The organism is Enterococcus sp. DIV1758, assembly GCF_051711985.1.
GTDB classification, from domain to species: Bacteria; Bacillota; Bacilli; order Lactobacillales; family Enterococcaceae; genus Enterococcus; species Enterococcus faecalis.
The window spans coordinates 1-57,671 of record NZ_JBIOOA010000002.1; the positions used below are offsets into that span (position 1 = coordinate 1).

Sequence of the window (57,671 nt, forward strand, 5' to 3'; positions counted from 1 at the left end):
GTTTCTCTTTTAAATCATCGTCTGTTTTACTTTTTCTGACATCCCAATAAAAAGAATTTTGTTGTGATCTATCTGTTTGTTTTTGCTGACTTTGTTCTTCAATTTGTTCTACAGTCGTTGGTGCTTTCTGTGTAGCATTATAGCCAAAGTCAATCCCTATTGTTTTCCAATTTTTAGGAACACCATGTAATTGAATCAGATAATAATTTTCTGAAATAGGAATGAGTTTTGTTTCTATTGGTTGCTCTTTTTTTACTTCTCCGGCAAATGAAACGTATTCTTTATGAACTTGGTCTGAAGACTCTTCAACATGAATAAGTACTTCTCCATAACCAGTTGAATTGTTTATTTTTCTAGAAACAATTTCAACTTCACTTGAACCTATTTTGGTTTTACTTACTTCTCCGATTCCACTATCTAACAGAGGGCTATCGTCTTTAAAAAATAACCTTGAATAGTTAAAAAATACAAACCCAGAAACTGTTAATAAAAACATAAATAGATATAATTTTGAAGAATATTTGTTCCACCTTTTTTTCCAACGACCACTCTTTTTTTCACCTGATTGTATTCTGTCACGGTATACTTCTACGTTCTCTTTCCACTCATGTAATTTATTAAACATTCTTCATCACTCCTGCGTAAAATAACTTTCGGAGAACTCGCGAGGGGCAATTTGTTCTTCAAATTTTTTTATTTTCCAATGATTTTTTTCATCTTTTTCCAAGTTGAATTTATCAATATATTTCACGTCAAACGCTTGGGCGCTACCATGCTTAGTAGATACAATCAGACAACCAATCATTGTCGCTTTTCCAGTCACCCCATTCAATTTTACATAGTACTGTTCACTAATAGTTTCTTGTTCAATTCGAATACTATTTTTATAATCGTCAACCCATGCCGGACGTAATTTTCCACTAAGTTTTGGTGTTAAAATTTTAGATAATCCTTTCAATTTTTCTTCCGCCGTGTCTGTAGTAATGTCGTAATAACTTTTAGAAAATTGTTCACCTATTGATTTCAAGTTAACGTATTCTTGGTGTGAATAAGAGTGTTTTGGAATAGGGATTTCCTTAGTAGAAGCACCCTCTTTATTTTCTTTAAACGCTTTTAATTCTTGTTCTAAATCATTCGTTTTCTTAACATAATTTTGAATGGTTTTGGTTTGTTGAGGAAGGAGTACATTTTTAGCATATACAAATGTTCCACCTATCCCTAATGCTAAACCAAATGCACCCATTATTAAAAGTTGGGTTATAGATTTCATAATCTTCTCCTTTACATTTTTGGTATAAAAAAAAGTAACCTAAGTAGTTATCTTAGGTTACTTATCTAATTTAGATTTTTGACTGTTGTATCTAAATGAACATACCAATTACTTCAATAACATCGACCCAAGTCAGCAGATCACACTGTTCAATTTTTTCTACATTTCTGTTCATGAAATCAACTGAACGCAGTTGATGGGTAACTATATCTCCTGCTATTTTTTGAGGGTCTTTTATCGCTACATATGTCGCAAAGCTTCGTCTTGTAGAAGTAATAGGGCAAACTAAACAAAAACCCGTACGCTCGTTAAATTCATCTTTACTCACAACTAGAGCGGGTCTTCGTTTTTTGATTTCTTTACCCTTTGAAGGGTCAAAATCTATCCAAATAATATCCCTTTGCTTTGGGTAATCCATCTAGTATTCTTTCCCTTCTAACTTCATTGTATCCCATTCTGTATCTTCTACAGTCACAGAATCTCTAAAGTCTTTCCAATCTGCATCATTTTTAAATATATCTTCTCTTTTAGGCTTTAGAATATACGTATCATCAATTTTAAAAATTGTATACGCATCTCCAACTTCTGGAGAAATCCCTTTTGGGAAAATTGCTCCTACAGAATTGCCTATTTTACGTACTACTGTTTCCATGACTATCATCTCCTATACGTATGTTAAACTAAATTTAACACACCCTCAATCACTCGTCAAATATTACTTATTTTTACGAACAATACTACGTATTTTTGTTATATCAAATGTCCGATTATACTTTGCTACAACTCGCCCACGCTCTGAATTTTGCTCATAGGTAGTAAATGCTTGTCCACCATTTGATACACCTGAAATCACGCCTGTATGGCCATATATTTGAGGGGTTAATACACCACCTGCATACCAATTGACGATATCTCCTATCCTTAGATCAGACGGTTTGGGGTCAAAAATTACTGACCAACCGTACGCTGACCAATTGTAATCATCACCAATTCTTTCGGCATAATCAAAGCCACTTCCACGCAGCTGTGGGCCACCCAATTTTTCAACATAATATGCTGTAAGCATGTAACACTCTCCACCATATATTGATTGACCAACAATAGATTCTAATACCTGTATATTGCCCCCATTTCCTTCATTTATGCCTTGCTGCATGCTTGCAACATACTGATAAACTAGCTCTGCATAAAACATATTTCCGTATGCATAGCGCCAATTTCCTTTAGCGCTTGCAATAGGATTCGTGTAAACTACTTTTGCTCCTCCACTTTGTTCTTTCGCAAATTCTGCTCCTAATTCAAAAGAATAAGGTCTCTGTTTTTGATAAAGCCAGCTTAAAAATCCACCACCATAATTGTAAGCTTGTAATACAGCTTTTCTATCTTGAATGCTATATTGGTTCGCTAAATCAAGACAACTTTTGTAATGAGTGACGCCTTGACGAATCGATTGTTCCGGACTGGTTATCGTATTAGGAGGTAACCCCGCACTTTCACTAGATTGAAATGGATCACCCCCGCGACCACCCGATTCAACCATTATTATCGCTAAAAGATAGGGTACTTCATCAGGAATGCTCATTTCCTTGGCCACTTTTTCCACTGTTGGTTTTAACGCTAAAACTTCCGGAGGAAGATTTACATTCTCATTTGGCAAGGCATTATTTTTTTCCTCTGACTCTGCACCTGCAATCATAAGAATCATTCTTTCCGTTTCTTGAACAACAGCTATAACAGTTAAACACCCAAGTCCCAACACAGAAAGTATGAGAATTATTTTTATTTTTAATGACTTCATACATTCATCTCTTGAACAGCTGATTTTTGTTGCTCAAAAATCGCTTTGGCTTGTTCGTTTTCTTTCTTCTTAATTTCACGACTTTCCAAACGTCCAGTCTTTTTTAATTCCAGGCATTCGTTAAAGTCTCCATTTTCGATTGGTGGTAAATATAAAGACAGCTTTGCTATTTGTTTTAAGTCTTCAGATTGTTTGTATTGGCTGTGAACTGTACGAATCAATTCTTTTCCTGATTTATCATTATTTACAGCCATTACAATCGTTCCTTCGTTAATATTGAGCATGTTTTGCAAGTCTTTGTACGTTTTCCATATAGTTTCTTGTTTTGTTCCTGAGCCAGATAATGACAAGAAAAAGGAGTTATTAGGTAAATTTTCCTTATCTAACTCCCACAGTGATAGTGATTCTATTGGTGCTTCTGTAACGAAAAGGGTAATTGGACTTTTGTAATCCATATTGGCGCCAAAGCAAAAGCCACGGCGGCCATTGCTATTTTCTGCTATTCCTTTAAAATATTTTCGGTCTAGTTTTAATTCTCCTTTTTTGTTTATTTTCATACGCTTTTCTAACGGCTTAGCATATGTTCCTTGAACATCAGCCCCAACATAAGTCCCAAATTTGTTCTTCCCAATGTCTGTGATTTTAAACAAAATATTCCCACGATTGTCTGAAGTAATTGACCCATCTGCAAAACGACCAATCGTTTCGTCCGATAAATGCCTACTACGCAAATAAGCCCACCCTTTTTCATCAAGTCGGCCTGTATCATAATTTCCTGCAACGGATAAATGTTGCAAATTAAACGGACTTTTTTCCTCTTTATTTATCCATCTTTTAGAAAATTCTTTATTTATTTGTCTAGCAAATTGATAATCTAACAACTGCTGAACAGTGTCTTCGTAGGGTTCATTATAATAAGCCATGCAAAATTCGATGGCATTATCATACGAGCTAATCCCTTCTGAATACCAATTGACTATGCCATTTTTTACATTTGCTCTCATACTGTCATGATCCACATGTTCTACAAACTTTGAAGAAACTTTCTCAAAAATTTCTCCTTTTTCTTGCATGAACGCTAACATATTTGTCCTTCTAGCAACGTCTAGCTGTTTCTTTGTAAAAACAGGAATTTTTTTTGTATGCATTATTCGCCCACCTTCCTTTTAAGAAATTAAAAAGGAGAATAAAAGATACAAAAAAAAGACACCTACTAATACGAAGTAGAGTCTCTTTGTTTGGAAACTTTCAATGTTCTCTCGTTTTTTGCCAAAAACTACGAGTTGAAATGCTTTTTTTGTCTTTTTTAAATAATTCTTTTTAGGTTTAGATTGTTTTCCCTCTTTATTTTTCATGGTTATAGTCCTCCATCGAAGATTCGTTTCTCTGTTTCTGATAAACCATAGCGAAACTTGATATTTTTTGCTCCTTTAATATTTAACAAAATATCACGTTCCTCAAATCCAATAATGTCTGCTATATCATAATCACTAAGTTGCTTCCCAAATACTTTCTTTAGTAATTCTTCTGAAGATTCGTCTTGTTTAAATAAAAAGCGATACGTCGAAAGTTTAAACAAGTTAACAACAATTTGAGAAATCTCCCCCATTTCTCCATTTTCACTATTATAGTCAGGAAAAGCATCTGCTATGTCATGCATAATATAAGTTTGTCCGATTAATAATTTTCGCCCTTCTCGGTTATAGCGATCTAATTCCTTCAGTAAAACTTTATTTTTTGTCCGTATTGGATTATGAAATTCATCGGAAGTGATATTAGAATAAATTAACTCATCCACTTTTTTCTGTTTACGGTCAAATAAATATTTTTCACGTTGGCCAACTCGTACAGATTCACTAAACGCTGCTGTATATAAATTATAGTATTGTGCATTATAAGTGGATATATCTGACTTCACGAGATTTTCCATGTTAAACGTTACAAGCTTTTTATTATAAAAATCAAATGTCGATTTCTGGTTAAAAATATTTCCTGAATCTGTAATAAATGATTCTAATTTTGAAATAAAATCATACATGTCTTTCTTTTCAAATTCTTCCGTAGCTTTATTGTATTCATTTTTAGCGAATACAAGGATATCTGAGTAAACTGGATACTGTTCTGGATCATATTGCGTTATTTTATTGACCTCTAACCCATGGCGTTCCATGTAATCAACATATCCATTATTAAAGATTTTTTTAGCCGTTGTCATAATTGGGCTTTGAAAATCAATATTTTCTGCTAGTCCAAAAACTAACCTCATTTTCACTAGATTAGTTTTTAACGACTGCTCTTCCTTCGTTCTTTTTGTTCGAGCATCCACGTCAGAACGATAGATTTGACAAGGATTCAATCGAACTTCTCGACCATCATAAAATTCACCGCCTAGAGCTTCTGTGAGCCGTTTTGTTTCATCACTGACATAAAACCCATAATGGATATTATTATACTCTACAGCTTGTTTTAACTGCTTTTTAGCCGCTGTTGTCTTACCGAACCCTTGGCTTCCTAAAATAATACTGCTATAGGACTTTCTCAAACTATCTTTATGCGTTGTAGATAGGCAAACAACACCTGAACCGTACAACGGATAACCACTATACGGAGCATCGTGATCAATATGGTTGGCATAATTAAACGCATAGCTCCCTGCTAATGCTGTTCCTTTTATTTCCTTCCCTTTTCGTTTGATTAGCTTCGCGCCTTCTTTAAAGCTAACAAACGTCGCTTTAAATTGTCTTTCCTGTTCATCTAAAAAACAAGCCGCTTGGAACTGGTGTTTTCTAAGTTTTCGCATGACTTCTTGTTCACGTTCGTCCAATTTCTCAATAGTAGATTCAGCCAATACATAACGTACATGTATCTCCTTTAATACTTCAACAGCTTCAAGGACGTTTTCTACTGTTCTATCTAACTTTTCATACTCTTTGCGTGCTTTCTTTTGAGAAATCCTATCTTTAGAACTATAAACTCTATCCTCATACTCTCCTAAGCTCCGATTCAAATTCTGCTCAACAAGTGGATTGGAGGTATCAATTGTATGCGTATCTAAAGTAGTTAATACATTTTTCATACAAAAGACTTGTTCTCCCCAAAAGTTAGGATTGTTTTTAGGACGATAAATGACTAGATTAAGTACTCGAATAAACCCATCAGAAATTTGTAAATCTTTAGAAGAATGAGGTTTAATTCCACCCATTGGTTGAATCGTACCCACAAACAAAGGATCGTAGCCTTTTTTTGCTACAATTTTTTGTACCTTCTCGTCTCTTCCAGTGTAATCTGTCCGTTGATAAGGAATTCCTATTGGCAAAGGAGCTAATGGATTGTACCGACGAAATAAAAATTTTATTTTTTGTGTTAGTGTCATCGTATTAATACGAAAATCTGTACTTTGCGCTTGACGAATTTCTCTTTCAACTTCTTTTAATTGCTCTTCATCATCCGCAAATACTTGTAAATAAACCGTATCGATCAATCGTGTATTATCTAAATTTTCAAGGACTGCCAACGTATATTGTTGTTCTTTTTTTACTGTCTCGCTCAACGCACCCATTTTAAAACGGCGTTTTGCATAATCAATATTTTCAGACATATCAATGGGAAAGCTTGTAAATATAAATTTTATGTCTGTATGAACAGTTTTTAAAAAGACTAAAAAATCATTCAATGCAGATTGCCGCTGTTCTAAACTTCCTTCTCTTGCTGAAGAATCTTCAATTCGATAAAAATTGGTTACACCTTTTTCTAACGCAATACATTCTTCTGAGATAATTCGACGTTCTGGCATAAAGGCCAGCACCGATTTTTCAACCTTCTGTATTTTCTTCTTTTTTTTCTCTTTTGTCGTAGTATCTACCAAAGCTCGCTCTACTTGTACATCCAACAATTCATCTGTATCTACAATCAAATTCTTTCACTTCCTTTTACTCTACTTTGTCAAATTTGTAATAGATCAAATCTATCGGAGGAATAATCGAATATTTTAATTGAACAGTCACACTATTTTTTTCTTCAACGATTGGTTCTTCTTCAATTATGTTTCCATAACTACTTACAAACGCCCAGTTTGAGTCTCTACGTACCATTTCTTTTGTAATGGCTAATGGAGTTACGTATCGATTCATTTCCTCCATTAGTTCAATACGCGAAGAGAAGTAGTTCTCTTTTACTGGTATTTCTAACGTAGTTAGTTCTGGTTTTAGTACAATCATTTTTCCTAACCATTCCCAATATTTTTCAATGGAATACCGCATAACAAAATACAAGATTCCATAAATAATCAGTTTTTGAACCACCGAAACTGGAAAATCTTTGAATCCTTGTATATCTTGATAAAACTCCGCAGTGAGGTAATTTGAATTGCTTACGATACTTGCAAACAAGCAGGATTTTAAAAATGCACAAATTTTATTTCTATTTGTTCTATGAAGAGAAATATCAATGGCCAATTGAACAAAATAAAAAACAGGCATTATTAACTTTACGAATACAAACAATTGTAAAATTATTTGTATAAACACAAAGTTACTAACTTCGTTAGATATTGATACAACTTGGTCATTAAGTGCCGTCACTAGTAAAACTAGTAATAATACTTCCATCGAATACAGCGCATGATATTTAACAAAATATTGTACAGATAAGCCTTGTATTCGCCAAAAATGGTTATCCTTCAGTAAGCCCACACTCTTATTTTTTATTTTTGTTGCATATTCTTTCATTGAATATCCTCCTTAATTGTTTAATGAGAAAGAAAGCAAAGAATATTCTCTGCTTTCTTTACATTTAAATAACTTACCTTAGTTATATTCTTTCATTTCTTCTTCAATCAATTTGTCTTCTTCTGCTAATTCTTCCTCAGTTAGCATTGCCATAGATAAATCTTCTTCGTCTTGGAATTGTTGTTGTGCTAATGGGTGATACGTTTGTCTATTGTTCGTTAAGATTATCCATAATCGTTGATAGTTTCTTAAACTATTCCTAGTAAGAGAACTGGGAGATAACCAGTAAATACCCATAATCATTACAAAAAGAAAAGCAATTGTTCCTAAAGGTCCATATGTTCTTTCCTGTAGTCCTGTAGCTACCTGAAAGAGAATGAAACAACAAACCGCATCTTTTGTTAAAATCTTTCCTACAAACTTTGCTTGGGTAAATATTTCTTCTTGTATCTCATGCATAGGTCTCTATCCTTTCTTATTTTTTGGTCTTTTTTCTTTAGGTAGTTGTTGTGACTTCTGCTCTTTTCGTTGCGCTAACCATTCATTTACTTCTTGTCCAAATTCTTTGTTTCTCTTGTATCTATCTACCTGGTTACCAATAGGATTTTTCATGTTCTTTTGATATTTGTTAGTATTTACCATTTGACTAACTTTCTTTTTAAATGGATTTTCTAATGGCTCACTTGAACTATTAGAAGGTGATTCAGACTCACTATCAGAATCGGAGTGTTCCATGTTGCTTGATTCACCTGTATATTTAGAGTTTTCATCTTCATTATCGGCCATTTTCATATTATTAAGCTGACCCTCATTAGCAGTACTTGTGTTTTTAGGTGTATCGTCATTAACATTTTCTTGTTCATCGTAATCACTCATATTTTGATCATTCGTTTCTGTATCCGTATTTTTACTTTCAAAATCCTCTGTTTCTTTGGCATCGTTTGTTCCATTTTCATCAACAGCCGAATCGTTAATATCCTCTCCATTTTTTTCCTGATTATCTAGCGAATTTGTATTCTCTGAAGTTTCCTGGTCTGAATCTTCCTCTGATTTACTAATGCCAATATCTTCGTCATTAACTGCTTCGTTCGTTTCTTCAGATACATCTTTTGAAGGATCATTCGTTTGAGTGTCCTTCGATTCGTCTTGTGGCGCATTATTTGTATCTTCAGTATTTTTTTCAGATTCATTATCGGTATCAAATTTATTCAAATTCGCATCTTCATCATTTTTTCTCTCGGCATTTCCAGAAGTTAATCCTGCGACAAAACCTGCAGTTGCTACAGTACCAGAAGTAGCTGCTCCTACAGTCGTTTTCACACCACTACCAATTTGATCTACTGCTTTTTTAGCACCCATGCCCATTACAAAAGAACCAGCGGTTGATAATCCAGCATCAATTCCAAGAGTTTTTTGTATGATAGCAGGACCATCGTAAATAAACCATGCGCCGCCAACTACTGCAAATAACTGCGCCCAAACAGACGTATTTGTCGCAAAAACGAAACTGTTGTAATAAATAAAAACATAGTACATTGTAAAAATAGAAATCACCATGACAAATCCACCAACAATTTCCATTAATACCATTTTCGCTCGCTTAGTCTCTCTAAAGCTGAAAAAAACAACAATATTAGCCCACAATTCATTAAAGGCTAACTCTATTCCTAGTCTGCCCACTCTCACCATTGAAGTGACCAATGAAAAAGCCAACACCCCTAAAGTAACAATTAAAGGTATCCAGTCTACTTTCCAGCGATAATATTTTGGAGCAAACATTGATTTTATTAACCATCCTAGAACTCCTCCATTCCCTTCATCTAATTCTACTGCTTCTTTACCTTCTTCATTTTGCTTGTTTCTTAGCTTGTACTTTAGCACTTCCCCATTTTCAACTTCATCGGGATCTAAAATACGTTCGTTCACGTCAAACCCTGTTACATCTGTTAAATAGTTTTTATTTTCAGGCTTAGTCGTTTTCCACCCACCATCTGCTAAAACAAAAACATCTGTAACATTATTTTTAATCGTTGAGAACCCAATATCTCCTTGTGTGGCGCTAAATTCGCCTTGTGTAGCTTTAACCAACTTCATTCCATCGCTCATAATTGTTGGAAGCATTAAAGACATCAGCAACAACATAAGTACATTCATAGGAATGTCTCTTGTTTGAGAGGATTTCCCGAATATTAATACTAACCCTATTGTTAGAATCGCAATGCCAACACCAAATGACTTAAAGCTTATTAGTGTTTGTAGCAGCCCTCCCTCTCCTTTAAGAGAAGAATCATTATAAAAACCTAAGAAGGTCAACATTTCTGTCATTATATTTTCTAAATTTTGCACTATCCATAAGAAAAAACGTGCAATACCAAAAAGTATATTACGTCCTATGTCAGCCCCCAAATTCGCTAGTTTGAGGAAATCATCAAATGTAATTAAAATCTTTAGAATCTCATCAGAACTCATTAGAATTCCTCCATTCTTTTAGTTGTTGTACAACCATATTTACCGCCCCCTGACCGAAACTTGATAGAATACAACTAATATAAGAACGAACATTGCCAGTTTTCGATACTCTTTCCAGTTCTGCAAATGATTGAGGTTCCTTTTCTCCGGTCATTTGAATCAAAGCTATCAGTCTTTTTTGTTGCTCGACTGAGAACACATTGATTACTAAATGTTCTAATTTATCTCCATACATATCTTCAAGAAACTTTGCCTCTTTTGCATATTTTTCTGTTGAAAAAACTGACTTCACTTCTTTTTTTGCAATCTGTTCTATTGGTGTAATGCTATTGCTGTCTTTTCTTCGTTCTGGTTTCTTATACGTCGGTATTTGCGGAATCACTTGTTTTTGTTGGTCAATTATTTTTTCTGGTTGTAGTTTCCAGTTTAAATCCTCTAGTTCTATTTCCATGAATTGATTGTTTACTGGTATTTCTTCCCAAGAAACCTTATCTAATTTTCGGAATTTATAAAAAGGAATCAAATTTGTATCATTTTCGTACGTATTGTAAATAGGATACTGATAAATAGGGTTTCCTTCCAAATCTCTGTGTTTATTAATACGTAAAATAACGGATTCTCCTTCACGTAGTCGTTCTAATTCAAAAGAAGCAAGTAAATCAATTCTCTCTGTACTTTCTGTTTCTGTCGACTTAATCGATAATGGATCTTTATGTCTTGTTTTTGAATAATTCGAACGATCTCCTAGACGTCCTGCAATATATTTATTAGTGGACTCTGAACCTGTCCTTATATAAGCTAAGTTTCCTGTATTGCCTAAGATAATATCTTTTGTATCTTCATCATAGAGAGAAGATAATTGTTGAATATCCTGCAAGACCAAATGTGAAAACAAACGTCTACTTAATCCAGCAGTCCATTTACGTGCTAAATCAGAAATAGCAACTCCTAAGTTTCCACCTTCTTCATAGATAAAATGAACATCACGGTAACACTGAGAATCATCTTCTAAATTACAACGATTCAACAATACTTGATAAATTTGTTCCAGGTACATCACTCCTAATTGATTATTAGACGTATCCGCATCACTTAGCACTACAAAGACAGCGGTTGGTTGTTCTCTATCAAACCCGACTAGTTCCATGTCAAAACCATCATCGATTGCTGTCATTTTTGCATTTAACGTCATTAAGAATGGTTCTAAATCTCCATCAAAATGCGTAATAATATTTCCCAACGTCACATGAGCGGGTGCTGAAGCAAAAATTGCGTCATAATGACGTTTTGCCGGGTGCGTTCGTGGTAATTCGCCGAAAAATACGTCTAATTCGCTTTTATTTTCATATTCAGCTAGCAACCGCTGTAACTCATTTTCATCATTTGAGTATTTCTTTAAAAATTCATGCGAATTCTCTTTAATCCTCCGTCTCTGCATGTCGTTTACAACATTATAAATAGTGTAAGGATTCACTTTACTTGTTTCATTCTCTTCGTATTCCTGATCAGCTAAAGCAAGACCCACACTCATAAACAAACTTCGACATGCCTTCGTCCAAAACCCGCCATCTTTACCTTCGTTCACTTCACGAAAATAAGAGAATGCTACCTGTTTAATAATTTTTTCTGCATTAGATAATTGTTGCTCTGCTTTAATGCTTACATTTAATCCTTCGCTAGCTTTTCCTTTTTCTTTTAAACCCACACTCTCTTTTTTTAAACGTTTATAGTGTCGATAGTAATTATTAAACACAGCTAATGCAGGTATTGGGTCTGAATAATAAGGATTGACTACGTTAGCAATTCTTATACGATATCCACGTCGTTTTAGCGTGTTGTACCATTTTCTAGGCTCATCACCTTTTGTAGCCGTCATAACAAAAGAAGCACGATTAGCAATCAATCGTGCGCGTGTGAGTATATCAATAAATGTATCTACAAAATAGATTCCTTTCCCTTGACGAGTTCCTGCTAACGTAATGGTATTGGAATCGGTAGTATCTACATAGATAGAAAATGTTCCTTCCGCTTTTTGTTTCATGGTCTTAGGTTTTCTACCTACTGGATATCCTGGTTTCCCATCATAGAAATCCTCCTTTTCAGTGAAAGGGTGTACTTCGACGGTCGGATATTGTTTGTCCATTCCTTCAGTACTTTCAAAATCCATTGTTCCTTGCACCTGTTCTTCTTCCAACGATCGAAAAGACGTATACATTCGATAGGCGATTATGCTTGTTGATAGTATGCTTGCTATGAACAAAAGAATATAAGCAAACAAATACTCAGACAATGGATAATAGAAAAGGGTCTCTTTAAATTCTACCCACTGGATAGAAAAAAGATTACTTTTTAAAAGAGAGAATATATTTTGTAATAACCAATTTCCTACAATTATTTCTGTTAGAAAAAGAAAAATCATGGCAGGAATTAAAAAACGCTTATCTGCCAAAAATCGTAGGTTGTTTTGTTTCGCTTTTTCATAGTTTTTCTTTTTAAACTTTCCTTTTTCTTTTTTCTTCATTATTTGATTGATTCCCTCCAATCAAAAAAAGAGAGCGCTCTTTTTTTAGCGTTCTCCCCTCTTTATTTACCGTTCTAGTCCTTTTTGAACGATTTGTATTATGCTTGTGAGCCAACTTACTCGTTATCTCTAAAATATAGGTAATATAATACTTTCTTTGTCATCACCTATTTTTTCCTTCAGGACTCGCTAAATTCTTTCAACCACCTTTGATATACTAGCTATCTTACTCGTCTTTTTCATATATAACGATTCCATTTGATAGTATTTCTTCCTGGTTTGAAAAAATCTTTTTAGCGAAACCAGTTAGTTTTATCTGAACAGTATCTTCCAACTTTATACTTCTTATTTGTTCTATTCCAATTACTTCAAATACACACATATCGACACATGCTTTAAATTCATCATCAATCTCTTTCCCCTGTACATATACAGTCTTACCAGCAAGAAGACTATCAATTTTTGAAATCGTATCACTATGATTTTCCTTATTTCCAAGCAAGCTAATCATAAAGCTTATTTGATTTAGCTCTTTTATAAAGAAATAGTGCGTTAGGGTGAGCAACAATTCAAATATCCCACAAAGAACCAACAAAGGAATAGCGATTCGTTTATCCATACTTCCTAAATCAAATATATAAGAATAGTAACTATAGTACAAAAGAAATGTGGTTAATCCAATCCAAAGAAACAAGTAATTAAAGTCCCTAATGTACACATAGACTGGTATATTTGTACACAGATCAAAAAGTTTAATTTTCTTTTTATCGCTGGTACCTTCCTTCTTTCGTGCAACTATATAGACCATTAACAACGTAATTCCTACACCTATCATGGTCAGCCACACATTTAGTTTATCTGAGTAAACGAGCGAAATCCCTAATGGTTCTAAAAACGAATTAATCATCGAAGGAAAAAGTAACCAACCATGATTGAAATACATGCCCACCAAATCCATTGAAGCAATTCCTATAACTACAAGAAAAAGGAAACCCAACTGTAAGAGAAACTTGGCGCCATAATTATTTTTTAAGATACTCTCAACAATTTTTACACCAACATTCAACATTAGCAAAATTACTCCTATCTTAATAAATATCATATTGTTTTCTCCTATTCTATCATAATTTTGCTACATAAATTTTCATCATTCTTACAGTTGAATCTACTCTTTGACTTAAAATTCATTTTATTCATTACCCACTTGTTGCAAGTTTTTCTTCCACAACTCATAATTTTTACTTGCTTCTTTTCTTTCATTTTCAGATAAGCCTTTATTATTTTGGTCAGTTTGATATTTTTTCAAGAGATTAACTATGCTCTTAGCGATTTTTATATCTTCTGATAATTGAGGATCGTTGATTTCTTTGTTGATTTTTTCAGCATTCGCTATATCTTCTTTGTGAATGGCTTGATATGCTTGGTCCTTTTGATAATCTTTTATTTGATTAGCTAAGGTTTTATTCTCCATTTCTTTATTGATAAGCTTAGCTTCTTCTAATTTTCCTTGTTTCAAAAATGCATATCCCTTCATGGCTAGAATATCTGAATCTTGCGGTAAATTTTTTAATGAAGTGACTGTCTTCCAATCATTCTCTAAAAATGCTAGATAAAAAGAAGGTAACTCGGTTTTGCTCTCCTCAGTTAGTTGTTCAAGACTCTTTTTATCTTCTTTTCTATATGCTTCTTCAACAATTTCCTGCTCTTTTTCCGGGTATGCTTTTATAGCGTTATAAAACTTTTGGTCTGATAATAGTTGTTCAAAAGATATATCTTTTTTTGCCGTGGTAGTTTTAGGCTTCATAACAAAAAATACCCCTGAAAAAAGAATCACGCTAATAACAACAATTAAACCTACCTTTAAGTATATTGGCTTGTGTTTAGAAAGATACCACGTTCTAAAACTAGAACGTGGTTTTCTTCCACTTTTATTTGATTTTGGTCTTTTTATATTGGATAACTTATTATTAAATTTCTTACTTAAATCATTTGGTTCAATATTGATTTTTTGAAAAAGCTCTTCTGCTTGTTCTATCCGCATTTTCTTTTTCTTTACCAATTGATTTAACTTTTGACGAATATCTTGTTCTAACGTCCATTCATCATTTAATTTTTCAAAAGTTCCTCGATAAAATGGATCTCCACCGACTTCTAATAGTTGGAAAGTTACTATCTCCTTTACATACATACATCTTGTGATTTCAATAAAATCTGTGAAGGGAAGTAACTCCAACGGTGGCTGCTTTTCTAAGACTTCAACGTTGGACGATAAAATCTCCACTTCTACAGTCATCTAAAAATCAACCTCCTAACCAGCCCCAAACAGTATCTTTGATCCATGTAAAGTTCACAATAATTGCTGCACCAACAAATGCACCAAAAACCCATTTTTTTGCCCACTGTGCGATATCATGACCCATAAATCGAGCGCCTCCATAAATGAGTACTGCTATACCTAATGCCGGATTAGCGAACCTTTTCAGCTCCGTTCCTAGTCCACCTTCAACGCCTTTAATCGTCTGTTCCACGTCTGCAAATACTGGCATCATCGTACTCACTTCAATCCACCCAAGACCAATAATGGTTTGAATTACAGCAATAAAATACTGTGTTTTTTTCTTAATTTTGTTTTTCATGTTGATTTCCTCCTGGAATATTTTGATTACTTTTGTTCTTAGTTTGTTCTTGTTTTTTTCGTTCCAATTCTTTTTTTAGCAATCTATCTATGACTTCTGCTTGCTCATTTAAATAATTTTGATGCTGAGTGTTTAGCCATTCTTCATAAGATTGACCATTTAATGCCATTAAAGATTGAACACGTTTTTTTATTGTTCCATCAATTTTTACTGCCATACTATTCCTCCTGAGTATCCTTTTTTTGCTAAACGATACTTTATTTTTAGATAATTAATAAATTACTTGCCTTTCTTTTGGAACTACTAGTTCAAAAGGAATTTCTAATTTTGCCAATCGTTCTCTTTCTTTTGAAAAATTCTTTACAGGCACACGCTTTACATATTTTTTCTTGAAACCATAATTTCCGTATAAGAAACCAATACTTTCTAATTGTTCATTTTGGTTCTCATCAGACTTAACAGCAAGAAAATAATCAAAACTAAAAAGGCACTGAATAGGAGTCTCGATACGAATATCTACCTCACTACTTAATGCCCATAAGCGATTTTTTTCTTTTTCAATTTCTGTATTTTCTTGATATGATTTAGCCCATGCTTGCCTAGACGAAAGCCACTTATAGCCACTTTTTCTGAGTTCACCTTTTATCGAATAGCTATTTTGAACTAAAATACAAAAGACTTCCTTTGGCATATTCTCTACCCATGTAGATACGTCATCATACATGGAGATTTCTTTCTCTAACTTTCCTGTAGGAACGATACCTTCTAATTCTGTTAGGTGTAAGGTCCCTTCTTTCAAAAGTTCAGACAGCAATTCTTTACATATCGTTTCTTCTACTTCTTCTTGTCCAAAGAGTTCCTTATTTACAACGACAATATGCTTTGCTAAAAGTTTAAGTATTGTTAATGCAATTTCTTCTGGTGAACGTAGAAGATTACTTACTTCAATCACTCTTTCAACAGAAAAGTAATTCCCTACTACTCGTTTTCGTTCTTTTGGTAAAACTCGGATAAAAAAGTTTTTATATGCATCTGCATCCAAATAAACCTTGTCTAACATATTACATAACCATTTTTTTATGGCAAGTTCCTTTTCATTCATAAGTTCACCTCCTTTCAAAATGTAAAAAGCTTTTAAAGCGTGCTTGTTTCACTTTCAGAAGGAGTATCAACTTTTTCAACTAATTGGCTAAATACTTGTTGCAACTCATCATATAAGTTATCTACTTGATTTTGAGTGATTTCTTTATTTTCAAGTTCGACCAGTACATAACTGACTTTAGTATCGAGTAACTGCAGGCTTTCCTCGGTATATTTTGTACGGTCAATTCCCTCTATAGTAGCCAATAGTTCGGTTAGTTTAGTTGTGTCTGCTTTTTTCTGTAATTGATCCATTGCTTGTTGTAATTCATTGAGAAGTCGTTCGTTATCTTCCTTAGTAATATTGTTAGCAGCAATATACGCTTTTACTTCGTTTAGTTTACCTTCAAATACAGTGACTGTACATTCAGTGAATAGCGTTGTATCAATACCAGTTGCTTTTTCAACTAATCGTTGTAAATATACCAAACTCAAATTAGGTTCTTCTTTTTCTTTCAAACTATCAATTGCCGTTTGCAAATGACTTTTTACTTCATCAACTTGTTGTTGAGAAACTTCTTGATCATCAAGGACTTTTTTTGCATTTTCCTGTGCTGTAACTAACGTAGCTACTGTATCTTCTGTATAAATATCTGTTTTAATCAATAAGCTTAATTGATACGTTGCGTTTAATAATTTTTTATCACCTTTCAAAATTAAATTGTCAATTGCAGACTGTAAACGAGAGACTTGCAAATTCACCGCTTCCTGTGTGCTATTTTTATCATTCAGCATTCTTTTAGATACAACCAGTTCTAATTTAAACGGTTCGGTACTTGAAGCTAAATAAGCTGATAATTCAATACCACTTGCTTGTTCTGTTAATGTTGAAAGAACAGAATAATCTGTTTCAACTACAGGGGGTGGTGTAGGGTTAGGGTCCGGGTCTGGCGTTGGCTCTGGTATCGGTTCCGGATCTGGTTTTGGTGTTGGCGTAGGATTAGGTGTTGGTTTTTCTTTATCGTCTGGAATCGTTGGTTTCTCTTTATCATTTGGTAATTCTGGTCGTTTGGGTACTGAAGGTTTAAAAATAGGACTATTTGTTACAGAATCTAAAATAGTCTGATCGCTTGCACGTTTGGATTCTTTCTTTTCCTGCGTGTCTAGCGCACTATTCAATTGTGCTACAAGATTTTGTCTTGAAGGAAATGTTGTTTGGTTCTCAGAAGTAACATTATTTATTTCCTCTTTTGATTCCACGTACTCAGTTAAAGAATCTTTTGTTTTATTTTTTTTCTTTGGTTCTTCCTTCTTTTCTACTTTCGATTCCCATGCAGGCGTAGTCTTATTAGATTCTTTTTCCTGCTTTTGTTCAATACTTGATTCATTTTTGGGTTCATTAAAAGTCATAGCTGAATAAGCTATTCCACTTCCTAAAATACCTACTGAAAACAAGCCGATTAAGACATGTTTTTTCTTGAATTTTAGTAATTTCTTTTGTGAATCTGTCATATAATACCACTCCTTATGATTATTTCTTATTTAATTGATTAATTTTCTCTGCGTTTTTGTTCTTCTTCAAACAGAGCTTCAATATTCTTTTCTGTTCCTTCAGTTTTATTAAATCGAATCATAAATTCTTTTACGTCATCATTATTTGCGTCAGGGAATCTAGAAAAATATTCTCTTTGCAAATAAATCCAAAACTCAGAAGGATTACTCTTCTTTTTCATATTTCACCTATCCTTATCTTTTTTCCAAAAATTTAAAGAACATAAAAAATCGACTATTGAATACAAAATAAACAACGATATCCCTGCGGCAATAGCATCAAAAATGTTATACAAATAATTGTCCATCGGGTTTCTCCTTTCAGCTATTTAGGCTGTATATAGGACAACATGCTTGTATTTTCAGCTGAAATTGTTCGTGTAGAAACCACGTTTAACCCTTTTACGTTCATTTCAGAAATTAAGATACTACCGTCCTTGTTCACTTTCTCCACAAATGCGACGTGACCATAAGTGCTGTCTGCGCCTAATACACCTGCAGGAAATGAAACAGCTGTGCCGGCTTTTGGTGTTCTTGTGACTTCATAGCCACGCGCACGGCCTGTTTCTGCCCAATCTTGGCCATTGCCCATGGTTAGATCGATATGTTTTCCTAATTGAGTGATTCGGTTGTATACATATTGCGTACAATTCCCCCAGGCATAGCTATTTCCTGAATCGTAATTTACACCGTTGTAATCAGGGAAATCTGATTCAGTCGGCGTAATTGTTTTCTCCTGGTCAAATTCAGTTAAGTGATACGTTTCAATCAAACCGTTTAATTTTTGATTGTATTGAGTATCGGTCGCATACGTTCCTGTTAACGCCTGTGTGGCGTTTTCGTATGTTTTCGCTACACTTTTATGTGTTCCTGTGTAAATCGCTGTGTTCCAGCTCACACCGTCTTTTAAGAGCTTTGCATAGTCCTCGAATGATTCTTTATAACTCGGATATTTTCTAAAGTTTGATTGAATAGAATATAGCTGACCTGTTCCGTCGTCTTCAGCTGTCAGAAACGAAACAGATTGGCCGTTAAAATCGCCCTTAATTCCAAACAAATTGTAATTTGGTTCACGGCTTAATTCACTGCTACCACTACCACTTTCTAAAATGGCTTGCGCAATCATGACACTTGCGAACAAATCGTTGTCTTTTGCGACGTCTCTTGCGGTTTCACCGATCTGTAAAACAAACTCTTCTGTACTTTTCACTTTTTCAAAATGAATAGTTTCTGTGCTGTAAGGGATTGTTACAGCTGGTTCTTGTGCGACTGTTTCATTGGGTGTTTCACTTGAAACGATTTCTTGTTCCATTGAAACACTAGGCGTGGTTTCTGGAACAATTATCGGTGGTTGTGTTTCATCGGTTGCAACAGGTTGTTCTTTGGAACTGTCTGAAACAGTTTCAGTTGTACTTGTTGATTGTTCTGAACTCTCCGTTGTTTCAACTGTCTTTTCAGTACTACCAGAGGTTTCCGACGTTTCAGTTTGCTGTGTCTCACTTGTTGCTTCCATCGTTTCACTTGGTTTCGTTTCGTCTACTACTTGACTAGATTCCATTGTTTCCGTTTCATTGCTCGTTTCGTCTGCAAAAGCAGTGATTGGAACTGCAGTAGAAATTAAAAGAATCGTCGAATAAATAGTAATTAGTTTCCTCACTGATTCCCCTCCTAATTTTGTATTTAACTAAACTCAATGCTGTCTATAAATCGTTCTTTCCAATCTGATTCTTTTTTAGCAAAGTAATTTAGTTTTGCAATTGAAAAATGTGATTCGTCTGAAATTTTAAACTTCAATACTGCTTGATTTTTTAATTGTTTGTTGCCTTTTATAGGTAGATTTCTTACAATCTCTCCTGAGCCTTTTTCTAACTTTACAGGAACTTTTTGTTTCCCAAAAGTTAAAATAATACGCGTGTATTCACTTAGATTCTCTTCATTAAAAATTTTATTTCCTTTTAACTCTTGTAGTTTTCCTTTTGGGATAATGATTTCACTTGCACGACCTGTTTGATCAAACAAAAAGTATTCCTTTAGTTCCGGTGTATATAAAAATAAATCCACTGTATCACCTCATCCTGTTTTTGACGTTCACTTTTTGACACAAAAAAAGACACAAAAGAGAGCTTTTCTGTCTGTGGTTAGTTATTCTGTTTTCGTTTGGTTGTTACAAGATATGCTGCGCCTGCTAATAAAATGAATCCTAGAATAGTAAATAGAATTCCTTTTTGTTCGCCCGTTTTTGGCAAGAATTTAGTTGGTGGTACAATACGAACTGTTTGAGCTAAATCATTAATATCTGCGTGTGTTGTTAATTTTAAATTGTCACGATATAGGTCTTCAAAAACAACCACGTGAACTTCTGAAGTAATTCCTTTAGAATCAAACGTAAATGGAACAATTACTTCGCCATTTGCGGTTTTTGGTACAAACGTTTTAACTGCTTGCACTTCTTTACCATTAACGACAAATGGTTTATTCGTCGTTTTATCCATCAACTTACCTTTAACTGTGTAAGTTTTACCTGGTGTTAAATTCGTGTATTTCACTTTATCATTAATGGTCATTTGTCCGCCAGAAACACCTAGCTTGTCGTTATTGATTGTAGCCGTAGTTTTTAATGTCGGTTTATTAAATTCGATGGTTTGGTCTTTATCGTGAATATCGGCATGAACTGCGACTTCAGTTTCATTTCGTGTCAAGGTTTCAAAAACAACAGTTTCTTTTCCTTGCAAGTCTTTCGCGTTTAATTCAAATGACAGATCCACCGTTCCAGTTACTAACGGTGATTGTTGTTTTTCTGCAGTTTTCACTTTTGCTTCAGTGGTGACAATTTCTGCTTTTCCATTACGTGCGATAAATTTCAATGAATTACGGACTTCTTTTCCGTTGACTAACAATGGTTTGTTTGTCGCCTTATCCATTAAAATACCTGCTAATTCATAGGTTTTACCTTCGATTAAATCACTGTAAGAAACAGTATCAGTGATTGTCACTTTTTCTAAAGCATCCGCTTTATGATCACCTGAATCTTGATTAATCGCTGTAGTTTTTAGTTTTGGCTCTGTGAATGTAACAGTTTGTCCTTCATCGTCAATGTCGTTGTGAACAGCAATTTCAGTGTTTTCACGTGTTAATGTTTCAAAAATAACAACTGCCTTTCCTTTTAACTGTTCAGCATTCATTGTGAATGTCACTTCAACCGTTCCTGAAACGCGATTAATTTGTACAGCAGCAGCTCTCATTGCTGGTTTATCCGTCTCACCTTGTTGTTCAGAATCTGTTGCGTCGTTTTGGTCTTCAATGATTTCTGCTTTTCCATCACGAGCAATGAAATTCACTTCATTTCGCACTTCTTTTCCGTCGATTAATAGTGGAGTGTTTGTTTTCTTATCCATTACCACACCAGAAATGTTGTACACTTTTCCGTCTAATAAATCTGAATAAGAAACAGTATCAGTGATTGTTACTTCTTTTAACGCTTCGGCAGAATGACTGTTAGAATCATTGTCTAACGCCGTTGTTTTTAGTTTTGGCTCTGTAAATGCAACGGTTTGTCCTTCGTCTTCAATGTCTGCATGGATCGCAATTTCTGTTTCATTTTTGTACAGATTTTCAAATACAACGACTGTTTTTCCTTGTAAATCTTTCGCATTTACTTTAAATTCAATCGTTTCGCTACCTTCAGACGTTGTTGGTGTAAAACGTTTGCTAGCGGTCACTTCTTCCCCATCGATTAACAATGGTTTGTTTGTTGCTTTATCCATTAATTTACCTTTTAATTCATAGGTATTTCCTGGAATTAAATTTTTGAAAGATACCACGTCAACAATAGTTACTTCAGCTAAAGGATCAGAAACTTTTGAACCGTCTTCCTCAAAATTCGCTTCTGTTTGAATTTGAGGATTATTTACTTTCACAGTTTGGCCTTTATCATTAATATCTGCATGTTTAACAACGTCATACCATTCTTTTGAATCGCTGCGTTGGCGGCTTAGATATTCAAAAACAACTAGTTTTTTTCCTTTTAATTCGCGTGCGTCAAATTCAAAAGTAACATCAATTGTTCCTTTAGCCTTTGTGGGTTTGAATGTTGCTTCACTGATTACTTCTTCCCCATCGATTAACAGTGGTTTATTTGTTGCTTTATCCATCAATTTACCATTCATTTTGTATAACTTGTTTGGTTGTAATCCTTCATAAGCCACTGTATCTTTTAATACGACTTTTTCTTCGGGATCAAATTCTTTTCCATTGTTTTCTTCATTGACTGCAGTTGTTGTAATTTTAGGAATGTCAAATGTGACAGTTTGCGGCACGTCATTAATATCCGCATGAACAACAATTTCTTTGTTATTTTGATACAGTGTTTCAAATACAACCACTGTTTTACCAGCAAGAGCTGACGCGTCAAAGGTGAAGCTTACTTCAACAAAGCCATTTTTAGTTGTTGGTTTGAATTTCTTCTCTGAAGTCACTTCTTTTCCATTTACTAGTAATGGTTTGTTTGTTGCTTTATCCATTAATTTTCCTTTAACAACGTATTCTCGGCCGTCAGTATAAAGATTTGTGTAATTCACTTTATCTTTAATTGTGACATTCTTTTCCGGGGAAAGCACTTTGTCACTATCTTCTTTGTCTGTCGCTGTTGTTTTCAAGGTCATTTTAGGATTTGTAAACTTCACTTCTGTTGTTTTACCAGCAACAATCTTTACTCTTTTAACAGTAGAGTCTAATAAATAACCTACTGGAGCTTCGATTTCGCGCATTTCTACGTTCGTATCTGCCGTATACTCTGTTGATACAAGCTCTCCGTTTTTGTTTGTAGTAGCTGTTTTTTTAGAGCCGTCCGCTAGATTTTTCAATTCAAATTTAGCCCCAGCCACTGGGTTTCCGTTATCATCCACTTTTTTAATTTTGGCTTTACCATTTTTAATAACGTTAATCTTAACAAAACCTACAGTAGGGTCTCCTACTCCTCCGGTAGAAACTGCTTGTGATCCAGGTTTAACCCAAAATAACTGACTATCTGTGTAAAATGTATTTCTAAATAAGTCTAAATCACCATTTTTTGAGTTTGCATTTGGTGTAATTTCTAATACATTTCCTTTTTTCTCAACTTTTGCATTAAGATTGTTCTTAATTGAAAAATTGTTTAATACACCATTTGTATCTGTAATTTTTAGTGTTTCACCAACTTTAACATTGTAAGTTTTTTTATGAAAACTAGGCTTAATCCTGAAGTTAGCGATATTATTTTCAATTTGTTGTTTATAGTTAGCATAACCAGGTAGTGAAGTTGAAACTGACCACCCTAATTTTTCCCAAATGTACATATTTGTTGCAAAAATGTATTCACCACTATCGCCTTTTTTAGCCCCAAAATTCATTACTGTATTGATTGCTTCACGTTGAATTGGTGTCATGCCATTAAAAGTTGTTTGTTGCGTAAATCCCGCACCTGGTACAAACACAACCCCTGGCTCTACACAGTAAGCTAGTTTTCCATCAATGTATAAAGGTTGGTAAAAGTCACCCCACGCTGACCAAGCACCTTTACTGACGTCATATCTAGCATATACTGGATTACCTTCAGTACCTACAGAACGAGCAAAACGAGTACGTCGTTCAAAAGGAATTTCAATACTTTCTCCCTTGTCATTTTTTACTGACATGCCAAAAGAAGAATCTTTCTTAGCATAGTCACCATACAAATATTTAGCTAATGAGATAATCTCGTTATCCGTCAACCCTTGTACATCCGTTGGATTATCACGATTGGCTAATTCTTCCCCTGTTCTTTCTACTTTTTCTTGTGTTTCTTCCGTTACTTCAGTTGTAGAAGTTGCTTCAGTATCAGTAGCTTCACTTGAATTAGTTGTAGAATCAATAGGACTGTCATTGCTATTCATGCTTTCCCCTATCGTTTTATCTAACTCTTTCTGAGTGTTTTGTGTACTTTCTATCGTTGTTGATTCATTAACTTTACTAGAAGATTCTGTCGATTCTTCAGGTATCTTTTTCTCTTCTACCTCACTAGAAGAATCCACTTGTTCAGTATTATCAAAGCTTTCAGCCATAGCGATTGTTGAAGGTACAACATTCGCTCCTACAATAGTTAGCATAGCTAACAGAACAAGGAACTTATTTTTTACTTTACTTAATCTGTCTTTCATTATTTTTCCACCTCAAAATTTTAATTTTTATATTTACACTTCTTCTGAAGGCGGATCTCTCGGAAAAAACATTTCTCATCACTCCTCAAAATACAAAAAGGCAACGATTGAGTATTCTTCAATCGTTGCCTTCTTGTATTATATTAATTTTTTAAATAGCTAACTCATATGTCCAACCGGCACTACGTCCATCAGTGTATTTAACTTCCCAGGTTACTACTCTATAATCACCTTGGCCTTGTTTTGATAATTCCAGTGCTTTTGCTTGTCCAGCAGCTGTAGCTTCAGCTGCACTTCCAAATAATCCACCTGAACCAACTGGTGTCATAGGATCATATTCATTACTTGGTGGAGGAGTGACATTTCCGCCACCGGTATTACCACCACCAGAGTTTCCACCGCCATTGTCAACTGGTGGAGGTGTTGGGTTTGGTTGTTCCGGTGTTACACCAGCACCACCATTTCCTGCAGATGGTGCTGGTGTATACCCTCCGCCATTATCAGCAGGTGCTTGCGGTTGTTCTACTGGCTGTTCTACCGCTGGTGCTTGTGGTTGTTCTGTTTGGCCAGTTGTATTGTTAGCTGGTGTTCCGTTTGCTGCTTCATTTTGAGCTTTGTTTTCTTGTGCCGGATTAGTTGCATTTTCTTTATTGTTTCCAGCTGCAGCCTGTTGTTTTTGTTCTTCAGCCTTTTGCGCTTTTTCTTTTTCAGATTTCTCTTTTGGTTCTTTGTCTTTTTGCTCGTTAATTCCTTGTTTAAGCTTGTCTAAGCGTTTTTGGTGTGCTTCTTTATCTTTCTTCAAGTATTCGTCTTTTTCTTCGTTAATGCTGTTTTGAGCTGCTTTAATGTCACTATCTTTTTTAGATTTTTCAGCAGTCGCTAACAATTGATCTGTTTTCTTAATCAAGTCTAAAAACGAATGAAGTTTTGTCATTTTCGCTTTTGGGTCTTTTTGGTCCTGTTCTTTTAATTTTTTAATAATGGTTTCAGCCATTTCAATGTCTTTAGCACTTCGCGTGTCATATGCTTTTTTCACTGAGTCGTCGACTTGTAACGATAATTTTTTGTAGTCCTCTTTTTCTTTCTTTTCTGCTAACTCGATTTTTTCTGCTTGTGCTTTCTTTTGGCTATTCACTGCATAAACAGAGCCACCACCAATTAAAAGTAGTGCTGCAACTGATACCCCAATAATTTGATTTTTCTTTAATTTAAACCCTTGCTTTTCACTCATTTCTTCTTCCTCCTAAGATTTGTAATTTTAGCGTACCTAAATGTATCTATTATCGCAAGCAATAGCTTGTTCTTTTCGTCACATGTTTTTTATCCGATTAAACTGACACGCATATATAGTTCAGGTGTTTCTTTCTCTTCCCTCTTGATGGGACAATAATCTTTGTATAAAGCTTTCGTTTCATGTACCGCTTTATACAATGTTATTTTTCGTTGTGTTGTCCAATGTTTCACATTTTGTGTTTGTTTAATGTAATCCTCAACCAATAATTTCTTTTTACCGTTCTCTTTCATGTAGTCAATTAGTTCAACAATCATTTGTTTCGTAATATATGCCATGATTAATTTCTCCTTTTTTGTTACTAAATTTCATTCATTAGTGAATATCGCTTTCAGGTAAAGCGTACCTCGCTCAACTTCAGGAATGGAGCCTCCTTCTAGTTCATAACCTAAAGCCAAAACTTTTGACACGATAAGTAAAAAAGTATCAGTTTATTTCATCCGCAAAGGAAACTGGCTTGCCGGAACAAGCGATCAATCCCCACTACTGCTTACCTGGTTTGATTACTAGAATTAGAATAGCCTCTCTTGTCATAAGCTACTCCACTGTCTTTTTTAGTGCAGAGAGCAATCAGCGACAGTTACCAAGTTACTTTTTATTTCTGCATTTGTGTATTTATTTTTCAAGGAGCAGTAATTCCAAGACAAGAAAGTTTCACTAATCAATGAAACCTAGTAACAAAGATTTTTAAACATGTTGTTTGATTTTAACCGGCTTCTCTAAGAATCTAAGCGGCTCTAACTCGTTTTTGCGTGAAGCAACAATCATTCCGTCTTTTTCTAAGTTCTTTGCTAAGAAATATAAGTCCTTAGCCGCTACGGTTTTCATTGGATCATTCCTTGAAATAAAATCACCATTCCAGGCATTCACATAAATCTCATTGTCAAACGTTTTAACCGTATGAGTTTTGTAAATAAAATCTTTTGAGCAATTTTTTAAATATTTCTTTCGCAACTTTCATCACCTCCATTCAAATTTCTGACAAGTTAACAGATAAAAAAAGAGGATACTACGCGTGAACTGCGTAATATCCTCTTTGAAGCACTATATCACCTGAGCCTATTATAACTAATTATGAATCTCTTTTTGAAAAATTTATAAAATTAATCTTAGGAAATCCATATGAATCACTAAAAATCGAACGAAAGTCGTTTTCTTTTTAGCAAAAAATTGCTATAATACAACTTGTTGTGACATTAGTTACAACAAAAAGAGCCTTACAGTTCATGCCGGTTAAAGCATATGAATTGTTTTACTTCCCTCTAGGGTTACCAGCCCTATGGAAGAGGTTCTTTTTTTTTATCTGCTAACTTCTCACCTTAGATCAAGCGTAGAAGCCTGTAATGTACTTTCTAAGTATGTATGATTTGTTTTTTCTTTTTTACAAAAAAATCATAGCACACCCTTAAATTCATTACAAGGTTTTTTAATAATATTTTTTATAACTCATTTAATTTCACTTTTTATGTTGCATGGTTTAATGCCAGAAACCACGCTATTTCACTGAATTTCTCACGGCTCTACCATAGCATAAAATCATATATGCTATTATTTGTAATTTATAAATTATAACAAATATAATTTTGAATATTTTTCCAATCAATTCTATCCACCAATAATATTTACATAAGGCTTAATAGATGTAATGAACAAACCAAACATCTTTTTCCCTCCTTTTTTTATTTTAAGCTGTTGCTTGCTTTAATTATAGGTAATCAAGTACAATGGAATCAAGCAGAAATAGCGTCAAATCAACCAAATAAAGAACTATTAACCGTTCAAATAAGGTTTTTTATATTATCTATGTAATATTAATCTGTTTAATAGCTAACCGACCTTGGTATAAAAAGAATTTATCTTTAGGAAAAGGGGGGAAATATTGTAAAAAAAATAATAAATGAAATTCAGTAATATTATTTACTTGTATAAAACATGGGAGTGATTGTATTGGAGAAAAACACTGCATTAATTGCTGCAATAAAAGCCTTTAGACAGAACCGGAAAGTAACACAACAAGAATTGGGAGAAAGCCCAACAAGATATGCCAAAATTGAAGCAACAGGAAACATTCGATTCAATGAATGGTTAACTTACTTGGAAAAATTAGAAGTAACGCCAACTGAATTTTTAAAATTTATGGAGTTACAAGAAGGTCAAAACAACTTTATTTTGGAAGTTGAGCGTTTACTTAGTAATGCGTTTGATGATCCAGAATTTATTTTCAATAAACGGAAAATAATTGAATACTACTCTATTCTTGACAATAAAGAAAATAAAAGTACAGCTGAATTTAGCTTGTACATAGATATCAAAATTTATTTTTGTGATATTTATGACGAAATTTCACCTCTCACTTACGAAGATTATAAGTACTTTTACAAATTGTTTACTAAAAAATTTGAAACACAAGAGTTTTACACCTATTATGATTACCGAGTATTTTCCAATATTGTATTTGAATTGCCAATTTCAGAATTATCCAAAACGGAAAATATATTTCAACATGTATTTCCTTTAAAACATAGTTTAGCACGTGATAAAAAAACTCTATACGTTGCTTTTCTAGCATACCCTAACTTCATTTCAAGATTAATTTACGAAGAGAAATATGAAAAAGCTCAGGCTTATTTGAAACAAGCTCGGAAACAAAATATTCCAAAAAATCAATATCTTATTAATTTACAATTAACTTATTTAGAACTACTTTTAGACTATATTAAAAAACAAACACCAAAAAAACTAGCTAAAATAGATGAATTAATCAATGCAATCAACATCTATGGTCACAAGGATTTAGCAGAACAAATGAGTCGCGAAGTAAAAATGCTCACAGAAGGAAGTGAAGATAAAAAAACATCAGGAGACTATCCCAAAACTGTAGAACGTAATATTTAAAGTAAAACACCTTGTGTAGCAAGGTGTTTTATTGATTTTCCACCCAATTATGAGTCATTACTCCTGGTGTGTCGGAATTACTTTTTTTGCTCAACTGACTTTTTTTCTCTAATGCACATTCAACAAATAAGTTGTAAAAAGACATGTAAAATAGACCTTTTGGACTTTTCACAGTAGAATCTGTTTTGATTTTGTGCATCACACGACGCAAACATTTGTCAATTTCTTCTTGATAATCCTCTCCAATCAAAACAATGTTGTATTCTTTTTCTACTTTGGTTTTTGCACGTATAATTGTTCCTACTTGTTCATGGGCTTCTTGAATAGTGTTTGCAAAGGCAGCAATAAATTTTAAGCTATCTTTGTTTAGGAAAGTGTTCTCTTGAACTTCTGAAAAGTGATCGAGCAATAATTGTTGTTGCAATCGTTCTTTTTTCGTATCTCTTGTGTCTATTGTATCTAAAGAATTATTTATATAGATATTATCTTTTACTTGTGCGATTTCAGCATATCCACTACTATCAAGGGGTTCAGAGTTTTTTTCACGACGTGCGATTTCAGCATATCCACTACTATCAAGGGGTTCAGAGTTTTTTTCACGACGTGCGATTTCAGCATATCCATTACTATCAAGGGGTTCAGTATTTGTGTTTGCTGACAGGTATAAATCTTCTTTTTTTAACTCTGGCTGTAAGAGATAATATTTGTTTGCTATGTTTTTTCCAGCTTTCGCATCAAAACCTCCTCTGACAACTTCCAATAAGCCATACTTTTCTAGTTCGTCTAGGGTAGATTTAACTTTTCCTTGATAGCAATTCAGCATTTCCATGAGATCCTTTTGTTGAAAAATCAAATAAATCATTCCATTTTCGTCAATCCAGTTATTTGTAAGAGCAAGAGAAATTTTGTCTTTAAAAAGCATATAAGCAATCTTAGAACTATCTTTCATAGATTTGTATTTTTCATTTTTCAACAGAAACTGTGGGAATTTCCAAAATAGCTCTGAGTAGCTGTTTTGATAACTATACCCCCGTTCTTTAATATTCGTCATTATTTTAGATACTCCTTTATTAGATATACTTTAATCACATAGTAAGCAATTTAAAAATATCAAAGACAAAAGGCGTTGGCAAGCAATAATAATAGCTATTTCAATTAGTTACCACTTTAATTATAAAAAGAAACTATTTAGTTACCACCTCAATTTTATGAAATAAGTATTTGCATACCACCATTAATATAAAAATAATTTATTTAGTTACTACCTGAATGTATAATTGTCTTCTACTATAAAGTTAATTACCTACTACTTTTAATGAATGATTAGTTACCACTTTTAATTTATTTAATTACCACTTATTTTTGTATGTGAATGTATAATTATTGGTAATAACGGAAGTTATTAAATGAATTAGTTACCACTTTTAATTTATTTAATTACCCCTTTAAATATAAAAATATGTGTATTACCTACTACTGCAATTATAATTAGTTACCACCTTATTGTAGAATAAAACCAATTATCTACCACTTTAAATATAAAGGTAAAATAATTAATTACCACCTTAAAATAAATTGAGTACCACAGTAATTATTATTTAATTGAAATTAATTACTACCTTAAATATTTTTGGTGGTATTTAAACTAGTTATATTTTAGGTGGTATGTTATAATATTTGTAAAATTGTACTTAGAGAGGAAGTTGCATGTATGGTAGCAAAAAAATATGTAATTGGTAACTTTAAAGGTGGCGTCGGTAAAAGTACTTGTGCTCAAATGTTTGGATTTGAGTCAGCAAAATTCAAGGAATTAAAAACATTAATCATTGATTTAGATATGCAAGGAAATACTTCTGATGTTATGAACTTAACGCATATGAATTTTTCTAAAGATGAGGGCGGGGGGGAAGGCGAATTAATCGAATATACAAATACAATTACTGACGTACTTATTTCAAATGTTGATCCACATGACGCTATTTATAAGATTATTGAAAATCTGTATATATTACCTGCGGATATGTCGTTTGAATTATACGATGATTGGATTAAAGATAGATTTCCTAATTCAATTGATAAGTTTAAATACATGGAAGAAAAATTATCCCCTCTATTTAATGATTTTGATGTCATTTATTTGGATGTACCTCCATCAATTTCTATTTATAGTAAATCTGCTATGTATATAGCTGATTGGGCTATTGTTGTGTTACAAACTCAAGTCAAATCTATGCGTAATGCTATGCAGTATTTGGAATATATGGACTTCTTTACTAATGAATTTGATACAAATTTAAAAGTTGCTGGTGTTGTTCCATTTATGTTAGAAAGCGGTGATTCCGTAGATAAAGAAATGTATCAACAAGCACAGGAAATCTATGGAGAGCACTTAATTAAAAACGTTGTGTTAAAAAATGCACGACTTAAAAGATATGATGGATCAGGTATCACTACTGAATTAACTAAAAAAGGAAAATTAAAGCAATGGGATAAGAAATGCCATGAATTATTTATCAACATTTTGGACGAATTAGAAGAACATGAACATTGGTATGAAAGGTAGGTTTAAAGAATGGCTGAGATTAAAAACTTAGGTATCTTTGGTAGTAGTAATAAAGGACTAGATAAAATAAAGCAGCGATCAAAGGAGAAGTCAAAAGAAACAACTATAAGTAATATTCCTAAGACTCATAGTACCTTCAGAAGCCAGAAAACAAGCTCTGTAACTCATGAAGTACCTATTCGAAAGAAAAGAAAAGGTGCCCCAATAACAAAATTTGATAAAGTTTACGCTGCAATGCAATCCGTTAAATTATCTGCCCTTACTAATGCTACAGCAAGCATCATGGTTGAAAAGTATGAAACAAATATGAAAAAAGACGAATTATTGCGAAAAGCTTTAAATGAATATATTCGATTAAATCTTTCTCAAGAAGATAAAAATGATTTACTTAATTCTGTTGCCCTTGAACTAGATTTGTTTAGAGAAGCCCATCCTATTATTCCTGATGTAGATATAGACAATAATGTGATACGTTCGTCTGAAGAAATAAAGCAAGAAACTTTTACTGATATAAAGAAACAATGGGGAATCAACGATAAAATAAGAAAATAAAAAAATACCTACCATATTTATTTAAAGTGGTAGGTATTTTTTTATTACTTAATGATTTTTTTTAAGTCTATAAGGAAAAGTATAAGTTTTGAATTTCACACTTTCTTACGTATGTTTAAATATATTTAAGGTGGTAATTAAATACAATAAAAGTGGCAGGTAATAAGAAGTAATATATATTAAATACTGATGTATAAGTAATGAATTTTAATAGAAGGTGGTAGATAAATTCTATTAAAGTAGTAACTAATTAAAACGATTTAAGGTGGTAATTAAATATAATAAAAGTAGTAGGTAAATAAGAAGTAATATGTATTAAATACTGATGTATAAGTAATGAATTTTAATAAAAGGTGGTAGATAAATTCTATTAAAGTAGTAACTAAATATTGATAGGTAGTAGCTAAATAAAAACGTTATTTACGTTATAAGTATAGGGAAAAAGTACTAGATAAAACGATTTAAGGTAGTAACTAAATGTATTAAAAGTGGTAAGTAATACATAATAAATATTGATATATAAGTAATAGAAAGAAACAAAATGTAGAAGTTGAAATGGATAAATAGCTAGGCATTTTTCACCGACTTGTTATTTATAGATAGGTTTGTACAGATAATCCTAAGGTGTAATAATCTAAAAATAAGAATTGCTGTTACTTGGTTTTGATTGAACAAAAAAATAGAAATATTGTTAACCCGTGTTACACTAAACTTCATCATCAATAATTTTTTTAGTACGTCTGTAACGTTCCAGGTGCAGCAAATAATCGTCTTGCAGTTTTAAAAGGTCTGAATAAACCTGATCCATAGTTTTGCTGGCAGACAGAGAAAGAGAATAAATAAATGAGATAGGAAGTGTTTCAATTTTTTTGTTGTGAGTAATCCAAGAAGAAACAGTTCCTTGAGAGAAAGCGTGTAATTCACAAAATTCTTCAACAGTAATCCCTAGTTGCTTGATAATGTATGTGTTGATAGGGTGCGGATACACAAAGGTTTTTCTAGACATGGTGGGTAAGTTTCCTTTCTTAGATTATTAATGCGTTTGCAGTAATATTGTACTAAAAAACATGCAATAAGGGAAGGGCGTAGCTGCTTCTTTTTTGTTGACCTTCTTTAATAATGTGTTATACTAATAATGCGGAAGACATAAGTTCGATATGAACAGCACAATAGCCCAAACCTCGTCACAGGTTTGGGCTATTTTTTTCGTCTTGCGGATAGACGTGTGGGCTAGGACAACTTGCATGGTTATCTGCTAATCATCTAACCAATGGTCAACTAGTAAGATTACTAGACCCACAAAAAGTGGGGCAATAACCAAAGACATAAGTTCGTACATAAACAGCACCCCCAATCGGAGGCAAGTTGCACAATAATTATAACATAAATTCGAATATACCTATACAGTAGTAAACCTTCAGTGTTTTACTTCAACTTTTAGCTCTCTTTTTAGTACGTATACTCGTTTACATAACGAGCATTTGTACTTAACTGAATCACTTGACACTCTGCTCGCAAGACACCCACACGCACACTGTACGTATGCAACGCTACTTATTTTATTGTTGTCTTTAATCACTGCACCCTGGTAGTTAAATTTCTTCATAAAATTCTCCATCATCGTAATAATCTTTCATAAAAGCATCGATTGATTCTTGTCCTTCATCTGATAATTCTGGAAGTACGACGTCCGCAAAAGGATTTTCCAATGTATCTACTGCAGACCACTTCAAAAAGTTATGAATTTTAATATAGCGTATGTCATAAAAATCAATTTGAAAATCTCCAAGTAAAACAACATCAAATTCAGCCATGCCACGAAAAACTCCGAAAACATGAGGTTTTACACGACCATATTCGTCTAACGAATTTAATTGAATTTCTAGCACTTTATTTTGTTTAATTGAGCGATCTAATAAGTATTCTATTTGTACTTGAGATTGTTGTGGAAGCCTTTCAATCTCTCGTGCATTGAATTCATTAGTTTCTTTGATTGCTGCTTGCAACTCTCCTAAAGGGAAAGCAGTTGGCCACTTCAAATCAAAAGAGCGGTCTACATAATCGTTATAAGATGTAAATTCCTTTTTAGTTTTCTTCATTTGTTAACCTCCAAGACCGACGTTGCCACCTGCATGACCACCAACTAAGCCCGAACGATTCACAGCTGTCGCCCCTTCAAGAAGTGAGGACGCATGAATCAATGCTTTAAAACCAAATTTCTGACGGATTTTATCAATTAGAAAGTCTAACTGATTGTTTATTATTTGTTCTTCAGGAGGGGAGAAGAGATCTATTTGAAGTGTAGTATCCCAAACCAGCTTTCCAAAGGAGACTCCTAAATTTCGAATATCCATACCATGAACATAGTTTTCTCGAAAAAGTTTCAAAACATGCTCGGTTAACACTTTTGTGTTGTTGCTACGAGCGATTTTAAGCTGTTTTCGCCAACCAGACCTGCCCAGTCCATCAACTTGTCCTTTAGAATAACCAACAAAAATTGACACACATTCAGTTTGACAGTTTGAATTTCTTAACCTGGTTGCTACCTGGTCTGAAAGTTCCTTCAGCACTAATTCAATTTGATCCTTTCGAGCATAGTCTCTAGGTAATACTTGACTATTACCGAATGATTTTTCTTTGGCCACCTGCCTTTTTTCTCCTAAAAAACTACGATCAATGCCCCAAGCATGTGCGAACAGTTGTAATCCCATGACACCAAAGCGGTGTTTTAATAGATAGGGATCTGCATGTGCTAAATCATAAATCGACTCAATTCCTGACATCTTTAAACGAGCTGCCATACGCTTGCCAATCCCGCAAAATTCAGTGATAGGGGAGATAGCCCAAACTTTTTCTTGTACATCTTCATATCTCCATTCTGCAACAAAACCTGGTGTATTTTTTGCTTCATTATCTAAAGCTAGTTTGGCCAATAATGGATTATCACCAATGCCAATTGTAACGTATAATCCCATATGATTATAAATGACACGCTGAATAATTCTGGCCAATCGATAGGCCGTATCACAATTAAAATATCTCAACGAAGCAGTTATATCAATGAAGCTTTCATCCACACTAAAAACAGAATGGTCTTCATCTGCCACAAACCGTTTGAGCAGATTATTAATTTCACTATTTCTCTTCATATATAAATTCATTCTTGGTGGAACAATAAGCAATTCTGGGTGATCAGGCACTTCATCTTTACGAGTCACATTAGAAATTCCCAGGACTTTTTTTGCCATTGGCGAAGCAGCAAGCACTAATCCGCCTGCATTATCCGCACCACTCATTACTATAAGCATTGTCTTGAGGGGATCTAAGCCACGTTCTACACATTCTACGCTCGCGTAAAAGGATTTTACATCGATACATAAAACATCTCTCCGGGGTTCTTTGGAATAATCAAATTTCATGCAAAAAACCGTCCTTTCGAGTTACATTATACGAACTAACGTTCTGTTTTGCAACAGCAAAATTTCAGTTTTCCGAATTATCTTGAATTTAAAGTAGCTCAGAAATCTACAGTCATTATTTTTTTAGTTTGTTTTTAACGCGCAAGTAGATATCAGTCAGCCAGTAAATAATTGTAATTAATACTGTTATTTTTAGAAAGTTCACCATAAATACTAGATTGAATGCGTATTTTAACCACAAAAGCCATAATATAATCGCGATAACTACTTTTCCAAAGGTATTCACTTTCCTAATTAATAACCAATGTAAAAAATCTTCTCCTTTGTTTTTAGTAGCTCTATATTCTTCTAGAATATTTTTTTTCATGTTTAAACCTCCTTTATTATTTTAATTTTATAAATTCTTGACTTATAATTAAATATTAATTAACATTTAATTATAAAAAAGGCGGTTAATTATGAAATTTAAAAGTGTTTTATTTTTATTTCTTGCTAGTATCATTCTATTCGGATTTTCCCAACAGACAAATGCAGAATCACAAGAGTCAAATGTTACTCCATCACAAGAATCTTATGCACCCGATGTTTTAAATGAACAATTATCGTCTAGCTTATCTACTACCGACGCTATCCAACAAAGTGCAGCATATGCTCCTAGCACTTGGTATTACACAACTTACCGTTCGTACGTTGGATACCCGCCTGCAACAATTTATGTTTCAGTCGAAAATACAGCAGTTAAGCGTCGATACCACGGATATTTGACACTAATTTCTACAGGCTATGCTCCAGGAAATTGGAGAACCTACGCAGGAACTCTCTATCTTCAAGGAGGACCTTATCCTATTCCATCATCTTTAAAAGCTACAGACTTATTAGTCAAGCAAGAAAATTAATTTAAGTCCAAAAAATAAAGAAAAGAAGATTTTTAACTTCTTTTCTTTATTTTTTAGTCTTCTGAAAATTTATTTTTTTCATCACTTTTAGAAGATAAATTTTTCTGTTGTTGTCCTATATCGTAAACTCTATCAATTGGGTTTTTGTTTATTCCACCTGATCCAGTATCGACCATTGTTCCCCAGCCCTTCTTTACTGGGCTTTTACCTTGACGCTTCATAGCTTCAGCTTTTTTTCTTATTTTATCATGTTTCTTTTTTCTTCTTTCTTCTAAAAAATCAGAAAAATTAGTAAATATACTCATTTTATCATCTCCTCTGTAGAAATAATGCTAATCAACTAATTGTAATTCAGACTAAATTATAAAAAATTATATCATATTTAATATTTTAATCAAATTATAACAATTTGTCGGTTAACGTAATACAGAATCAAACAAGTATTTTTTATGGAGTAGAATTTTTCTCTACTTTATTTTTCCTTCTTTCTCTTTTCTGCAGTAACTCCGTAATGCTGACGATACCTTTTAAGAGTCCGTCTCGTCTGTTAATACCTTTTTTTCTTCAACTTCTTTATCTGGTACACCTTCAAGAAATAGTTAAAATCCCTATTGGAGTCGTGCATCGTTTTCGCTATTATTTCATTTACCTCTTATCTATCTTTTTGTTTTGCCTGTCTGATATCCTTTTGTCTTGTTTCATATTTCCAGCAAAAAAAGCAATTCCTACTGCACCTGAAGAAAAGACAAATTCTAAAGCTGACCAACGAAACAGTACCGTTAAAATTAAGATAATAAATATTGCGATCACTAAAACGGCGTCTTTTGTTCCAAAATTCAAATACCCAAAATTCATTAAACTCTCCACCTTTTTTAAATTATTGAAAGTACACAATCAAACAATCTTTTTTACTTTTTCAATCGTTTTGAGCTACTTCATTTATTTTTTCATCAATTGCGATATAGTTGCCTTGATACAATTTGTAATCTTTATTGCATCTATCACATTTAAACTGATTATACTTTCCTAGTTCTCTTTTAGCTAATTGACCGCAGTCACAATCAATAAAAGTAACTATATTACTTTTGTTCCATGTGCTGATTTCGATCCCCCAATGATCATATATTTTTCGAACTACCATTTGTTATCCTCCTTATAACTATATTCTTTAATCATTTCCTTGAATTCTTGTTTTGTTTTAGGGTTCGTTCGTATGACTTCTTCAGCTAATTCTAAAAATACCTGCTCAACTTTTTCTGTCATGCTCTCAAAAATAATCAACGGGTTCTCTTCTTTCTTTACTCGATTCTTATATCTTTGGAAGTTTGCTGAATAGAGGCGCCCATTTGACATTATCTCTATCCCATAACCTGTTACTAAAGAATTTTTCAACAACTGAATAATCTTTTCTCTATTCTCTATGTTAACCACTCCTGAATTATTTCTCACTAAGTAACTGTTCTTCCTTTGCTTGTTTCTTGATTCGTTTGAGTGTAGATAACGAAATTCCTGTTTTCTTTTCTACTTCCCGCATACTGTTTGTTTCCATTAACTCGAGTGCATGTTTATATTTATCATTCAGAACTCTTTTCGGACGTCCTTCTCGATAGTTTTTATTATTTGCTCTATGCCACTGTTTTCCTTCTTGGGTTCGTGTCACGATTAAATCTCTTTCAAATTGCGCAAAGCTCCCTAACATGTTCATCATTAATGTTTGCATAGAATCACTTTTATTTGGTTCAAAGGTTAGAGCATTATCTAAGAAGGTGATAGTCACTCCCGAATTGTTTAAAGAAGAGATAATCGAATTTAAATCAACGATACTTCTAGCTAGCCGATCAATTTTCGTCACTAAAACTTTATCGCCAGTTTTTACAATAGATAGTAGTTCTTCTAATTCTTTTCTTCCTTCTTTTTTTGTTCCCGTATATTTTTCACTGAATATTTTTTCTGCTCCGGCTTTTTCTAGTTTTTGAATCTGGGTTTTGTAATCTTGATTACTAGTACTCACTCTTGAATAACCATAAATGGGCAAAATTTCCTCACCTTTTCTGAACATAAGTTTTTGACACTAGATAATTCCAAGTATAGCACGAAAAAATAAAGAGGTCAAAAACTTTTAAGTTTCTGAACCTAACAAATTAATTCTAAAATATCTAATTTCGACTATTTAATTAAATCACACTAAGTTAACTAAATGTAGTATATAATCATTTGAAACTATTTAATTATTTAGTATAATAAAAGACAAGAGGTGATTGTATGTTAACTACAAAATCTAGAAAACAAGGAAGTTCTGTAGTATTGACCTTACCATCTAATAACGGACAGAAACCAAAAGCAGACCAAGAATATATAGTGATGTATTCTGATGATGGGACAATTACATTAGTCCCTAAATTACAAGATCCATTTAGTGGTGGATCAGAAGGGGAGTACTACGAAAAAGATGAATGGCATGACATTGAACCTGGAGGGAGAGAATTATTTTAATGAGTGACGAAAAGAAATATGTTCCTAAAAAGGGCGATATTGTATGGATAGATTTCGATCCTTCAGCTGGAAAAGAAATACAGAAAAGACGTCCAGGTCTAGTAGTTTCTAGATATGAGTTTAATAGAAAGACAATGTTTGCAGTAATTTGTCCCATAACTTCTACAATTAAAAACATGCCCACTCGTTATACATTACCTGATGAAATGGAGACTCATGGACAAGTCGTTATTTCCCAATTAAAATCTTTAGATTTTACAGAAAGAAAGTTAAGCCAAATAGAACATTTACCATTAAAGGATATGGCTAAAATAGATCAAATCATTGAATACATTTTTTAATTATAATAGGAAGAAAGAATACATATAATATTTAATGTTCATGAATTCTTTCTTTTTATAACGTCTGTTTACTATAACGTATTATAGTAAATAGACAGAAAGGAGGATAAATTGAACCTAAGAAAAATAGAACATGAAATTGAAGAAATATTGTCTAAGGATACTCATTCATGGGTGCGTCTATACGAGCTAATAAGAGAAGTAGAATATAGTAAATTATGGCGTAATGAGTATAGTTCTTTTACACAGTGGATTAAACATTTAGCATATGTAACAGGAGTAACTGAATCTCTAATATGGAAAAGAAAAAAAGCAGGAGAAATATACTTTGACTACCAACAACGAGCAAGAAGTAGGGGAGTTAGTGTTCCTAACATAGAGGACGTAGAAGTCAGTCCAGATAACTTTGAATTAGTAGAAAAAATTAGCCAAGGAAACAGCCAAATAAAAGATGAATTAATGCAACAAGTTTTAGTAAAAGATATTAAGCGATCTGATTTAGTAAACACTTGGTCAACTATTAAAACGATTCAAGCTAAAGAGGGTGGGGGAATCGTTAAAAAGAATAGATACTCTAAAATTGATAGTAGTGACGAACAAATATTTACTATATCTGATTTTTCGTTTGCATTGTCAGAAAGTTCGTGGTTACAAATTGCTAAGAATTCATATCACAAAGGAAAATCAGTTTATAAGCTAATTCCCAATTTTTCCTTTTATTCTTCGTTATTGATGAGATCTGTTACTTTAGATTTTTTATTGCTAGAAAACGTGTCTAGTAAATACACACAAGAATTAAATACACATAGCATCGAAATAGTTTTTTCGGATAACAAACTTAACAATATAATTTTAAATACTAAAACTAATTATAGCTGGGTCGTTGTTCCTGAAGATATCTCACTCATTGCACTTAAACAGCTTCCTAAAGAAATAGGGTTATTAAAAATTTCATCTAAAAGAATAATACAAGTTGTTAGGAATGCAGCACTTACTAATGAAACTAGTAAATTAGATATTTTACAAGCATTCATCGTTAAAACTATATAAATTAATATCTTATATGTAGAAAAAAAGTGTTTATTATACATCATCAATAATCTCTCATGACGATGCAGCATATCTCAAAAATGGCATTGAGTTTATTTTTACCATATGAAAAAATGGAAATAGCAAGTGTCTTTATATTTTTGATTGTTATGTAGATTTCGTGCTAAAATACATAGAAAAACTTAGCATGAAAGTTGAAAAAGTTATTGAAAAAAAGGATTAATAATTAATAGGCGGTGAATTCAGTTGTTAGAAAACAAATTAGGTATTATTAACCAACTTGAGTTAAACAGAGTTGAGGAACGTGTCAGTAAAGAAAAGGCAAAACAATTATATGACTCTGGAGATATTGACAGAGTAGAAATTGGAACATTCAAGGGGCTATCATATATTCATAATTATTTGTTTGAAGATATTTATGAATTTGCAGGTAAAGTTAGAAGTCAAAATATTTCTAAAGGAAATTTTCGCTTTGCACCAGTAATGTACCTAGAAATTGCTTTAGAACATATAGATAAAATGCCCCAAAGAAATTTAGATGAAATTGTAGCCAAATATGTTGAAATGAACATTGCACATCCTTTTCGTGAGGGCAATGGTAGAGCAACGAGAATATGGTTAGACTTAATTTTGAAAAAAGAATTAAAGCAGGTTGTAGATTGGAACTTAATTGATAAAGAAGATTATTTATCTGCAATGGAAAGAAGTCCAGTCAAAGATTTGGAAATTAAATATTTAATCTCAAATGCTTTAACTGATAAAATTAATGATAGAGAAATCTTCATGAAGGGTATTGATATTAGCTATTATTATGAAGGATACACCGAATACAATGTTGAGGACTTATAAATTAAAGGCTTCATTTTAAAGAAAAATTCAAGTTGTTAAGCATGCAGCACTTACCAATGAGACTAGTAGTTTATATGTCTTACAAGCGTTCATTGTTAAAACCGTTTAACTTAACCTTTTATATGTAATAATAAAAAACATTTATTATTTTTCATTAATGATCTATCCTGTTAATGTACCATACAACAGAAGAAGGGAATGGTTAAATGAAAATTTCAGCTAAATTATTTGCTTTAGGAATATGCCTAACTTTTGGAGGTCTTATAACAAGAGTTCCAGCAGAAGCAAAAAATATTGTGACGAGTAACTATGAATTAGGAAGTTTTGCTCAAAATGACCCTGTCAATTATTCCTTACTAAGAAATAAACGTAGCCTCAGTGAAACACCTCCGAGAGTGGATTTTATCGATATTTCCTCTCATAATGGAGAGATTTCTGTAGAACAATTTCAAAAGATGAAAAACATGGGAATTAAAGGCGTAGTAGTTAAATTAACTGAAGGAACAACCTACAAAAACCCGTTAGCCCCTAATCAAATTACCAATGCCAAAAAAGCAGGTCTAACTGTTTCAACGTATCATTTTTCTTGGTTTGAAAATCAACAAGAAGCAATTGATCAAGCCAATTACTATGCGGATTACGCAGAAGAATTAGGGCTATCCCAAAATAGTGTCATGGTTAATGATGCAGAAACAACACCAATGATTAACGCAGATGCCACAAAAGTTTCTGTCTATTTTAGAGATCAATTAGCAAAACGCGGCTTTAAAAATGTTGTCCATTATTCTAGCGCTAGTTGGTTCAATAATAATTGGATGGAATATGACGTTTTAGGTAAAGAAAATAGTTGGGTGGCAGAATGGCCAGCGACCCCAAGTGCTAATAAGTTATTGCACACAGATACAGCCGCTTGGCAATGGAGTAGTCAAGGTTATTTTGATTTCATTCCTGGATCTAACTTTGACTTCAACGTGGACTATCTAGGACGCTTTACTACTAACTAAAAAAGAGCGATTCTTTTTAGAATCGCTCTTTTTCCTGTCTAATCGACCACTGAATAAACATACCTAAAATACTTCACCAGATAAATAGACAGTCGTTTTCCGCCGACTGTCTAAGACTAAGATAGATTTGTAAAGAAGTGAATAACATACTTTACATAATAGAATTTTAACATATACAAATAAAATGAGCCAAATTTTAGTATCTTAAATACATTAGTTATTATGTTATATATATTTAACTGTAAAATATTCAACATAAGCTTTTATTTGAAACTAACAAGTAAAAACTTGCAAAGTCATTCATGATTCTGTATTCTTATATTTATATTAAAGGAGGTGGTTTAATTGACAAGTGATTCGATAGAAGGTGAGCAGAGAATTTTAGTATGTTTATCCTATTTCTTAATTGAATAAGAATACAGTAGTGCATCAAAAATTACTTTTCATTACCAGGATAGTAATAGATGGGCTTTTTTGTGTTTAACTATATTAAGATAGGGGTTTAAAATAAATTATGGAAGAAAAAAATATATACCAATTAAATATTAATGAAGTATTAAGAAAATACAATATATCAGATTTAGAAAATGGTTTAACAGATAAACAAGTTAAAGAAAGTTTGTTAATGTATGGATTAAATAAATTAGAGTCAAAGAAGATACCAAAATGGAAACTACTTCTTAGACAATTTAATAACATGATAATCTATATTTTATTGTTTTCGGCATTGCTTACATTGATAATGGGACATATCTCAGATGCCTTTATTATTGCATTAGTGGTTATTGTCAATGCACTGATTGGCTATTATCAAGAGGCAAGTGCCTCAGACGCTTTAGAGCGAATCCAAGAAATGCTATCTTCTGAGGCAACTGTGTATAGAGATGGGATCAGAAAAGATATTCTTTCCGACGAAGTGGTTGTTGGTGATGTTGTCTTTTTAGAAGCTGGTGATAATGTTCCAGCGGATTTGAGAATCGTTGAAGCTGATAATTTGAGGATCCAAGAATCTGCTCTGACTGGTGAACCTGATTCTGTAGAGAAGACTGAAGAATCTTTAAAAACGACAGACATACCACTTGCTGAAAGAGTTAATTTAGCTTTTGCTTCAACTTCTGTTACTTCTGGTAGTGGCATAGGAATTGTAACTTCAATTGGTGAAAAGACTGAAATAGGAAAAATATCAACTGATGTTAATAATACGGAAACTAGAAAAACTCCACTCATGAAAGAGATAGATGGATTAGGTAAAGGAATTACTTATGTCATCATGGGGGTAGCAATAGCTTTGTTTGTTTTTAGTTTGATTTTAGAGACTTATTCTTTGTCAGTGCTATCTCTTGCCGTAGTTACAATGATTGTGGGGTCTATTCCTGAGGGATTACCAGCCACAACTTCCGTTGTTCTAGCAATGGGTGTGAGTGATATGGCTAAGAACAAGAATACAATAGTTAAGACCTTGCCTGCTGTAGAAACATTAGGCTCTGTAGATGTTGTAGCTACAGATAAAACTGGAACTTTAACTAAAAATGAAATGACTGTGAAAGATATTATTTTTTACAAAAAATATCTTCAAGTTACAGGAGATGGATACAAACCCAAAGGAGAGATTCTTCATAATGATTCTCCAGTTGTAGTCGATAACCAACTTGAATTGTTTTTAGAAGCTGGGTTTGAAGCTAATGATACGGTGCTGGTGAAAGAAGAGGACCGTTGGACAATTAATGGAGAGCCTACAGATGGTTCTTTCTTAACGTTGTTTTATAAGCAATATTCTTATCCTGAGAAACCAGACTATGAAGAAATAGACATGTTACCATTTGACTCAGACTATCGATACATGGCAAAGCTTGTTGAAAATAGTCACAAAGAACGGATTATTTTTATAAAAGGTTCTCCCGATAAACTTTTTCCAATGGCACAATCTTTTGATTCTTCATTTGACGAGAAATATTGGTTTCAACAAGTAACAGAACTTTCTGAGGAAGGAAAAAGAGTTGTTGCTGTTGGATTCAAAAAAGTCTCTTCAGATATTGAGGAAGTGACACATGAATTACTTAGTCAGGGTATAGATTTACTGGGAATTGCAGGAATCATTGACCCTCCAAGAGAAGAAGTTATTCATGCCTTAAAAGAAATGAATCGTGCGGGTGTGCATGTCAAGATGATAACGGGTGATCATCCTTTAACAGCCAAAGCAATAGGTGAAAAACTTTGTTTAGCTCCTAAGATAAACGTGGTCACTGGTGCAGAACTTGACAGTATGTCACACGATGAGTTTAAGAATGCAGTGTTGTATAATCAAGTATTTGCAAGAACTACACCAAAAAATAAAATGGATATTGTGGAAGCTTTACAAGAAAGTGGAAAAGTAACTGCAATGACGGGTGATGGTGTCAATGATGCTCCCGCTCTAAAGAAAGCAGATATTGGCGTAGCCATGGGAATGAACGGAACTGATGTTGCAAAAGATTCTGCGGATATGATTCTAACAGATGATAATTTTGGAACAATGTCTGTAGCCATCAGAGAAGGTAGAAGAATTTATGATAATATCAAGAAGAGCATATTATTCCTTCTGCCAACATCTTTTGCTGAAGGTTTAATCATTGCTTTTACAATTTTGACTCAAAAAGAAATGCCATTACAACCAACACAATTATTATGGATTAATATGGTATCAGCAATTACAATTCAGTTTGCTTTTATCTTTGAGCCTGCTGAAAAGGGGATTATGCATAGAAAACCACGTAAAAATTGGAATCGTTTGTTAAACAATCATGATATATGGCAAATGGCTTACGTATCGGTTTTGATGGCTCTGATAAGTATTATTTCATATGAATGGTTATTAGCAGAAGGTGTTAGCCAAGCAGTTGCTAGTACTATGATGATTAATGTTGTGGTATTGAGTAAGATATTCTACTTATTCAATATTCGTACTAGTCAACCGGTAATATCAAAAAGTTTCTTTAGTAATCCAAAAGCCTTTGTAATAATTTTGATTATGATTGTTCTTCAGCTAATTTTGACCTATGTCCCATTTATGCAATCTTTGTTTTACACTTCTGGGATGTCAATAATTCCCTGGGGTATTTCGATTGCATCGGGTATTGTCATTCTTATTATCACAGAAATTGACAAGTTACTTAGGCTAAAAACAAATAAACAAACGTAATAGCAGTATATCAGACAAAAAATAAAAATTCGACTAGAAAAATCTAGTCGAATTTTTTAGTGTAAAAGCAGTTGGTGGATAATAACTGTATGTTCTCTTGTGCTATAATAGGGATAAAAGTGAATATACATTTCAGGAGATGATTTAGTAATGGGATTAAATGCATTTTTAACAGGATTAGCCAATTTAGAAAAAATAAGGAGAGCTCCAGGTTTTTTTAAATATACTGAACACACAGTAGCTGCCCATTCATTTAGAGTATCAATGATTGCTCAAACTTTAGCTGATATAGAAGAGTTATCCGGTAATAAAATTAATTGGCAAACTCTATATGAAAAAAGTCTAAATCATGATTATACGGAAAGATTTATTGGTGATATAAAAACACCAGTGAAATATGCTAATAAAGAATTACGCAGCATGTTAGCTTCTGTTGAAGAAAGCATGACAGAAGCTTTTATAAATCAAGAAATCCCTAATGAGTTTCAAACAATTTATCAAAGAAGACTTTCAGAAGGAAAAGATGATACTTTAGAAGGTCAAATTTTATCTGTTGCAGACAAAATAGATTTAATGTATGAATCATACGAGGAAATTTCTAAATCAAATCCAGATAATGTATTTAAGGATATGTTTTTCGATGCAGTAATAACAGTAAAACAATATAGAGAGCTAAGTAGTGTCCAATATTTTTTTAAAAATATTTTTCCAGAACTAATACAAGATGACTTTTATGGAAAACTTTCGTTCCAAAAAGAAATAGAAACTATCCTTAATGATTGAATATCCAATAATTCTAAAAATCTACTTTTTAGAATAGAAACAATCCTTTTCATACTTATTTTTTCATATAAAAATGGTTAAATAGAGCATCATATTAATGTACTAACCCCAAAAAGTTAGATTTTAAGTTCTAGCTTTTTGGGATTAATACTGGTATCAGCTTTTTTACGTTGTTAGCTGGATTTACCGAAAATTATTATTTTTGATTTCAAAAATCTGAGAAGAAACAAAAAACGTTATGAAATAAAAAATCCGTACAATTACGCACTTAACTGGGCCATTTAGAGTGGTGAACAAGCTACTAGGTAAACGATCATACACCTCATTAGGGGGAATCTAATGATAGTCTTACATAAATATCAACTGAAATATATAAAGATTATCGAAAAGAACAAATTTAAATATCTTGAATAAGAAAAGTTCTAACACGAATAATACAAGTTATTTACTCTTTGAAATACAAGTAATAACAAAAAATACGAACGAAATACTCCTTTTAAACATAATAGTTTCGGTTAATCTTAACTTTCAACCTTATTATTCAACTTTGAATAATATATCTTATGTTAACTAATTTTAACACTATAAGATTTATGTCCCTATTGCATTAATAAGATGCTTAAATATTTAATATATATTTTGTTTATTCGATGCTCTTTTAAGACTATTGGATGTGTCATATTTATTTGTAATCTACACCTTATAAAAACCAATCGAACGATACTCTATGACCAGATCATTTTTATATTTGTGTCTCATTTGATAATAAGAAGTCAATTGTATTAAAAAAGTATACTGAATACTTTTAATTTGCTTGATTTACTATGTAAAATAAAATATTATAATTAAATTGAAAGTGTTTTATAGCATGCCCTCTTTAAAAAAATATTAAGTACACCTTTTTTAGATTCAAAAAGATGTACTTAAATATTTAATTTATTTTAAATCCTTAAATTCTGCACCAAGCTAAAAGCCAAATGAATATGTGATTACTTTGTGTTGTTGATTGCTCCCCATCATATAATCCCAGCCCGACAGGTAGTATCCATATTTAACATTCATCACTACGCTGAATTCAATAAATTGACTAGTAGGGATTGCTTCATTATAAACGCCAAAAGAGAGTTTTGTATTATTAACAAGGCTATTACTATCAGCCATTAAACTTGCTTCAGACATCTTAGTTAATTCCCATTTTTGTGTAGAACCATCAACTTTTTTACCAACAATATATCCCTTAACTAGGTAACTATAAGATGTAAGATTGCCAAATTCTCCTTCAGCGATTATACTGCCACTTAACGTATTAGTTCCAGAATAAGTACCGTTAGATAACAAAGTGGCCGATAAATTTGATAATTTCTTATTTGAAAAGATTAAACTGTTATATTTTTTTAGTATTATTGGACCTTCATCAGGAAACTTTCCGTTACTATCTCCCCATTCGCTACTAAAAGGTTTAATTTCCGCGGCATCAGTTGTTGAAGATAAAAACATGGCTACGCTCAATGTACCCGTTACCATCATCAAAGTTAATACTTTATTCATTTTTTTCATATTTAACATTCCTTTTCTTAACTAATATTAGTTTTATTTTGGTTTACAAAAGTTAGCAAATGTGTTTTTGTAACTCGATTATACAGTTATATGCTTATACCTAGTTAACCATTCTTTTATCTCCAGAAGATGTAATCTGATATATTCCTTTTATGAGAGATAATTTAAAATAAACTGATAAATATTTGTATTTAATTTAACACCCGAATTAGTTTTTCCTCCATTAGTATGCACACCAATAATTTCATGATTTTCATTAAAAATTGGAGATCCTGATTGTCCACCAGCGGTGTCCATATCGTATTTTAATCTTATACTATCTTCACTAACTACATGTCCGTTACTTTCCCACAAAGTTCCTCGAGGCTTGTCTCCAGGATATCCTGCAGTACTTAGAGCGGTACCTTTACCAATTATATTAGTTAATTTAATTGGTAAAATGGGAATTTTACTTCCAATACTCTGTCCATTATTGGATTCAACTGTAACTATTGCATAGTCAAAGTTTGCATTTGCTTTTTTTAAATATTCATCAGGAATATATACAGCTTTAGCCTTAAATTTACCATAGGGCGTTCCATTACCGTTCCTACCAGGTATCACATCTATATTACTCGGACTATCGTAAAACCTTCTTACTACATGGGCAGCAGTCAAAACTGTATTCTCTCCAATGACTGCTCCACTAGCGCCTGCGATCCATACAATACTGTTATAAGGTGCCACTTTTGTATTGAATATTTGGGATCGCTCATCTTCTCCTAATATAGAGCGTATACTTTTGGTAGCAGAATCCTGTACAGTTGTGGTGTTTTCTTGACAATGAGCTTCTAAGACTCCTAGATTTGTTTCCATTACCATACTCATAGGTATTAAAAACAATCCCACATACAATAAACTTTTTTTCATATTTCATCCTCTTTCCCTTAAGATTTAACAAATATTATCCTATATAATTAGATTACCTACTATCAATGAACTGATTATCAAAAATAAATATATCTAATTTATCAATACTTGTTATTGATAAAAAAATAATAACATTCATTTCCAACTACAGATTATTTTCATTTGAACTAAATAGCTTTTTTGTGATAAATGATTGCGCATTTTTATTAATATCCCATCTTTTGAACTGAAAATTTCTAAAAATAGATTATGTTTTAGATTAATTATTATTACTGGATGTAATATCGTTTACTTATACAGGAAGTAGAAAGGTATTTATTTAATTAAGCCTGAAGAACGATAATAGACGTACGGCTCAGCAATTGATGCTACATATGAACAAATTTAAAAATAACTTTAACTACTAACTAATCAAAAAATTAAACTAAAAAAATCGTGCTTGTTTCTACTAAACAATATTGGATAAACAACGGAAAGTACATATATCAGCGTCGAATTTCATTGTTTTTCTACACCCCATTAATCAATCTGACTAATTTAACATATCCACTAGCTTTTCTAGTTTTTTTTATTTCAATATTTCATAGTAACCTCTAGATTATAAGAAGTCATTTATTTATAAATGTTCACAAACTGGACTGTTTCTTGGTAACATTGTTTAGCTTCTTTTGTTTGATAGTCGAATTGATATTCATGGGTGATTGTTGCTTTCTTATCTTTGAAAAAGAGAGCTGAAACTGGAACATTTAAAGTTTTTAACCGCTGAACCAAGGCTAGTCCTTGATCTTGGAATGAAAAACTATTGCCATCTGTTAGATACGTCGGGGGAAATTCTTTGGTGACTTTATCCACTAAACTCACTTCTTGTAGCTCTGCGCTCGTTTGCCAGTCTTTAGTGCCGAGCAAGGACCAAGCCACTGTTTTGACGAAAAATTTCATGAAACGATCATCACTTTGTTGGTTGGCCATTTGTTTCAAATCCACTGGACCACAATACGAGAGCGTGCCTTTTAAATGGCTAGCCGGCAACGCTGCAGTCATCCCTAGTTCTTTGGCATAGTTGGCATTGGTTTGAACTGTTGCATATTGTAGAGCAATCTGTGCACCCGCACTGTCCCCGCCAATAAAAAGCTTAGATAAATCTAACATGGGATACGCTTGTTTCTTTTCTAATAAAAATTGAACAAGTTCATTGACCTGCTGGAGCTGGCTTGGGTAAGGTGCGTCTGGTGCTAATTCATAATTCATTGAAATAAAGGCAACTGAGGAATCAGCCACTAAACGTGTCGCAAACTCTTTCATCCCAGACTTATCTCCTCCCACATAGCCACCACCATGGACCCATAAAACGACTGGTACCGCTTGTTTTGACGCTTGGGGATAATACAAATCAAAGGTATTCTTTTTTCTTGAAGAAGGGTATGTTTGATTTTCTTGCAATTGAACATTGGGCAATGCTTTATCATAGGAAGCTGAATCTTTTATTTCAACTTCACCTGCGAATAACTGGTTGATGACCCAAGCGCCTGGCTTAGGAGATAATTGAAAGGCGAGAAACACGCCTAAGCAAATAACCACAATGATTCCTAACAACCAAAGGATAAAACGTACGAATTTTCTTTTCACTTTGTTCACCTGCTTCTATTGAATAAATTATTAATAGTTTCTTGATGTATATTCTTTAAGTAAATTTCAAAGGTCTACGAACCACATATTAAAATTATAGGACTTTCAAGTATCCTACAAACTATTATTAAAAAATTTGCAGACTAGTGTTTTCTATTTGCAAATCGGTATAATATAATCAATGCGCCTAATGGGCCTCCACCTGTAGGATTCCAATAAGCATGTAAAATTTTACTATCATGTACAGCTGTAAATCTTCAGCATCTATAGGATATTAGTATCTGTCTTTTATACCTTTTCACTTTTACATTACAATCCTTTATATCAATATACAGAGAATAATTCTATAAACTTTTTGCTTCACTATAATAATAAAACTACATACATATAAAAGAACAAGAGTTTAGAAATTATTTTTCTTTACTCTTGTTCTTTTATTTTTTAATTAAAACAATTCTTTTCTAATATCGCTAACAATATCAATATTTGTTTTAATTTGGCAAAAGGACTTATACAAGTAATTAGCGTATTTTGGGTATTGACACTTTTAAAAATTATTTAATATTCTATATGGTCACTGATTAGTCCACTACAGCGCCGTTAGTTATAGCCTATCTTAAATCTTTAATTATCTAATAAATCACATCTTTTAGCCAATTTGTCGTTAATATAAACCTTTGTTCCATTAACAATTGCAGTTTCTCCAGAACGAATAAAGTATTTAGCGCCATTTACATTCATCAAATACCCTCTAATATCGTTACTTCGACTCCAAGTATCAGTTTCTCCTTTAGATAAATTGTAATACGAAGAATCCCCACCATTCCAAGTGCTAATTGCAACCTTAGTTGAGTTACCTATATTCTTAACTTTAATTTTATTCGAAATACCGTAAAGTGAGTTATTAGGTGCATAAATATATTGCCCGTTATCCATTTGGTATCTGTTTTCGCCAAGACTAATATCTTTTTTTTCTTTCCCAGCTTCTGTGAATAAACTGTACACTCTTGAGGTATAACGAGCACGACTAGGACTGTAATACACCTTAACACTAGGAGATGGACTAGCCGCAAACCTCAAAGATACTAAAAATCCTTTGTCATTAGAACGTATCCATCTTTCTACTTTCCCAGACGGAATGCTATAATATCCGCTAGAACCGTCCCCATAAGTATTAACAGATGCTTCAACAGAACCAATATTTGCATTGTAAACAGAAAGATAAGGATCTATTCCCGTTGCAAATACATTTAGGTTCCCCACCACTAGTGTACTAACTCCTAAGATAATTAGTGTAACTAATTTCCCCATTACTTTAAACATAATTCAAGCTCCTTCCAATATTTTTTTATCATAAATATAATAACATATGTTTAAAACTATAGATTATTTTCATTTGGTATAAATGTCATTTTTATAATAATCGTTTACTTATATAACCATATGCGCTTACTTACATAACAGCCTATTACTATTTCAGAAAAAAACATAACGAATAATTTTTATAAATACCTACCAAGATAATAAGATTTCACAAATTTTCGTTATTCTATAGACTGTTTGATGAGACAGTATTCAGAAGTAAATAGTTTTGCTAATCCTAAAAAATCGAAATAGAGTTTAAAAATCTATTTGATCCTTTTGTGTTTTAATTTAATAGCTAATGATTCGGCTAAAGTATTTATCAATATTAAAATCAAATAATAATGTCATAGAGCTGAATTATTACACAAGAGATGAAATTTATTCGTGAACAGGCATTTAGCATGTTCTACAAATCAAAAGGGCATAATAACCATAAAAAATTCAACGAGAGGTTTAAGATCGCTAGTCCAGAATTTTATAAACCATTAAAATTATTTTTTTATAATAATTGATTTTTTTATAATCGTTAAGTATTACAAGTTTTACAAAGATAAATATTTTAAATAGCATTAAAATATTATTCAATATTGAGTTAAATATCACACAGATATCCTTTTATTGCTATAAAAATCATCTTTGAAAATTTAATATAATAGGAGGAATAAAATGGAAAAAATTCTTTTAGGTCTAACTTTAATTGGAACAGGGGCAGTTGGGGTTCCAAATACAGCATTTGCTGATACTTTTAATGAACAAAATTATAAGCAAAAAAACGAAGAAATTAATCTTATTAAAAATGGAGACTTTAGCGATAGCGGCAAGCATTGGCTTTTAAATGGCATGTATACCCAAAAATTTCCAAAGGGGTATGCAGAGGTAAGCTATGGTTTTGGATCACTTTCTAATGCTGAAGCATTTTATGTAGAACCCAATACTAAATATAAGCTTGAATTCGATATTAAATCTGATCACCCATGGACATCACAGCCACGTTTTTATTTATTGGGAAATGGACCTACAGAACAATTTTCACAGTCACTAACTAGCCCGAAAGAATGGACTACATTTAAGTATGAATATACTACATCTGCTAGTATTAATAAGTTAAGTTTTTCTATATATGAACAAGTAATGAGTTCCTTCGCCATGGATAACGTAAAATTTGTTAAACTGGATAAATAAACAAGAGTACTCTATTTCAAAGCTTGGAATTATATATATGCATGAAAAATATACTAGTCCATGTTATAAGCACACAGGGGTTCTACTCAACTAATGTTGATTAAGAAAACCCAAAAAATTTAAATTGATTAGTATAATCTCTAGAGGAAATCTCCTCTAGTTTTTTTTGTTTGGTTAAAAAAGTGGCGTCAAATATAAAGAAATTCTCATCTTGAAAGCGTACTTTTTTTCTGCACACTGCTTGGAATTTCGTAATCGTGTATTGTGAGTCTCGATTGGTATGAATAATCGCCCAAGGCTTAGGCTGTTCCTTTCTAAACTTTTTATAAAAAGAATCTACAGCTAAACTGTCTTCCCCTAAACTGTTTTTCTTGTGCAGAGATCGATTAATAGAAATACAAGGTTTATTCTTTCAAAGAAATGTATGTAATGTCTCCTAACCCAATTTTTTTCTGCTACCTTAAACGTTTTGTTAATGAAAGGGATAACAAAAGAATAAAAACAGCTTGTTAATTACATCGATGGACATATTTATGAACGTATAACACTCGATGAACTGGCAGTTAACTTTGACAAACACAAAACTCATCTTACTTCTGTTTCTAAAAAAAGAAATGAAATCAAACCTTTCACAGCTATATCCTACATCGGAAGAACAATGAAAGTAAACATTTGCTACTTTTTACTGACAAAAGCTTCAAGGAAATTAGCATTCAACTAGCTTTTGCCAGTCAAAACCACTTTATCCAAATATTAAAAAAAATCTCCAGAATGACACCTCGGGAATATAGCAACCACCATTATTCATATACGGTTTATTGATATCATCCAAGCGTCATTGAAACAACTAAATAGAAAATAGTGGTAGAAAAATGAGCAATAAAGGTTTAGATTATCTCCGATGGAATTTCACATAATATAAGGCAACAAGCTAATTATTCATCCATCGAAAATCTCTATTTAGATTGTCAAATTAATCAGTTAAAGAATTTTTGTTCAGATAAAATTATTCAAGAAAAATATATAGAAACAAAAAGAAAACGTCCTAGTATTGAGAAGTTTCTCCAGACATTATGGAAAGACGATAATGTCTGGAGAAAGTATTTTTGGACTTCATTCAAGAATTAAATAAAAGTAATTCAATTTATTTAAAAGACAATATGGATACTTCAAAACTTAAAGGTAAGACTATGCCTCAGATGACGAGTGTCATTGCAAAATTGGAACGTAGCGTAACGATTAGGCGATCCAAAGTATCACAGAAGAATCTAGATATTTCTGATTGAATGTACAAAAATTGACAATTACTCTGTCAAAGAAATTATAGAAACCAGTTTAATTATCCTCAAGAATATCATATCGCGAAGTTAATTGACTAAAATTTCAATTTAGGAAGAAAAACAAAAGAACCGAACCACTAACTTGATTGTCAAGTAGTGGTTCGGTTTTCTACTGTTATTTTCTGTACGGATGTTTTAGTGATGTCAGATTCATCACGCGTTGAAATATTCCTATTTGAATTGAAAATTGTCAGGTCTAAATAATCAGATCAAAAATAGATAGTGTCGTTTTTTTACAGAATATTGGACCTTATAAATTTAAAAGTCATAGTTATGACTCTGATTATTAAGGACCTTGAGTTTATGAATAAACCAGACTAGTGGATAACAAATTAATGCAATGAATCTGAAATTTTGTGAATTAATTCAAATATTGTTGCTGCAACTTTAAATAAAGTCAAAAATCTTATTCACTTAAACAAATTGTACTTATTTGATAATAGTAAATCCTACATCACTTACTAAAACTAATTGTTGAATTTAACGTTTTAGAGTTGTTCCATTTATTATTAGTTACAGTGTATATTTTCATTTCACTGTCTGTATACTCTGTAATTAAGTATTTTTTTTGTGAACTGCTTCCAGATAAATATACAGGAATATCACCAAAATAATCCTTGTATTGAGTCTGTTTTCCTATATTGTAATGATAATGTCCAGCAAATACCGCTTTTACATTATATGTTTTTAACATCGTTTTAAAACGTTCATTTGGTCCGTATTTCCAATTATTTGGTTTATGAACATTTATTATAATGTTGTATCTTTTATTATACGCGTATCTTAATTGATTTTCAATCCAATCTAAGTTAGGCACGATCCCCCTTCTCCCGGTCCAAGTAGATATATAATCCATTGTAGGATCATTATTCAATTGTAATGCAAAAAGATTTCCTGGTAATTCAACAGCATAATTTTGTGAACTACGCCCAAAAGAAATGTCATTTATAGGTATATTACTTCTAAGTTTAAAATAATTTAAATTATCTAAGGAGCTCAGAAAAGAACTGTCATTGAAAGAGTCATCTTGATTATTTTCTATATCATGATTACCCAAACCCATGTAATACGGTCGATTTAACAACGCCATCAAAGAGTTCATTTTATCCCATTGCCAAATATGACCATAAGCAGTAATATCCCCATTAATCATGATATTTGATATATTGCTTGTACTATTAGTATAAGAATTTATATCATAGTACTGTTCTTTGATCATTTGTTCAGATCTTTTTTCTTTGGTGCTTTGATCTTCATACTCACCTGAATCTGTTTTATCTGTCCATGGATATTGTGGATCAGATGTAAAGACCAACGAAAATGTTTTACTTTGAGGTGGTGTTAAGTCTGAGTTAAACCTAAAAGAACTCGATGATTGATTAGACGTAATACTTGAACTATTATTTGATAAGTAAGGGTTTGGATAATGTGCATTTTTAATAGAATACGAACTAGAATTGCCAATTCTATTAATGAACCAGTTCTTCGTATATTGATTGTTACTATTAAGACTCCCTACTAACACTGTTTTGCCTTTACCATTACTTTTTCTATCCCAATAAATATAATTATTGGAATTTTTTCCAGAGCTTATGTGGTATCCAGCAGGGTTTAAGTAACTTGAACTATGATAAACAACTTCCCATATTTGTGATTTTTCACCTGTCCACTTGCTCCAAGCTATACGCCCATTTTCGTCTTGAAGAACCTCCCCATTTTCGTTTTCGATTCGATATTTGCCATCCTTAACAGGATTATCGATAGCTAGTGCATTGTAATTTCCAATCATAAAAGAAAACATCACAAAGAAGAAGAGGACAAGTATTTTAACAGTTTGACTTTTTTTCATTTATATATACTCCTTTCGCTTCTCTAAAGGCATAACACGGTATGAGAAAATGTATAGGTACCATTAGATTTTTAAATTGTAATTTGTCAATTTAAGCACAACTAAATATGACTTTTAGTAGAAAATATTTTTTTGCATGTCCAACTTTGTTTAATGAGGGAAATTTTATGAAAGTAAAGCTGTAATTTGATAACGTGATTTTTAGGCATTCATAGATCACTAAAAAATTAACAAATAGATAATGAAAAGAGAGCTTTTCCCACGAGATTACTTGTATGATTAGACTTTAGTTCTGAAAAAAATAAATTCTTGCTTTTTGCCAGACAATTTAATGTCATTTTTTTAATATATAATTACAAAGGGAGGGCCAACTCCTTTTTAAAAAGGTAAAAATACTTCAAACTTCACCACTGATCATATACTTGTTATTAGATAAACTACAACAGATAGATTACACAGTGATTCAACCGTCTGAAACGTATTTAGAAAAGCTTATGAATAAGATTAGAAAAAATTTTTTAATATATATATAATACCCCAGAAAGCTCAAGTTTTATGTATGAGTTCCTGGGGCTGTTACATATAATTAAATTATTATACGCTTTAATATCTTATATAGACTACACCTGATCCTGAATTAGCATGCAGCCACAATTGCAATTGGTCCCCATTTGATGGTTTTTCCTTATAACGTAACGTCAAGTTACTATAATTGTGATTGAAGTTAGTCCAGTCACAAATAACTTTATTTTTAGAAACATTATATATTGCTGCAGACCAATTTAAAGATAGAGGTCCTCCATTAACAACATCAAGCATTAAAAAATAAGGATTATCAGAGATTTTATTCCAATTTCCAATAACGACAGGTTTTGTACCCATTCCTCCATGCAGTTCTCCACTCCAATTACCGCCTATCTCTTTCAAAGTTAATTTGTTATTTTTTAACATGTTGTCTTCCTTGGTAGAAGTTTCTGCATGTACTGTTGTTGATAGACTAATTGAAAGTAAAAATGCTACGGCAAAATATATTAAATAGTTTTTCTTCATAAAAAACACTCCTCAAATATTTCATTTAATTTTTTATACTAACTTTAAAAAAAATTATATCTATTGACATATTATAAACAAACACTTTTCAATTTATTTAAAAATAAAAACCCTTTTTTTATTACTAAGCTGTCAAAATTATCAATTAATTAATATTGATTTAAAAAAATATCTGCTGATTAACAAGCTTTAAATAAGCTGTGTGCTTCTTTAGGATTCCATGATGCATCACCATAATTGTAATGTGTCACTAAAGAAATATAATTTGTGCCTTCATACGAAACAATTTCTCCTTTTTCGTATAATTCCGGATTAGTAATTGATCCTAATTTAAATTCTCTTCCCACTCCAGGATTAGGAATAACCGGTACCTTTGTTGATACAGTGATTTCGTTGCTTTCCTCAGAATAAACTCCATCCACACTAACTGCTTTTACAGTATATTTATATTTTGTAGATGCATCTAAGTTCTTGTCTTTGTAATGGGTATTAGATGTCGTAGCAATTAAAATATTATCTCTATATACTAAATATTCTTTAATACCGGATGAATGTGTAGCCTTATTCCACATAAGCGAAATTGTACTATCTGTTTCGCCCATCGAGTGCAATCCGCTAGGTGCAGTTGGTTTCTCTTGGGCGTCTTCGCTAAGGGTTTTAGCAACAATCTGATCACTTTTCTCTGATAGTTTTTCTGCTTGACCAATTGCCTGAATTTCATATTTATATTCAGTTGATGCATTTAATTTGCTATCTTCAAATAGATTTTCTTTTACTGTAGCAATTTTAACTCCGTCTCTATAGACATTATACTTTTCTGCTGTAGTTTGAGCATCCCAAGATAATGAAGCAGTACTCTTAGTGACATTTGTTACTTTTACATTTGTAGGTTTGGTAGGTAACACAGGAATCTCAGAATTTTTAACATTTACATCAATCACGTTGTAAAATGCATTAGACGTATCTGCGACGTCCCAAACGGCTAATATAACGTTGTAACCCACTCTGTTTTGAGGAATATTAATTGTATGGCTTAGATTGTTTGATGCAGATGATCCATCATGCTCAATCGTTCCAATAAGTTCAAGTTCATCTCTATTCAATGGTGCATTTTGATTCCAACCAGGTTTGGTCATGTAGTAATGCCACTTTGTTGTCTTGTGAGGTGCTGTATAATGCCAAGTAAATGTATTAGCTCCAGTGTTTATATCTGTTTTCTTCCATCTATCGCTTGTTTGATTATCTAGTACATAA

At 32.6% G+C, this 57,671-nt stretch carries 57 protein-coding genes (1 of these 57 running past the window's edge); 13 read left to right on the forward strand and 44 right to left on the reverse strand.

Going from position 1 to position 57,671, the window contains the following annotated elements:
* From IGJ52_RS13495 to IGJ52_RS13615, 25 genes are all read right to left on the reverse strand, one after another.
* The coding region (locus IGJ52_RS13495; protein WP_438792192.1) for a hypothetical protein at positions 1-625 on the reverse strand (625 nt) is incomplete at its 3' end.
* 6 nt (positions 626-631) lie between these two features.
* Positions 632-1,270 carry a hypothetical protein gene (locus tag IGJ52_RS13500; RefSeq protein ID WP_438792193.1) on the reverse strand — a complete coding sequence of 213 codons (639 nt, stop codon included), beginning with the start codon at positions 1,268-1,270 and terminating at the stop codon, positions 632-634.
* 91 nt (positions 1,271-1,361) lie between these two features.
* On the reverse strand, positions 1,362-1,688 hold the full coding sequence (locus IGJ52_RS13505; protein WP_002360827.1) for a type II toxin-antitoxin system PemK/MazF family toxin: 327 nt from the start codon (positions 1,686-1,688) through the stop codon (positions 1,362-1,364).
* Entirely contained in the window at positions 1,689-1,922 is a 234-nt protein-coding gene (locus tag IGJ52_RS13510) for an AbrB/MazE/SpoVT family DNA-binding domain-containing protein (protein WP_010829130.1), read from the reverse strand.
* Between the two features lie 63 nt (positions 1,923-1,985).
* The gene (locus IGJ52_RS13515) at positions 1,986-3,068 is read right to left on the reverse strand and encodes a lysozyme family protein (protein WP_012579098.1); all 1,083 of its coding nucleotides are present in this window, start codon (positions 3,066-3,068) and stop codon (positions 1,986-1,988) included.
* A complete protein-coding gene (locus tag IGJ52_RS13520; protein WP_438792194.1) occupies positions 3,065-4,216 on the reverse strand; it encodes a toprim domain-containing protein in 1,152 nt (383 codons plus the stop codon). The genes IGJ52_RS13515 and IGJ52_RS13520 overlap by 4 nt, the downstream gene beginning before the upstream one ends.
* 18 nt (positions 4,217-4,234) lie before the next feature.
* On the reverse strand, positions 4,235-4,423 hold the full coding sequence (locus IGJ52_RS13525) for a hypothetical protein (protein WP_002360822.1): 189 nt from the start codon (positions 4,421-4,423) through the stop codon (positions 4,235-4,237).
* 2 nt (positions 4,424-4,425) lie between these two features.
* Complete coding sequence (locus IGJ52_RS13530; protein ID WP_438792195.1) at positions 4,426-6,981, reverse strand: trse protein; 2,556 nt, start codon at positions 6,979-6,981, stop codon at positions 4,426-4,428.
* Between the two features lie 16 nt (positions 6,982-6,997).
* Complete coding sequence (locus tag IGJ52_RS13535) at positions 6,998-7,795, reverse strand: hypothetical protein (protein WP_438792196.1); 798 nt, start codon at positions 7,793-7,795, stop codon at positions 6,998-7,000.
* 78 nt (positions 7,796-7,873) lie between these two features.
* Positions 7,874-8,254: a hypothetical protein gene (locus IGJ52_RS13540; RefSeq protein WP_010829134.1), complete on the reverse strand. Its 381-nt coding sequence runs from the start codon at positions 8,252-8,254 to the stop codon at positions 7,874-7,876.
* Between the two features lie 6 nt (positions 8,255-8,260).
* Positions 8,261-10,264, reverse strand: coding sequence for a pLS20_p028 family conjugation system transmembrane protein (locus tag IGJ52_RS13545; protein ID WP_438792197.1), 2,004 nt, complete (start codon positions 10,262-10,264; stop codon positions 8,261-8,263).
* The gene (locus tag IGJ52_RS13550; RefSeq protein WP_438792198.1) at positions 10,254-12,785 is read right to left on the reverse strand and encodes a type IV secretory system conjugative DNA transfer family protein; all 2,532 of its coding nucleotides are present in this window, start codon (positions 12,783-12,785) and stop codon (positions 10,254-10,256) included. Before IGJ52_RS13550 ends, IGJ52_RS13545 begins: the two co-directional genes overlap by 11 nt.
* Positions 12,786-13,011: 226 nt before the next feature.
* Positions 13,012-13,887, reverse strand: a complete 876-nt coding sequence (locus tag IGJ52_RS13555; RefSeq protein ID WP_173950811.1) for a hypothetical protein — start codon at positions 13,885-13,887, stop codon at positions 13,012-13,014.
* An 87-nt stretch (positions 13,888-13,974) separates the two neighbouring features.
* Positions 13,975-15,078: a hypothetical protein gene (locus IGJ52_RS13560; protein WP_173950812.1), complete on the reverse strand. Its 1,104-nt coding sequence runs from the start codon at positions 15,076-15,078 to the stop codon at positions 13,975-13,977.
* Between the two features lie 7 nt (positions 15,079-15,085).
* Complete coding sequence (locus IGJ52_RS13565; RefSeq protein WP_173950813.1) at positions 15,086-15,421, reverse strand: hypothetical protein; 336 nt, start codon at positions 15,419-15,421, stop codon at positions 15,086-15,088.
* On the reverse strand, positions 15,405-15,638 hold the full coding sequence (locus tag IGJ52_RS13570) for a hypothetical protein (RefSeq protein WP_208787177.1): 234 nt from the start codon (positions 15,636-15,638) through the stop codon (positions 15,405-15,407). Before IGJ52_RS13570 ends, IGJ52_RS13565 begins: the two co-directional genes overlap by 17 nt.
* Positions 15,639-15,692: 54 nt before the next feature.
* On the reverse strand, positions 15,693-16,523 hold the full coding sequence (locus tag IGJ52_RS13575) for a hypothetical protein (RefSeq protein ID WP_438792199.1): 831 nt from the start codon (positions 16,521-16,523) through the stop codon (positions 15,693-15,695).
* Positions 16,524-16,555: 32 nt separating this feature from the next.
* Entirely contained in the window at positions 16,556-18,013 is a 1,458-nt protein-coding gene (locus IGJ52_RS13580) for a hypothetical protein (protein ID WP_438792200.1), read from the reverse strand.
* A gap of 38 nt (positions 18,014-18,051) precedes the next feature.
* Positions 18,052-18,234, reverse strand: coding sequence for a hypothetical protein (locus IGJ52_RS13585; protein WP_208787180.1), 183 nt, complete (start codon positions 18,232-18,234; stop codon positions 18,052-18,054).
* A 143-nt stretch (positions 18,235-18,377) separates the two neighbouring features.
* On the reverse strand, positions 18,378-19,709 hold the full coding sequence (locus IGJ52_RS13590; protein WP_438792201.1) for a glucosaminidase domain-containing protein: 1,332 nt from the start codon (positions 19,707-19,709) through the stop codon (positions 18,378-18,380).
* A gap of 23 nt (positions 19,710-19,732) precedes the next feature.
* Entirely contained in the window at positions 19,733-20,113 is a 381-nt protein-coding gene (locus IGJ52_RS13595) for a hypothetical protein (RefSeq protein WP_010815341.1), read from the reverse strand.
* A gap of 77 nt (positions 20,114-20,190) precedes the next feature.
* Positions 20,191-24,225 (reverse strand): VaFE repeat-containing surface-anchored protein, encoded by a 4,035-nt coding sequence (locus IGJ52_RS13600; RefSeq protein ID WP_438792202.1) that lies wholly within the window; start codon positions 24,223-24,225, stop codon positions 20,191-20,193.
* Between the two features lie 151 nt (positions 24,226-24,376).
* Entirely contained in the window at positions 24,377-25,456 is a 1,080-nt protein-coding gene (locus IGJ52_RS13605; RefSeq protein WP_438792203.1) for a hypothetical protein, read from the reverse strand.
* Between the two features lie 89 nt (positions 25,457-25,545).
* Positions 25,546-25,794: a hypothetical protein gene (locus tag IGJ52_RS13610; protein ID WP_010815338.1), complete on the reverse strand. Its 249-nt coding sequence runs from the start codon at positions 25,792-25,794 to the stop codon at positions 25,546-25,548.
* A gap of 409 nt (positions 25,795-26,203) precedes the next feature.
* Positions 26,204-26,470, reverse strand: coding sequence for a hypothetical protein (locus tag IGJ52_RS13615; protein WP_438792204.1), 267 nt, complete (start codon positions 26,468-26,470; stop codon positions 26,204-26,206).
* Positions 26,471-27,463: 993 nt separating this feature from the next.
* Here IGJ52_RS13615 and IGJ52_RS13620 point away from each other — a divergent pair.
* The gene (locus IGJ52_RS13620; RefSeq protein ID WP_438771620.1) at positions 27,464-28,411 is read left to right on the forward strand and encodes a helix-turn-helix domain-containing protein; all 948 of its coding nucleotides are present in this window, start codon (positions 27,464-27,466) and stop codon (positions 28,409-28,411) included.
* Between the two features lie 28 nt (positions 28,412-28,439).
* On the opposite strand, the gene IGJ52_RS13625 is transcribed toward IGJ52_RS13620, so the two are convergent.
* A complete protein-coding gene (locus tag IGJ52_RS13625; RefSeq protein WP_438771618.1) occupies positions 28,440-29,462 on the reverse strand; it encodes a replication initiator protein A in 1,023 nt (340 codons plus the stop codon).
* 660 nt (positions 29,463-30,122) lie between these two features.
* On the opposite strand from IGJ52_RS13625, the gene IGJ52_RS13630 reads away from it, so the two are divergent.
* Both IGJ52_RS13630 and IGJ52_RS13635 read left to right on the forward strand, forming a co-directional pair.
* Positions 30,123-30,974, forward strand: a complete 852-nt coding sequence (locus IGJ52_RS13630; RefSeq protein WP_438771617.1) for a ParA family protein — start codon at positions 30,123-30,125, stop codon at positions 30,972-30,974.
* A gap of 9 nt (positions 30,975-30,983) precedes the next feature.
* Positions 30,984-31,526: a hypothetical protein gene (locus tag IGJ52_RS13635; protein WP_086318243.1), complete on the forward strand. Its 543-nt coding sequence runs from the start codon at positions 30,984-30,986 to the stop codon at positions 31,524-31,526.
* A gap of 706 nt (positions 31,527-32,232) precedes the next feature.
* Here the strand turns inward: IGJ52_RS13635 and IGJ52_RS13640 are convergent.
* The 6 genes from IGJ52_RS13640 to IGJ52_RS13665 form a co-directional block, all read right to left on the reverse strand.
* Positions 32,233-32,532, reverse strand: a complete 300-nt coding sequence (locus IGJ52_RS13640; protein ID WP_438792205.1) for a type III secretion system protein PrgN — start codon at positions 32,530-32,532, stop codon at positions 32,233-32,235.
* Between the two features lie 249 nt (positions 32,533-32,781).
* Entirely contained in the window at positions 32,782-32,865 is an 84-nt protein-coding gene (locus tag IGJ52_RS13645; protein WP_115256601.1) for a type I toxin-antitoxin system Fst family toxin, read from the reverse strand.
* Between the two features lie 78 nt (positions 32,866-32,943).
* A complete protein-coding gene (locus IGJ52_RS13650; RefSeq protein WP_240466857.1) occupies positions 32,944-33,144 on the reverse strand; it encodes an excinuclease ABC subunit C in 201 nt (66 codons plus the stop codon).
* Positions 33,119-33,625, reverse strand: coding sequence for a hypothetical protein (locus IGJ52_RS13655; RefSeq protein ID WP_438792206.1), 507 nt, complete (start codon positions 33,623-33,625; stop codon positions 33,119-33,121). Before IGJ52_RS13655 ends, IGJ52_RS13650 begins: the two co-directional genes overlap by 26 nt.
* A 3-nt stretch (positions 33,626-33,628) precedes the next feature.
* Positions 33,629-34,945 (reverse strand): Y-family DNA polymerase, encoded by a 1,317-nt coding sequence (locus IGJ52_RS13660; RefSeq protein ID WP_086318239.1) that lies wholly within the window; start codon positions 34,943-34,945, stop codon positions 33,629-33,631.
* A gap of 115 nt (positions 34,946-35,060) precedes the next feature.
* Positions 35,061-35,312: a hypothetical protein gene (locus IGJ52_RS13665; RefSeq protein WP_086318238.1), complete on the reverse strand. Its 252-nt coding sequence runs from the start codon at positions 35,310-35,312 to the stop codon at positions 35,061-35,063.
* Between the two features lie 91 nt (positions 35,313-35,403).
* Between IGJ52_RS13665 and IGJ52_RS13670 the strand changes: the two genes are divergently transcribed.
* Positions 35,404-35,841, forward strand: a complete 438-nt coding sequence (locus IGJ52_RS13670; protein ID WP_208784554.1) for a hypothetical protein — start codon at positions 35,404-35,406, stop codon at positions 35,839-35,841.
* Between the two features lie 53 nt (positions 35,842-35,894).
* Here the strand turns inward: IGJ52_RS13670 and IGJ52_RS13675 are convergent, their stop codons facing one another.
* The 5 genes from IGJ52_RS13675 to IGJ52_RS13695 form a co-directional block, all read right to left on the reverse strand.
* Positions 35,895-36,146: a hypothetical protein gene (locus IGJ52_RS13675; RefSeq protein ID WP_086318236.1), complete on the reverse strand. Its 252-nt coding sequence runs from the start codon at positions 36,144-36,146 to the stop codon at positions 35,895-35,897.
* Between the two features lie 340 nt (positions 36,147-36,486).
* Positions 36,487-36,696: a hypothetical protein gene (locus IGJ52_RS13680; protein WP_002363054.1), complete on the reverse strand. Its 210-nt coding sequence runs from the start codon at positions 36,694-36,696 to the stop codon at positions 36,487-36,489.
* Positions 36,697-36,757: 61 nt separating this feature from the next.
* A complete protein-coding gene (locus IGJ52_RS13685; RefSeq protein WP_086318235.1) occupies positions 36,758-36,982 on the reverse strand; it encodes a hypothetical protein in 225 nt (74 codons plus the stop codon).
* Positions 36,976-37,290 (reverse strand): hypothetical protein, encoded by a 315-nt coding sequence (locus IGJ52_RS13690; protein ID WP_016616017.1) that lies wholly within the window; start codon positions 37,288-37,290, stop codon positions 36,976-36,978. Before IGJ52_RS13690 ends, IGJ52_RS13685 begins: the two co-directional genes overlap by 7 nt.
* Complete coding sequence (locus IGJ52_RS13695; RefSeq protein ID WP_438771614.1) at positions 37,280-37,900, reverse strand: recombinase family protein; 621 nt, start codon at positions 37,898-37,900, stop codon at positions 37,280-37,282. The genes IGJ52_RS13690 and IGJ52_RS13695 overlap by 11 nt, the downstream gene beginning before the upstream one ends.
* A 203-nt stretch (positions 37,901-38,103) precedes the next feature.
* Here IGJ52_RS13695 and mazE point away from each other — a divergent pair, with 203 nt between their 5' ends.
* From mazE to IGJ52_RS13730, 7 genes are all read left to right on the forward strand, one after another.
* On the forward strand, positions 38,104-38,334 hold the full coding sequence (mazE, locus tag IGJ52_RS13700; RefSeq protein ID WP_002362431.1) for a type II toxin-antitoxin system PemI/MazE family antitoxin: 231 nt from the start codon (positions 38,104-38,106) through the stop codon (positions 38,332-38,334).
* Positions 38,334-38,675 carry a type II toxin-antitoxin system PemK/MazF family toxin gene (locus IGJ52_RS13705; RefSeq protein WP_438792207.1) on the forward strand — a complete coding sequence of 114 codons (342 nt, stop codon included), beginning with the start codon at positions 38,334-38,336 and terminating at the stop codon, positions 38,673-38,675. Before mazE ends, IGJ52_RS13705 begins: the two co-directional genes overlap by 1 nt.
* A 111-nt stretch (positions 38,676-38,786) precedes the next feature.
* Positions 38,787-39,725, forward strand: coding sequence for a hypothetical protein (locus IGJ52_RS13710; RefSeq protein WP_010829201.1), 939 nt, complete (start codon positions 38,787-38,789; stop codon positions 39,723-39,725).
* A gap of 246 nt (positions 39,726-39,971) precedes the next feature.
* Entirely contained in the window at positions 39,972-40,574 is a 603-nt protein-coding gene (gene fic / locus IGJ52_RS13715) for a protein adenylyltransferase Fic (RefSeq protein WP_010821245.1), read from the forward strand.
* A 206-nt stretch (positions 40,575-40,780) separates the two neighbouring features.
* On the forward strand, positions 40,781-41,578 hold the full coding sequence (locus IGJ52_RS13720) for a GH25 family lysozyme (protein WP_438792208.1): 798 nt from the start codon (positions 40,781-40,783) through the stop codon (positions 41,576-41,578).
* Positions 41,579-42,092: 514 nt separating this feature from the next.
* Positions 42,093-44,756: an HAD-IC family P-type ATPase gene (locus IGJ52_RS13725; protein ID WP_438792209.1), complete on the forward strand. Its 2,664-nt coding sequence runs from the start codon at positions 42,093-42,095 to the stop codon at positions 44,754-44,756.
* Positions 44,757-44,906: 150 nt separating this feature from the next.
* Positions 44,907-45,539, forward strand: coding sequence for a YfbR-like 5'-deoxynucleotidase (locus IGJ52_RS13730; protein WP_010829198.1), 633 nt, complete (start codon positions 44,907-44,909; stop codon positions 45,537-45,539).
* A gap of 966 nt (positions 45,540-46,505) precedes the next feature.
* Here IGJ52_RS13730 and IGJ52_RS13735 read toward each other — a convergent pair.
* From IGJ52_RS13735 to IGJ52_RS13750, 4 genes are all read right to left on the reverse strand, one after another.
* Positions 46,506-47,096 carry a hypothetical protein gene (locus IGJ52_RS13735; protein WP_438792210.1) on the reverse strand — a complete coding sequence of 197 codons (591 nt, stop codon included), beginning with the start codon at positions 47,094-47,096 and terminating at the stop codon, positions 46,506-46,508.
* A 150-nt stretch (positions 47,097-47,246) separates the two neighbouring features.
* Positions 47,247-48,005 (reverse strand): trypsin-like serine peptidase, encoded by a 759-nt coding sequence (locus tag IGJ52_RS13740; RefSeq protein WP_438792211.1) that lies wholly within the window; start codon positions 48,003-48,005, stop codon positions 47,247-47,249.
* A gap of 612 nt (positions 48,006-48,617) precedes the next feature.
* Complete coding sequence (locus IGJ52_RS13745) at positions 48,618-49,631, reverse strand: alpha/beta hydrolase (protein ID WP_438792212.1); 1,014 nt, start codon at positions 49,629-49,631, stop codon at positions 48,618-48,620.
* A gap of 624 nt (positions 49,632-50,255) precedes the next feature.
* Positions 50,256-50,954: a hypothetical protein gene (locus IGJ52_RS13750; RefSeq protein WP_438792213.1), complete on the reverse strand. Its 699-nt coding sequence runs from the start codon at positions 50,952-50,954 to the stop codon at positions 50,256-50,258.
* 708 nt (positions 50,955-51,662) lie between these two features.
* On the opposite strand from IGJ52_RS13750, the gene IGJ52_RS13755 reads away from it, so the two are divergent.
* Positions 51,663-52,178, forward strand: coding sequence for a carbohydrate binding domain-containing protein (locus tag IGJ52_RS13755; RefSeq protein ID WP_438792214.1), 516 nt, complete (start codon positions 51,663-51,665; stop codon positions 52,176-52,178).
* A gap of 672 nt (positions 52,179-52,850) precedes the next feature.
* Positions 52,851-53,000, forward strand: a complete 150-nt coding sequence (locus IGJ52_RS13760) for a hypothetical protein (RefSeq protein ID WP_438792215.1) — start codon at positions 52,851-52,853, stop codon at positions 52,998-53,000.
* A 972-nt stretch (positions 53,001-53,972) separates the two neighbouring features.
* Here the strand turns inward: IGJ52_RS13760 and IGJ52_RS13765 are convergent.
* From IGJ52_RS13765 to IGJ52_RS13775, 3 genes are all read right to left on the reverse strand, one after another.
* On the reverse strand, positions 53,973-55,367 hold the full coding sequence (locus IGJ52_RS13765; RefSeq protein ID WP_438792216.1) for a metallophosphoesterase: 1,395 nt from the start codon (positions 55,365-55,367) through the stop codon (positions 53,973-53,975).
* A gap of 603 nt (positions 55,368-55,970) precedes the next feature.
* Positions 55,971-56,417 carry a hypothetical protein gene (locus IGJ52_RS13770; RefSeq protein WP_438792217.1) on the reverse strand — a complete coding sequence of 149 codons (447 nt, stop codon included), beginning with the start codon at positions 56,415-56,417 and terminating at the stop codon, positions 55,971-55,973.
* Positions 56,418-56,596: 179 nt separating this feature from the next.
* On the reverse strand, positions 56,597-57,671 hold the 3' portion of the coding sequence (locus tag IGJ52_RS13775) for a lytic polysaccharide monooxygenase (protein WP_438792218.1). It continues 290 nt past the right edge of the window; 1,075 of the gene's 1,365 nt are visible here — the last part of the coding sequence; the start codon falls outside the window, past its right edge — the gene reads right to left on this strand; the stop codon is at positions 56,597-56,599.

What these genes read in the sequence shown, in the direction of transcription:
- IGJ52_RS13500 (WP_438792193.1), bottom strand. Translation starts at nt 1,270, where the DNA reads ATGAAATCTATAACCCAACTTTTAATAATGGGTGCATTTGGTTTAGCA.
- IGJ52_RS13505 (WP_002360827.1), bottom strand. Translation starts at nt 1,688, where the DNA reads ATGGATTACCCAAAGCAAAGGGATATTATTTGGATAGATTTTGACCCT.
- IGJ52_RS13510 (WP_010829130.1), bottom strand. Translation starts at nt 1,922, where the DNA reads ATGGAAACAGTAGTACGTAAAATAGGCAATTCTGTAGGAGCAATTTTC.
- IGJ52_RS13515 (WP_012579098.1), bottom strand. Translation starts at nt 3,068, where the DNA reads ATGAAGTCATTAAAAATAAAAATAATTCTCATACTTTCTGTGTTGGGA.
- IGJ52_RS13520 (WP_438792194.1), bottom strand. Translation starts at nt 4,216, where the DNA reads ATGCATACAAAAAAAATTCCTGTTTTTACAAAGAAACAGCTAGACGTT.
- IGJ52_RS13525 (WP_002360822.1), bottom strand. Translation starts at nt 4,423, where the DNA reads ATGAAAAATAAAGAGGGAAAACAATCTAAACCTAAAAAGAATTATTTA.
- IGJ52_RS13535 (WP_438792196.1), bottom strand. Translation starts at nt 7,795, where the DNA reads ATGAAAGAATATGCAACAAAAATAAAAAATAAGAGTGTGGGCTTACTG.
- IGJ52_RS13540 (WP_010829134.1), bottom strand. Translation starts at nt 8,254, where the DNA reads ATGCATGAGATACAAGAAGAAATATTTACCCAAGCAAAGTTTGTAGGA.
- IGJ52_RS13545 (WP_438792197.1), bottom strand. Translation starts at nt 10,264, where the DNA reads ATGAGTTCTGATGAGATTCTAAAGATTTTAATTACATTTGATGATTTC.
- IGJ52_RS13550 (WP_438792198.1), bottom strand. Translation starts at nt 12,785, where the DNA reads ATGAAGAAAAAAGAAAAAGGAAAGTTTAAAAAGAAAAACTATGAAAAA.
- IGJ52_RS13555 (WP_173950811.1), bottom strand. Translation starts at nt 13,887, where the DNA reads ATGATATTTATTAAGATAGGAGTAATTTTGCTAATGTTGAATGTTGGT.
- IGJ52_RS13560 (WP_173950812.1), bottom strand. Translation starts at nt 15,078, where the DNA reads ATGACTGTAGAAGTGGAGATTTTATCGTCCAACGTTGAAGTCTTAGAA.
- IGJ52_RS13565 (WP_173950813.1), bottom strand. Translation starts at nt 15,421, where the DNA reads ATGAAAAACAAAATTAAGAAAAAAACACAGTATTTTATTGCTGTAATT.
- IGJ52_RS13570 (WP_208787177.1), bottom strand. Translation starts at nt 15,638, where the DNA reads ATGGCAGTAAAAATTGATGGAACAATAAAAAAACGTGTTCAATCTTTA.
- IGJ52_RS13575 (WP_438792199.1), bottom strand. Translation starts at nt 16,523, where the DNA reads ATGAATGAAAAGGAACTTGCCATAAAAAAATGGTTATGTAATATGTTA.
- IGJ52_RS13580 (WP_438792200.1), bottom strand. Translation starts at nt 18,013, where the DNA reads ATGACAGATTCACAAAAGAAATTACTAAAATTCAAGAAAAAACATGTC.
- IGJ52_RS13585 (WP_208787180.1), bottom strand. Translation starts at nt 18,234, where the DNA reads ATGAAAAAGAAGAGTAATCCTTCTGAGTTTTGGATTTATTTGCAAAGA.
- IGJ52_RS13600 (WP_438792202.1), bottom strand. Translation starts at nt 24,225, where the DNA reads ATGAAAGACAGATTAAGTAAAGTAAAAAATAAGTTCCTTGTTCTGTTA.
- IGJ52_RS13605 (WP_438792203.1), bottom strand. Translation starts at nt 25,456, where the DNA reads ATGAGTGAAAAGCAAGGGTTTAAATTAAAGAAAAATCAAATTATTGGG.
- IGJ52_RS13610 (WP_010815338.1), bottom strand. Translation starts at nt 25,794, where the DNA reads ATGGCATATATTACGAAACAAATGATTGTTGAACTAATTGACTACATG.
- IGJ52_RS13625 (WP_438771618.1), bottom strand. Translation starts at nt 29,462, where the DNA reads ATGACGAATATTAAAGAACGGGGGTATAGTTATCAAAACAGCTACTCA.
- IGJ52_RS13630 (WP_438771617.1), top strand. Translation starts at nt 30,123, where the DNA reads ATGGTAGCAAAAAAATATGTAATTGGTAACTTTAAAGGTGGCGTCGGT.
- IGJ52_RS13635 (WP_086318243.1), top strand. Translation starts at nt 30,984, where the DNA reads ATGGCTGAGATTAAAAACTTAGGTATCTTTGGTAGTAGTAATAAAGGA.
- IGJ52_RS13640 (WP_438792205.1), bottom strand. Translation starts at nt 32,532, where the DNA reads ATGTCTAGAAAAACCTTTGTGTATCCGCACCCTATCAACACATACATT.
- IGJ52_RS13645 (WP_115256601.1), bottom strand. Translation starts at nt 32,865, where the DNA reads ATGTACGAACTTATGTCTTTGGTTATTGCCCCACTTTTTGTGGGTCTA.
- IGJ52_RS13650 (WP_240466857.1), bottom strand. Translation starts at nt 33,144, where the DNA reads ATGGAGAATTTTATGAAGAAATTTAACTACCAGGGTGCAGTGATTAAA.
- IGJ52_RS13655 (WP_438792206.1), bottom strand. Translation starts at nt 33,625, where the DNA reads ATGAAGAAAACTAAAAAGGAATTTACATCTTATAACGATTATGTAGAC.
- IGJ52_RS13660 (WP_086318239.1), bottom strand. Translation starts at nt 34,945, where the DNA reads ATGAAATTTGATTATTCCAAAGAACCCCGGAGAGATGTTTTATGTATC.
- IGJ52_RS13665 (WP_086318238.1), bottom strand. Translation starts at nt 35,312, where the DNA reads ATGAAAAAAAATATTCTAGAAGAATATAGAGCTACTAAAAACAAAGGA.
- IGJ52_RS13670 (WP_208784554.1), top strand. Translation starts at nt 35,404, where the DNA reads ATGAAATTTAAAAGTGTTTTATTTTTATTTCTTGCTAGTATCATTCTA.
- IGJ52_RS13675 (WP_086318236.1), bottom strand. Translation starts at nt 36,146, where the DNA reads ATGAGTATATTTACTAATTTTTCTGATTTTTTAGAAGAAAGAAGAAAA.
- IGJ52_RS13680 (WP_002363054.1), bottom strand. Translation starts at nt 36,696, where the DNA reads ATGAATTTTGGGTATTTGAATTTTGGAACAAAAGACGCCGTTTTAGTG.
- IGJ52_RS13685 (WP_086318235.1), bottom strand. Translation starts at nt 36,982, where the DNA reads ATGGTAGTTCGAAAAATATATGATCATTGGGGGATCGAAATCAGCACA.
- IGJ52_RS13695 (WP_438771614.1), bottom strand. Translation starts at nt 37,900, where the DNA reads ATGTTCAGAAAAGGTGAGGAAATTTTGCCCATTTATGGTTATTCAAGA.
- mazE (WP_002362431.1), top strand. Translation starts at nt 38,104, where the DNA reads ATGTTAACTACAAAATCTAGAAAACAAGGAAGTTCTGTAGTATTGACC.
- IGJ52_RS13705 (WP_438792207.1), top strand. Translation starts at nt 38,334, where the DNA reads ATGAGTGACGAAAAGAAATATGTTCCTAAAAAGGGCGATATTGTATGG.
- IGJ52_RS13720 (WP_438792208.1), top strand. Translation starts at nt 40,781, where the DNA reads ATGAAAATTTCAGCTAAATTATTTGCTTTAGGAATATGCCTAACTTTT.
- IGJ52_RS13725 (WP_438792209.1), top strand. Translation starts at nt 42,093, where the DNA reads ATGGAAGAAAAAAATATATACCAATTAAATATTAATGAAGTATTAAGA.
- IGJ52_RS13730 (WP_010829198.1), top strand. Translation starts at nt 44,907, where the DNA reads ATGGGATTAAATGCATTTTTAACAGGATTAGCCAATTTAGAAAAAATA.
- IGJ52_RS13735 (WP_438792210.1), bottom strand. Translation starts at nt 47,096, where the DNA reads ATGAAAAAAATGAATAAAGTATTAACTTTGATGATGGTAACGGGTACA.
- IGJ52_RS13740 (WP_438792211.1), bottom strand. Translation starts at nt 48,005, where the DNA reads ATGAAAAAAAGTTTATTGTATGTGGGATTGTTTTTAATACCTATGAGT.
- IGJ52_RS13750 (WP_438792213.1), bottom strand. Translation starts at nt 50,954, where the DNA reads ATGTTTAAAGTAATGGGGAAATTAGTTACACTAATTATCTTAGGAGTT.
- IGJ52_RS13755 (WP_438792214.1), top strand. Translation starts at nt 51,663, where the DNA reads ATGGAAAAAATTCTTTTAGGTCTAACTTTAATTGGAACAGGGGCAGTT.
- IGJ52_RS13765 (WP_438792216.1), bottom strand. Translation starts at nt 55,367, where the DNA reads ATGAAAAAAAGTCAAACTGTTAAAATACTTGTCCTCTTCTTCTTTGTG.
- IGJ52_RS13770 (WP_438792217.1), bottom strand. Translation starts at nt 56,417, where the DNA reads ATGAAGAAAAACTATTTAATATATTTTGCCGTAGCATTTTTACTTTCA.